General features: G+C 42.6%; 58 protein-coding genes (1 of these 58 running past the window's edge). 25 read left to right on the forward strand and 33 right to left on the reverse strand.

Annotated elements, in window-relative coordinates; all coding sequences use genetic code 11:
• Positions 1 to 482 precede the first annotated feature (482 nt).
• The gene (locus tag A2W93_04270; GenBank protein ID OFY55982.1) at positions 483 to 1,163 is read right to left on the reverse strand and encodes a hypothetical protein; all 681 of its coding nucleotides are present in this window, start codon (positions 1,161 to 1,163) and stop codon (positions 483 to 485) included.
• A gap of 225 nt (positions 1,164 to 1,388) precedes the next feature.
• Here A2W93_04270 and A2W93_04275 point away from each other — a divergent pair, with 225 nt between their 5' ends.
• From A2W93_04275 to A2W93_04300, 6 genes are all read left to right on the forward strand, one after another.
• Positions 1,389 to 1,850, forward strand: a complete 462-nt coding sequence (locus A2W93_04275; protein OFY56090.1) for a hypothetical protein — start codon at positions 1,389 to 1,391, stop codon at positions 1,848 to 1,850.
• 17 nt (positions 1,851 to 1,867) lie between these two features.
• A complete protein-coding gene (locus tag A2W93_04280; GenBank protein OFY55983.1) occupies positions 1,868 to 2,119 on the forward strand; it encodes a hypothetical protein in 252 nt (83 codons plus the stop codon).
• Between the two features lie 100 nt (positions 2,120 to 2,219).
• Complete coding sequence (locus A2W93_04285) at positions 2,220 to 2,660, forward strand: methyl-viologen-reducing hydrogenase subunit delta (protein OFY55984.1); 441 nt, start codon at positions 2,220 to 2,222, stop codon at positions 2,658 to 2,660.
• A gap of 5 nt (positions 2,661 to 2,665) precedes the next feature.
• Complete coding sequence (locus A2W93_04290; protein ID OFY55985.1) at positions 2,666 to 5,410, forward strand: hypothetical protein; 2,745 nt, start codon at positions 2,666 to 2,668, stop codon at positions 5,408 to 5,410.
• A 10-nt stretch (positions 5,411 to 5,420) separates the two neighbouring features.
• Positions 5,421 to 7,409: a hypothetical protein gene (locus A2W93_04295; protein OFY55986.1), complete on the forward strand. Its 1,989-nt coding sequence runs from the start codon at positions 5,421 to 5,423 to the stop codon at positions 7,407 to 7,409.
• Between the two features lie 5 nt (positions 7,410 to 7,414).
• Positions 7,415 to 8,494, forward strand: a complete 1,080-nt coding sequence (locus A2W93_04300) for a hypothetical protein (GenBank protein ID OFY55987.1) — start codon at positions 7,415 to 7,417, stop codon at positions 8,492 to 8,494.
• 69 nt (positions 8,495 to 8,563) lie between these two features.
• Here the strand turns inward: A2W93_04300 and A2W93_04305 are convergent, their stop codons facing one another.
• From A2W93_04305 to A2W93_04380, 16 genes are all read right to left on the reverse strand, one after another.
• Positions 8,564 to 9,349, reverse strand: a complete 786-nt coding sequence (locus tag A2W93_04305) for a hypothetical protein (GenBank protein OFY55988.1) — start codon at positions 9,347 to 9,349, stop codon at positions 8,564 to 8,566.
• A complete protein-coding gene (locus tag A2W93_04310; GenBank protein ID OFY55989.1) occupies positions 9,349 to 9,753 on the reverse strand; it encodes a hypothetical protein in 405 nt (134 codons plus the stop codon). Before A2W93_04310 ends, A2W93_04305 begins: the two co-directional genes overlap by 1 nt.
• 9 nt (positions 9,754 to 9,762) lie before the next feature.
• Positions 9,763 to 10,944 (reverse strand): methionine gamma-lyase, encoded by a 1,182-nt coding sequence (locus A2W93_04315; GenBank protein OFY55990.1) that lies wholly within the window; start codon positions 10,942 to 10,944, stop codon positions 9,763 to 9,765.
• Positions 10,945 to 10,970: 26 nt separating this feature from the next.
• Positions 10,971 to 12,035, reverse strand: coding sequence for a heterodisulfide reductase subunit B (locus tag A2W93_04320; GenBank protein ID OFY55991.1), 1,065 nt, complete (start codon positions 12,033 to 12,035; stop codon positions 10,971 to 10,973).
• 15 nt (positions 12,036 to 12,050) lie between these two features.
• Complete coding sequence (locus tag A2W93_04325; GenBank protein OFY55992.1) at positions 12,051 to 12,734, reverse strand: hypothetical protein; 684 nt, start codon at positions 12,732 to 12,734, stop codon at positions 12,051 to 12,053.
• Positions 12,735 to 13,024: 290 nt separating this feature from the next.
• Entirely contained in the window at positions 13,025 to 13,537 is a 513-nt protein-coding gene (locus A2W93_04330) for a cob(I)yrinic acid a,c-diamide adenosyltransferase (GenBank protein OFY55993.1), read from the reverse strand.
• Between the two features lie 15 nt (positions 13,538 to 13,552).
• The gene (locus A2W93_04335; GenBank protein OFY55994.1) at positions 13,553 to 14,491 is read right to left on the reverse strand and encodes a radical SAM protein; all 939 of its coding nucleotides are present in this window, start codon (positions 14,489 to 14,491) and stop codon (positions 13,553 to 13,555) included.
• The gene (locus tag A2W93_04340; GenBank protein ID OFY55995.1) at positions 14,488 to 15,357 is read right to left on the reverse strand and encodes a hypothetical protein; all 870 of its coding nucleotides are present in this window, start codon (positions 15,355 to 15,357) and stop codon (positions 14,488 to 14,490) included. The genes A2W93_04335 and A2W93_04340 overlap by 4 nt, the downstream gene beginning before the upstream one ends.
• Positions 15,348 to 16,205 carry a hypothetical protein gene (locus A2W93_04345; GenBank protein ID OFY56091.1) on the reverse strand — a complete coding sequence of 286 codons (858 nt, stop codon included), beginning with the start codon at positions 16,203 to 16,205 and terminating at the stop codon, positions 15,348 to 15,350. The genes A2W93_04340 and A2W93_04345 overlap by 10 nt, the downstream gene beginning before the upstream one ends.
• A gap of 13 nt (positions 16,206 to 16,218) precedes the next feature.
• A complete protein-coding gene (locus tag A2W93_04350) occupies positions 16,219 to 16,665 on the reverse strand; it encodes a CGGC domain-containing protein (GenBank protein ID OFY55996.1) in 447 nt (148 codons plus the stop codon).
• Positions 16,662 to 17,558 (reverse strand): hypothetical protein, encoded by an 897-nt coding sequence (locus A2W93_04355; GenBank protein ID OFY56092.1) that lies wholly within the window; start codon positions 17,556 to 17,558, stop codon positions 16,662 to 16,664. The genes A2W93_04350 and A2W93_04355 overlap by 4 nt, the downstream gene beginning before the upstream one ends.
• Entirely contained in the window at positions 17,524 to 17,895 is a 372-nt protein-coding gene (locus A2W93_04360; protein OFY56093.1) for a hypothetical protein, read from the reverse strand. Before A2W93_04360 ends, A2W93_04355 begins: the two co-directional genes overlap by 35 nt.
• A gap of 100 nt (positions 17,896 to 17,995) precedes the next feature.
• Complete coding sequence (locus tag A2W93_04365; GenBank protein ID OFY55997.1) at positions 17,996 to 18,181, reverse strand: hypothetical protein; 186 nt, start codon at positions 18,179 to 18,181, stop codon at positions 17,996 to 17,998.
• Positions 18,182 to 18,191: 10 nt separating this feature from the next.
• A complete protein-coding gene (locus A2W93_04370; protein ID OFY55998.1) occupies positions 18,192 to 18,518 on the reverse strand; it encodes a hypothetical protein in 327 nt (108 codons plus the stop codon).
• A 16-nt stretch (positions 18,519 to 18,534) separates the two neighbouring features.
• The gene (locus A2W93_04375; protein OFY55999.1) at positions 18,535 to 18,855 is read right to left on the reverse strand and encodes a hypothetical protein; all 321 of its coding nucleotides are present in this window, start codon (positions 18,853 to 18,855) and stop codon (positions 18,535 to 18,537) included.
• Positions 18,852 to 19,445 (reverse strand): hypothetical protein, encoded by a 594-nt coding sequence (locus A2W93_04380; GenBank protein ID OFY56000.1) that lies wholly within the window; start codon positions 19,443 to 19,445, stop codon positions 18,852 to 18,854. Before A2W93_04380 ends, A2W93_04375 begins: the two co-directional genes overlap by 4 nt.
• A gap of 91 nt (positions 19,446 to 19,536) precedes the next feature.
• Between A2W93_04380 and A2W93_04385 the strand changes: the two genes are divergently transcribed.
• The 3 genes from A2W93_04385 (at position 19,537) to A2W93_04395 (ending at position 22,740) form a co-directional block, all read left to right on the forward strand.
• Positions 19,537 to 19,911: a hypothetical protein gene (locus A2W93_04385; GenBank protein ID OFY56001.1), complete on the forward strand. Its 375-nt coding sequence runs from the start codon at positions 19,537 to 19,539 to the stop codon at positions 19,909 to 19,911.
• 108 nt (positions 19,912 to 20,019) lie between these two features.
• A complete protein-coding gene (locus A2W93_04390; protein ID OFY56002.1) occupies positions 20,020 to 21,468 on the forward strand; it encodes a hypothetical protein in 1,449 nt (482 codons plus the stop codon).
• A gap of 297 nt (positions 21,469 to 21,765) precedes the next feature.
• Positions 21,766 to 22,740, forward strand: coding sequence for a hypothetical protein (locus tag A2W93_04395; GenBank protein OFY56003.1), 975 nt, complete (start codon positions 21,766 to 21,768; stop codon positions 22,738 to 22,740).
• A 94-nt stretch (positions 22,741 to 22,834) separates the two neighbouring features.
• Here A2W93_04395 and A2W93_04400 read toward each other — a convergent pair whose 3' ends face one another.
• The 4 genes from A2W93_04400 to A2W93_04415 form a co-directional block, all read right to left on the reverse strand.
• On the reverse strand, positions 22,835 to 25,045 hold the full coding sequence (locus A2W93_04400; GenBank protein ID OFY56004.1) for a hypothetical protein: 2,211 nt from the start codon (positions 25,043 to 25,045) through the stop codon (positions 22,835 to 22,837).
• 262 nt (positions 25,046 to 25,307) lie between these two features.
• Complete coding sequence (locus tag A2W93_04405; protein OFY56005.1) at positions 25,308 to 25,625, reverse strand: hypothetical protein; 318 nt, start codon at positions 25,623 to 25,625, stop codon at positions 25,308 to 25,310.
• Positions 25,626 to 25,801: 176 nt separating this feature from the next.
• Positions 25,802 to 26,029 (reverse strand): hypothetical protein, encoded by a 228-nt coding sequence (locus A2W93_04410; GenBank protein ID OFY56006.1) that lies wholly within the window; start codon positions 26,027 to 26,029, stop codon positions 25,802 to 25,804.
• 161 nt (positions 26,030 to 26,190) lie between these two features.
• On the reverse strand, positions 26,191 to 26,532 hold the full coding sequence (locus A2W93_04415; GenBank protein OFY56007.1) for a hypothetical protein: 342 nt from the start codon (positions 26,530 to 26,532) through the stop codon (positions 26,191 to 26,193).
• 171 nt (positions 26,533 to 26,703) lie between these two features.
• Between A2W93_04415 and A2W93_04420 the strand changes: the two genes are divergently transcribed.
• From A2W93_04420 to A2W93_04435, 4 genes are read left to right on the forward strand one after another with little or no spacing between them, the layout of a single operon-like run.
• On the forward strand, positions 26,704 to 26,979 hold the full coding sequence (locus A2W93_04420) for a hypothetical protein (protein OFY56008.1): 276 nt from the start codon (positions 26,704 to 26,706) through the stop codon (positions 26,977 to 26,979).
• Between the two features lie 11 nt (positions 26,980 to 26,990).
• On the forward strand, positions 26,991 to 27,794 hold the full coding sequence (locus tag A2W93_04425; GenBank protein ID OFY56009.1) for a peptidase M48: 804 nt from the start codon (positions 26,991 to 26,993) through the stop codon (positions 27,792 to 27,794).
• 6 nt (positions 27,795 to 27,800) lie between these two features.
• Positions 27,801 to 28,265 carry a hypothetical protein gene (locus tag A2W93_04430; protein OFY56010.1) on the forward strand — a complete coding sequence of 155 codons (465 nt, stop codon included), beginning with the start codon at positions 27,801 to 27,803 and terminating at the stop codon, positions 28,263 to 28,265.
• 48 nt (positions 28,266 to 28,313) lie between these two features.
• The gene (locus A2W93_04435) at positions 28,314 to 29,282 is read left to right on the forward strand and encodes a hypothetical protein (protein OFY56094.1); all 969 of its coding nucleotides are present in this window, start codon (positions 28,314 to 28,316) and stop codon (positions 29,280 to 29,282) included.
• A gap of 59 nt (positions 29,283 to 29,341) precedes the next feature.
• Here the strand turns inward: A2W93_04435 and A2W93_04440 are convergent, their stop codons facing one another.
• Positions 29,342 to 30,688, reverse strand: a complete 1,347-nt coding sequence (locus A2W93_04440) for a UDP-N-acetylmuramoylalanine--D-glutamate ligase (protein ID OFY56011.1) — start codon at positions 30,686 to 30,688, stop codon at positions 29,342 to 29,344.
• On the reverse strand, positions 30,669 to 32,045 hold the full coding sequence (locus A2W93_04445; protein ID OFY56012.1) for a hypothetical protein: 1,377 nt from the start codon (positions 32,043 to 32,045) through the stop codon (positions 30,669 to 30,671). Before A2W93_04445 ends, A2W93_04440 begins: the two co-directional genes overlap by 20 nt.
• 69 nt (positions 32,046 to 32,114) lie before the next feature.
• On the opposite strand from A2W93_04445, the gene A2W93_04450 reads away from it, so the two are divergent.
• Both A2W93_04450 and A2W93_04455 read left to right on the forward strand, forming a co-directional pair.
• Positions 32,115 to 32,687, forward strand: coding sequence for a hypothetical protein (locus A2W93_04450; GenBank protein OFY56013.1), 573 nt, complete (start codon positions 32,115 to 32,117; stop codon positions 32,685 to 32,687).
• A gap of 152 nt (positions 32,688 to 32,839) precedes the next feature.
• Positions 32,840 to 34,162 carry a helicase gene (locus A2W93_04455; GenBank protein ID OFY56014.1) on the forward strand — a complete coding sequence of 441 codons (1,323 nt, stop codon included), beginning with the start codon at positions 32,840 to 32,842 and terminating at the stop codon, positions 34,160 to 34,162.
• 212 nt (positions 34,163 to 34,374) lie between these two features.
• On the opposite strand, the gene A2W93_04460 is transcribed toward A2W93_04455, so the two are convergent.
• Together A2W93_04460 and A2W93_04465 are read right to left on the reverse strand one after the other, a co-directional pair.
• Positions 34,375 to 37,314, reverse strand: a complete 2,940-nt coding sequence (locus A2W93_04460) for a DNA polymerase III subunit alpha (GenBank protein ID OFY56015.1) — start codon at positions 37,312 to 37,314, stop codon at positions 34,375 to 34,377.
• Between the two features lie 442 nt (positions 37,315 to 37,756).
• A complete protein-coding gene (locus tag A2W93_04465) occupies positions 37,757 to 38,530 on the reverse strand; it encodes a hypothetical protein (protein OFY56016.1) in 774 nt (257 codons plus the stop codon).
• Positions 38,531 to 38,772: 242 nt separating this feature from the next.
• On the opposite strand from A2W93_04465, the gene A2W93_04470 reads away from it, so the two are divergent.
• A complete protein-coding gene (locus A2W93_04470; GenBank protein OFY56095.1) occupies positions 38,773 to 40,227 on the forward strand; it encodes a cytosol nonspecific dipeptidase in 1,455 nt (484 codons plus the stop codon).
• Positions 40,228 to 40,306: 79 nt separating this feature from the next.
• Here A2W93_04470 and A2W93_04475 read toward each other — a convergent pair whose 3' ends face one another.
• From A2W93_04475 to A2W93_04490, 4 genes are all read right to left on the reverse strand, one after another.
• Positions 40,307 to 40,855: a hypothetical protein gene (locus A2W93_04475; GenBank protein OFY56096.1), complete on the reverse strand. Its 549-nt coding sequence runs from the start codon at positions 40,853 to 40,855 to the stop codon at positions 40,307 to 40,309.
• A gap of 116 nt (positions 40,856 to 40,971) precedes the next feature.
• Positions 40,972 to 42,747 carry a hypothetical protein gene (locus A2W93_04480; protein ID OFY56017.1) on the reverse strand — a complete coding sequence of 592 codons (1,776 nt, stop codon included), beginning with the start codon at positions 42,745 to 42,747 and terminating at the stop codon, positions 40,972 to 40,974.
• Between the two features lie 69 nt (positions 42,748 to 42,816).
• Positions 42,817 to 43,077: a hypothetical protein gene (locus A2W93_04485; GenBank protein ID OFY56018.1), complete on the reverse strand. Its 261-nt coding sequence runs from the start codon at positions 43,075 to 43,077 to the stop codon at positions 42,817 to 42,819.
• A 65-nt stretch (positions 43,078 to 43,142) separates the two neighbouring features.
• The gene (locus tag A2W93_04490; protein OFY56019.1) at positions 43,143 to 44,798 is read right to left on the reverse strand and encodes a hypothetical protein; all 1,656 of its coding nucleotides are present in this window, start codon (positions 44,796 to 44,798) and stop codon (positions 43,143 to 43,145) included.
• Between the two features lie 203 nt (positions 44,799 to 45,001).
• On the opposite strand from A2W93_04490, the gene A2W93_04495 reads away from it, so the two are divergent.
• From A2W93_04495 to A2W93_04525, 7 genes are all read left to right on the forward strand, one after another.
• Positions 45,002 to 46,618, forward strand: a complete 1,617-nt coding sequence (locus A2W93_04495) for a peptidase (GenBank protein OFY56020.1) — start codon at positions 45,002 to 45,004, stop codon at positions 46,616 to 46,618.
• Between the two features lie 626 nt (positions 46,619 to 47,244).
• Positions 47,245 to 47,682, forward strand: a complete 438-nt coding sequence (locus tag A2W93_04500) for a hypothetical protein (GenBank protein OFY56021.1) — start codon at positions 47,245 to 47,247, stop codon at positions 47,680 to 47,682.
• 27 nt (positions 47,683 to 47,709) lie between these two features.
• Complete coding sequence (locus tag A2W93_04505; protein ID OFY56022.1) at positions 47,710 to 50,127, forward strand: hypothetical protein; 2,418 nt, start codon at positions 47,710 to 47,712, stop codon at positions 50,125 to 50,127.
• A 330-nt stretch (positions 50,128 to 50,457) separates the two neighbouring features.
• On the forward strand, positions 50,458 to 51,084 hold the full coding sequence (locus tag A2W93_04510; protein OFY56023.1) for a hypothetical protein: 627 nt from the start codon (positions 50,458 to 50,460) through the stop codon (positions 51,082 to 51,084).
• Between the two features lie 125 nt (positions 51,085 to 51,209).
• A complete protein-coding gene (locus A2W93_04515) occupies positions 51,210 to 51,845 on the forward strand; it encodes a hypothetical protein (protein ID OFY56024.1) in 636 nt (211 codons plus the stop codon).
• 144 nt (positions 51,846 to 51,989) lie between these two features.
• Entirely contained in the window at positions 51,990 to 52,628 is a 639-nt protein-coding gene (locus A2W93_04520; GenBank protein ID OFY56025.1) for a hypothetical protein, read from the forward strand.
• Between the two features lie 12 nt (positions 52,629 to 52,640).
• Positions 52,641 to 52,985 carry a hypothetical protein gene (locus A2W93_04525; protein ID OFY56026.1) on the forward strand — a complete coding sequence of 115 codons (345 nt, stop codon included), beginning with the start codon at positions 52,641 to 52,643 and terminating at the stop codon, positions 52,983 to 52,985.
• A 25-nt stretch (positions 52,986 to 53,010) separates the two neighbouring features.
• On the opposite strand, the gene A2W93_04530 is transcribed toward A2W93_04525, so the two are convergent.
• From A2W93_04530 to A2W93_04540, 3 genes are all read right to left on the reverse strand, one after another.
• The gene (locus A2W93_04530; GenBank protein OFY56027.1) at positions 53,011 to 53,517 is read right to left on the reverse strand and encodes a hypothetical protein; all 507 of its coding nucleotides are present in this window, start codon (positions 53,515 to 53,517) and stop codon (positions 53,011 to 53,013) included.
• Between the two features lie 129 nt (positions 53,518 to 53,646).
• The gene (locus A2W93_04535) at positions 53,647 to 54,873 is read right to left on the reverse strand and encodes a hypothetical protein (GenBank protein ID OFY56028.1); all 1,227 of its coding nucleotides are present in this window, start codon (positions 54,871 to 54,873) and stop codon (positions 53,647 to 53,649) included.
• Complete coding sequence (locus tag A2W93_04540) at positions 54,860 to 55,819, reverse strand: glycosyl transferase family 2 (GenBank protein OFY56029.1); 960 nt, start codon at positions 55,817 to 55,819, stop codon at positions 54,860 to 54,862. The genes A2W93_04535 and A2W93_04540 overlap by 14 nt, the downstream gene beginning before the upstream one ends.
• A gap of 233 nt (positions 55,820 to 56,052) precedes the next feature.
• Here A2W93_04540 and A2W93_04545 point away from each other — a divergent pair, with 233 nt between their 5' ends.
• Together A2W93_04545 and A2W93_04550 are read left to right on the forward strand one after the other, a co-directional pair.
• Positions 56,053 to 56,625, forward strand: coding sequence for a rubrerythrin (locus tag A2W93_04545; GenBank protein OFY56030.1), 573 nt, complete (start codon positions 56,053 to 56,055; stop codon positions 56,623 to 56,625).
• A gap of 286 nt (positions 56,626 to 56,911) precedes the next feature.
• Positions 56,912 to 57,268: a 50S ribosomal protein L19 gene (locus A2W93_04550; protein OFY56031.1), complete on the forward strand. Its 357-nt coding sequence runs from the start codon at positions 56,912 to 56,914 to the stop codon at positions 57,266 to 57,268.
• A gap of 377 nt (positions 57,269 to 57,645) precedes the next feature.
• On the opposite strand, the gene A2W93_04555 is transcribed toward A2W93_04550, so the two are convergent.
• Positions 57,646 to 57,671, reverse strand: the 3' portion of a protein-coding gene (locus A2W93_04555) for a hypothetical protein (protein OFY56032.1). 1,990 nt of this gene lie beyond the right edge of the window; 26 of the gene's 2,016 nt are visible here — the last part of the coding sequence; the start codon falls outside the window, past its right edge — the gene reads right to left on this strand; the stop codon is at positions 57,646 to 57,648.

Genomic DNA, 57,671 nt, shown 5'->3' on the forward strand with positions numbered 1-57,671 from the left:
GTAAGGCTTGTGAACTCGAGGAACTCTGTTAACCAAAAGCAAGCAACCATGTATGCTCAATAATACATGCTCTTTGAAAGGTTTCGAACACTCATGATTACAAATCCGCGCCAGTGATCTCGCTAGTTGCACAACGCTCAATGCACAATGTTAGAGGTGCCGAAGGCGTAAAAGAAAGCTGCGACTTGTCACGTTTTACGTGAAGCTCCATCCGATACTCCTCCGCCTCTGGCGGAGTAAACTCCGGAGTTAAACAATAATAGCCTCGGACGAAGTCCCAGGGGAGTTGTGCGACATGTCACGTTTTACGTGAAGCACCGTTGAGTTGGAAGGTCACGCGTCGGAGACGCGCGCCCAACGTAGGCGACGTAAAAACATGCGGTACAATGCACAACGATAACGCACAATGCCTCATTCCTGACGACTTTTGCCTATCGACTGACGACTTATCCCTTACTGGCTACTGGCCACTTACCACTATTTTATCCCTTATCTGAGATCTTGCTGAGTGCGTCTTTATTAAGAATCGAAATCTGACCTGCATCGAATGCAATTATTCTATCATGGCTCATTTCCGATAAAACTCGGCTGACGCTTTCGCGCGAAGTGCCGATCAGATCGCCCATTTCGCCACGCGTGAGTGGCATGTTGAATTCATCGCTTTCGAATAATTTCTCTGAAAAGCATAAAATTGTTTCTGCAACTAATCCGGGAATCTGTTTTTGAGCAAGACTTGCATACCGGAAATAGTCGTTCAGTTCATTTCGACACAACTCAACAATAAGCTCGTAGGCAAATTTGCCGTTGCTGAAAATCAGATTGCGAAATATCCCAAGATCGATGAAACAAACTTCAGCATTGTTGATGGCAGTAACGGAAAACTGATTTATTTTCTCTCCAAAATTAGTAGGCAAACCCAGAAAAGTCGGTGCTTTCACAACACGCAGAATTTTATCACGCGTGGGACCCTGCATATGCACTTTAGCCATGCCTTTGCGCAAATACGCCACATTGAGCGACAATGCATTTTGTTTGATGATAGACTCACCTTTTTTAAAATGTACCGAAACGCTATTGTTTTCAAGATCCTGAAACTCATCATTGCTGAGATGACAGGTCGCGGCAGCTTTAAGCTTACAATCTTTGCAGTTATGTGATATCATATCGTTATTATTTATTGGTAAATATACAAAAAAAAATCATATCTGTGACTTTTATCACGCTCCATTGTGGTGGATTTCACACTTTCATGTGAATTTAGAGAATATAAGAAGCTTACATTTGTCTATTCCAAATCAACAACCATGAACGAAGAATTCGAAAAACAATTTTTAGAGCTCCAGAAAAAAGTCGGCAAAATTGAAAAAGGAACCAAAGACCAGTTGACCATGGTCGTTTTTTCAGGAGATCTTGATAAACAGATTGCAGCCATGATTATCTCCACCGGTGCTGCAGCCTTTGATATGAAAGTGAAGCTTTTCTTTACTTTTTGGGCCACTGCTGCCCTGCGTGATCCAAAGAAAAAAGTCGGAGGAAAGAATTTCCTTGGAAAAATGTTCGGCATGATGCTCCCAAAAGGCGCTGGCAAACTGAAATTATCGAAAATGCACATGATGGGAATGGGTGCGTCAATGATCAAAGGTTTAATGAAAAAGAAAAAAGTGGCTTCCTTGCCTGAAATGTTCAAAACCGCTGGAGAACTCGGTGTTGAAATCAATGTTTGCGAAATGTCGATGGATCTGATGGGCTTCAAACCCGAGGAACTCATCGATTATCCGCACATGAAAATCTGCGGTGTGGCTACATTCCTGGCCGATGCTGCCGAAAGTAAAGTTCAAATGTTCATTTAATTAAAACAAACAATATCATGACAAACGAAGAATTGAAAGCGCTGACCGCGAACCAGACTGTGGATGCACGTGGAACAGCTTGCCCGGGCCCGCTGCTCGCAGCTAAAAAAGCCATGGGGGAAATCGAATCCGGCGAAATTATGGAAATCCTCTCATCGGACGAAGGAACTAAACACGATATTCCGAAATGGTGCGAGAAAATGGAACATGAGTTTCTCGGAATCGTGGAAGAAGACAGCTATTCAAGACTATTCCTGCGTAAAGCATAGTAACGTATAAGCCCGTCAGGGCCTCATTTCATGTGATTGTTGACGACAGAAAAACTGACTGTCATAGTAGGTTATTGTCCGGTAATTAATATTTCAGCATATGGAAAACACAGCTTTCCGACCCAAAATCCTGGTCTTTTCTACTGATAAGATTTCTGATCCGGGAATCGATCAGGCGGGACTTCGCAAAATTCATTATTCACCTTCGGTGTATGTTATAAGTATGCCCTGCTCTTCCGGCATCAAGCCGCGCTGGATTATGCATGCCCTGGAACAGGGCTTTGACGGCGTATTCATTGCGGCCGACGGCCACGAATGTTCCTACAGTCCGCAATGTCCGGAGCATACCAATAAAATTATCACCGACACGCAGGATCTGATGAGGGCGAAAAACATCAGCCCAAAACGCATCCGTATGGCAGCTATATGCTCGGTATGTGCAGAGCCGTTTGCCGGGCACATGGAAAATTTTGCAAAGATTCTGGGTGAAATCGGAAGCATTACCAATGAACTGGGATCATCTTCAACCAACGAAAAATAAAGATCATGCAGGAAGAAAAGAAAATATTTGACACATTGGTGATCGGCGGCGGTATTGCAGGTCAGGAAGCTGCACTGAGTCTCGCCGGTATGGAAAACCAGGTGCTGATGGTCGAAAAAGGACTTTCGATCGGTGGCAAGATGATTCAACTCAGTAAGGTCTTCCCTACCCTTGACTGCGCAGCCTGCATTACCACACCTAAAATGTCGGAAACAGCCAGACATGAGAATATTCATCTTATGCTCAACAGCGAGATCAATTCTGTGGTAAAAAACGATCATGGTTTTGAAGTCAATTTCACAAAAAACCCACGGTATATTATTGCCGAAAACTGCACCGGATGCCAGTTGTGTGAGGTTGCCTGCCCTGAAGTGCGCAGCGATGAATACAATACCAATCTGGCGGGACGTAAAGTAGCATATATTCCATTTTCACTGGCGAATCCGCGTATTGCAACCATCGATCGACAAGATGTTTCAGCGCCCTGCATCAATGAATGTCCGGGCGGTGTGAAACCCTATGGCTATATTACATTGGTTCGTAATGGCCAGTACGAAGATGCTATGAAATTACACATGGAGGACATTCCCCTTCCGGGAAGCCTTGGGCGCGCTTGTTACGCACCTTGTCAGAACGCCTGCACACGCGCAAGTCTGGAAGCACCGGTTGATATACGTCAGATTAAAAGATTTTTTGCAGAAGACTTTTACAATAAATTTCCTGATGCTCCTGCCGTAAACATTGAAAAAAAATCCGGAAGAAAAATTGCCGTTATTGGCTCCGGTCCGGCCGGTCTCACAGCCGCATACCAACTTGCTTTGAAAGGTCATCAGGTGAAAATTTTCGAAGCCGCACCTGTTGCAGGCGGAATGCTGGCGCTCACGCTACCTGAATATCGACTTCCGAAAACCGTGGTGGCACGCGATGTTCAGAATATAACCGCGCTGGGCATTGAAATTGAGCTCAATCATAAAGTTGAAGATCTGAATAAACTGAAATCCGAAGGATTTGATGCTGTCTTTGTTTCCGTCGGCACACACCACACAGGATCACTCGGTGTTGAGGGATCTGATCTTAAAGGAATTGTATCATGTCTCGATTTTTTACGCGAAGCCAATATCGGACAAAAACAAGATCTGCGCGGAAAAAAAGTAATGGTGATTGGTGGTGGAAATACAGCCATCGATGCGGCCCGTACATCGCTGCGACTCGGTGCTGAAAAAGTGACCGTGGTCTATCGTCGCAGCCGCGCCGAAATGCCATGCTTCGCTCCCGAAATTCACGAAGCTGAAGAAGAAGGTGTTCAGATTGCGATTCTGCGCAATCCAACACGTTTTATGGGCGAAAACGGGGTACTGAGAAAAGCTGAACTTATTAAAATGGAACTCTCCGAACCCGATGCCAGTGGTCGTAAAAAACCAGTCCCTGTCAATGGTTCAGAATATCTTGAAGACGTTGATTTGGTCATCGAAGCCATCGGACTGCAATCATCTGCAACAGTTTTCTCAGGCCAGATTGAGCTGGATAAGACCGGAGTAATAAAAACGAATGATAAAACACTGCAAACGTCGGTTCCGCATATTTTTGCCGGAGGCGATAGTGTGAGCGGCGCTTCAACAATTATCGAAGCTGCCGGTATGGGAAAACGTGCTGCATTTTATCTCGATAAATTTCTTGCCGGCGAAAATCCGGATGCTTATGAATTCGGAGATAAACTCCCGGCTGTAGATAAATTCAAAGTACTGAGCCGCCCCGGTATTGAATACAAACGCCCGCTGGCACACAAGCTGCGCAGCCCTGAGGAACGAAAAAAAGATTTTCTCGACGCCGAACTCACCTACTCCGAAGCGGAAGTAAAACTTAGTACAGAGCGCTGCCTCGACTGCAGCAACTGTCGCGAATGTCATCAGTGTGTAACCGCTTGTCCGGCTTATGCCATCGACTTTTCTCAGAAAAAAGAAGTTGTAACTGCAGAAGCAAAATCGGTGATTATCTCTACGGGTTTCAAACTTTTTCCACCATCCGGCAAGCCCGAATATGGCTACGAAAAATACCCGAATGTAATCGACTCCCTGCAAATGGATCGCCTGATTGCACCAACGCGTCCGTACAACAACGTACTGCGTCCCGGCGATGGAAAAACACCTGATAATATTGCGTATGTTTTATGTACCGGATCGCGTGATTCAAGTATCGAAAATCACGCATGCGGACTTGAATGTTCGAACAATCCAATTTGTTCTCAAATCTGTTGCATGTATTCCATCAAACAGGCACAGCTGCTGATGGGCGCTCTGCCATTGGCTGATATCACTATTTACTATATGGATATCCGTGCTTTTGGAAAAGGTTATGAGGAATTTTTTGTTCAGTCCAAAGGAATGGGCGTGAGTTTCATCAAAGGGAAAATTGCAAAAATAAACGAAAAGGAAGATGGCAGCGGCGATCTGATTCTTCGCTACGAAGATGTGACCACCGGCACTTACAAAGAAGCCAAACATGATTTGGTCGTTCTGTCTGTTGGAGTTCTTCCCGATAAAACAATTCCGCAGATGTTTACCAATGCTAATCTTGAACTTGATGAATTCAACTACGTGAAACAACCCGATGAAATGCTGAATCCTGCTAAAACCAGTATTGAAGGGGTCTTTGTTGCTGGTACTGCATGCGGCCCAAAAGATATTCCGGACTCAATTCTGTCAGCCGGATGTGCCGCAGCAGAAGTTGCATCATATTTAAAAACAGTTTAAATCAGACAATATGAATAATAAGATAGGTGTCTATATTTGTCATTGCGGCGGCAATATCTCCGATTATGTTGATGTAGCTGAAGTGCAACGTCTGATGAAGGACGAAGATGGTGTGGTGATTTCCAAACATGTGATGTTTGCCTGCGCCGACTCCAATCAAAAGGAAATGATTGAAGATATTGAATCGCAGAATCTCGATGCCATAGTTGTAGCATCGTGTTCTCCAAAACTGCACACACACACGTTTCGCGGCGTTGCTGAGCGCGCTGGTTTGAATAAATACAACTACATTCAGGCAAATATCCGTGAACAATGCTCATGGCCGCACAGCGACAAACCACTGGATGCAACGCATAAAGCAGTAGGACTCATCCGTGCTGCCATCAAAAAAGCAGCGTTGTCCGAAGCGCTTGAAACCATTGAGATCGAAGCGAAAGACGCATCACTTGTTATTGGTGCTGGTGTTGCCGGAATGAAGGCTGCAATTGAACTTGCAGGCATCGGCAACCAGGTTTTTCTGATCGAAAAAGAAGCGCATGTTGGTGGAAAACTACTTGAAAATGGAAAACTTTTTCCTACCAGTCAAAATGGAAAAGAACTTGCAGCCGGCTTACTGAGCCAGATTAAAGCCAATCCGAAAATCACGTTGTTTACTGAAACCGAAGTCGAAAAAGTTTCGGGCAGTGTCGGAAATTTTTCTGTTGATGTGAAAGTTCGCATGGCCGGAACCAACACAGAGACTATGACTCTGGCCGTTGGTTCTGTGCTTGTTGCAACCGGATATGCACATTATCAGCCCAAAGAAAGTGAATACGGCTATGGTCTGTCAGACCGTGTGATTACACTTCCCGAGCTGAAAAAGCGCATAGAAGAAAACAACGGTGTAATCACGCACAATGGCAAACCAGTGAAATCGCTTGCTTTTGTCTATTGCGTAGGAAGCCGACAAAGTAAAGGTGAAAATAAATATTGCTCACGCATGTGCTGCTCGTCGGCCATTCATACCTCGCTGCTGCTGAAGGAAAGCAACCGCGATATGAAAATTCTGCATTTGTACCGCGACATCCGCACCTACGGAAAACAGGAAATCATGTATGAGAAATCATCGAAACAGGGCGATATCTATCTGAAGTTTGAAGAAAAAGAAGCGCCTGTTGTTGATGTGGTCAACAATACCATCACAGTAAAACTGAAAGATTATCTCACACAAAAAAAAGAAATTGAATTTCAACCCGACATGCTGGTGCTTGTAACCGGAGCCGTTGCGCGCGAAGACAGTGCAGATGTTTCAGCGAAATTCAAAATTCCCCGCGGCGCTGATAAATTTTTCAACGAAATCCATCCTAAACTGAAGCCGGTTGAAACAGTCATAAACGGTGTGTTTATCGGTGGTTCATGCCAGGGACCGAAAAACATAAGCGAGTCGGTACAATCCTCTTCGTCGGCTGTATCAAAAATTGCTGCATTAATTAAAGACGGACTTGTTCAACTTGAACCGATCATCGCCCGCGTAAACGCTGATGCTTGCTTGTGGTGCGGTAAATGTGCCGCTGTTTGCGAGTACGACGCATTGAAAGAAATGACGTTTAACGGAAAACAAATTGCCGAAGTAAACCCTGCAACCTGCAAGGGATGCGGTATTTGCACACCCGTTTGTCCAACCGATGCGCTGGAAGTAATCATGTACACCAATTCCGAAATGGAATCGATGATTGACGGATTTATGGAAAACGTTGTACTGGAGCCATCGACCGAAGACACGGAAGAAGAATCTGTTGCCAGTGGACCGGTGAAAATGAAGGAGCATCCGCAACTTTGGCGTCAGATTGCAGCCAGCATTGCTACAGAACACAAGACCATACCTGAAATTGCACAAACCATTGGTATGGACAAGGACCTTGTGACCTGGCATGTGATGACTATGAATAAGTACAACGTGCTCATGGCCGATGGAATGGACAGCAAAGAACAGTATTACTATTACAAATTAAAAAATTAGCAGCGATGGCCACGATCAATTTTGAATTTGCTGACGATATAAAAAAATTCGGTGCGAAAGATTTCGACGCGTGTTTCAACTGCGGCACCTGTACTGCAATCTGCGACTTGTCGGACGGTGACAATTCATTTCCCCGGAAAATGATTCGCTACACCACGCTCGGAATCACAGATGATATAAAAACATCGCTCGACCCATGGCTGTGCTATTATTGCGGAGACTGCTCTACCAGCTGCCCGCGGCAGGCCGATCCGGGCAACCTGATGATGTCGCTGCGCCGCTGGCTGATGTCGAAATACGACTGGACCGGACTTTCAGGACTTCTGTATCGTCATATGAGCGCGTACATTGTGGCTTTTTTACTTGTCGTCGGTGGAATCATCGGCGCATATATGAGTGATGTATTCACACAGGAAGAATGGCTTCACTACGGACACCTGTTCGAAATGCTTGCTATTGCCGCCATCTTTGTGGTCATTCTACTACCGAATATTATCCGCATGTGGTTTTTCACCGTTTGGAAACCCACAAAAAAATTCAACATCCAGCATCATGTAAAAGCGCTTGGAGACTTGATTATACACATGTTTACGCAAAAGCGATCACTCGATTGTGCCGAAGAACGTATAGATAAAGTCTGGTATTATGAGCATTTATTACTGGTTTTCAGTTATCTGTCTTTGTTATTTGTAACCGTTTTTCTTGATTGGTTCAGCACCGAAAGCGTGTTTGTAAATGTGTTTGGCTATGTGGTTAGCGGAATCATTTTTATTGTCACCACCGATTTTGTAATCCGCCGCATTCGTAAGCGCAGCGAAAAAAGTAAATTCTCCCATCCATCGGACTGGTTCTTTGTGATCTGGCTGCTCATGATGGGAATTTCAGCATTCGCAGTACGCGTACTGATCGATACGAACCTGCTCGAAAACACATTTGGCGTATATTTATTTCACCTGACGGTGTTGGTACAATGGGCGCTCATCATTGTCCCATTCGGCAAATGGACCCATTTTCTGTACCGCTCATTCGCCATGTATTTCGAAAAAGTGAAATCGTTTTCGCGACCGGTCGGAAAGAAAAAATAAAGATTCAAAAAAGCTAAAATATCAAAAAAAAAGAGGCCAAAATGGTCTCTTTTTTTGTAAAGGAAGCAATCAAACAAGTTCTGTTGCAATTCTTTCAAAGGACTCAATAATGCTTTTATCCGTCTGTTGGAAAACACATTGTCCTTTTTCAGCAGCAACCCCAACTTCGGCAACCAGTGGAATTTGTCCAAGTAGTTTCACATGACATTCCTCTGCAAGTCTTTGTCCACCACCTGATCCGAAAATAAAATACTTTTCATCCGGATGATTGGCCGGTGTAAACCACGACATATTCTCAATTACGCCAAGGACAGGGATATTCAAATCAGGATTCTGGAACATGGATGCAGCCTTGCGAGCATCATTCAGCGCTATTTCCTGCGGAGTCGTTACTAAAACAGCTCCATGAATATTCAGTTTTTGAACGGCGGTAAGCTGAATGTCACCTGTACCGGGAGGAAAATCAATAATCATAAAATCAATTTTCCCCCACTGCGAAAATTCCAGTAATTGGGTGAATGCATTTGCTACCATTGGCCCGCGCCAGATAAGTCCCTGGCTATTTTCGATAAAAAACCCGATTGACATGATTTTTACCCCGTGTTTTTCAATAGGCAGAATAATTTGCTTTCCGTCTATTTCATTCGCCAGTGGTTTTTCATTTTCAATTCCAAACATTCGGGGAATCGATGGTCCATAAATATCAGCGTCAACCAATGCTACTTTGTATCCTTGCCGGGCCAGTGCTACTGCAAGATTGGCCGATACTGTTGATTTTCCTACTCCGCCTTTTCCGGATGCTACAACAATAATTTTGGCGACATCGGGCAACGAAAGTTTTTCAAAAGCATCCATTACTTTATAATTATTTCATGAGTAATACTAATACCTGCCTGTGAAAAGAGCACCCCAACCGGACACGTTTTTTCGGTTGTTTCATAGCACTTTTCAAGTTTCAGCAATTCTTCATCCGATTGAATGCGTAAGAGGATATGAACATCGGTAATAGTTGAAGCACCATCTTTTTGATCAGCGTTTACCTCAACGTCCATTTTTTCGAATTGAATGCGCATTTTCTGAGCAACCATTGCGAATATTGTTCCCACACAGCCACTAAGCGACATTACGCATAATTCAAGTGCCGTAGGGCCATTGTTGCTGCCGCCTTTTGCTTCGGGTAAATCGACAACGGTACTGTGATTGCGGCCATTGTCAACAACCGACTGAAATTGTTTTGTCCAGAGAGAATTTGATTTCATTGTTTTATTTTAAAGGATTTCAAGTGCGTTATTTAAATCAGAAATTATATCATCAACATCTTCAATACCAACTGAGAAACGGACCAAATCATCCGTAATTCCGGCGGCCAGTTTATTTTCTTTACTCACCGCTGCATGGGTCATTGAAGCAGGATGCTGGATCAGCGTTTCGACACCGCCCAACGAAACAGCCAACATAGCAAGATGAACGCTGTCCATTAGTTTTTTCCCGGCATCATAGCCGCCTTTCAACCCAAAACTCATCATTGAGCCGGAACCATTCATTTGCAATTTTGCCAGTTCATATTGAGGATGATTTGTCAAACCCGGATATCTTATCCACTCAACTTTTGGATGTGCCTGCAAAAATTCCGCGACTTTCATTGCGTTTTCCTGTGCCCGGTCAATGCGTATTGAAAGTGTTTTCACACCACGCAAAACCATAAAAGCCTGTGTTGGATCCATATTGCTGCCAAGATAAACCATAGAGTGCCTGATTTTTTTATACAAATCCTCCCCTTTTGTAACGATGATTCCTCCAACAATATCAGCATGTCCGTTTATAAATTTGGTTACTGAATGTAAAACCACATCGGCTCCAAGATCAAGAGGCTTCTGTAAATACGGTGAACAGAAAGTGTTGTCGACTACAAGAATCAGATTATATTGTTTAGCAATCTTTGCACATGCTGCAATGTCTGTAATATCCATAGTTGGATTAGCAGGGGTTTCAATATAAAGAACTTTTGTATTTGATTTAATAGCGGCCACAATATTTTCGATATTGCTTGTGTTTACAAAGCTGGCTTCGACATTGAATCGGGAAAAGTCTTGTTCGAGCAGTCCTCTTGCCGGACCATAAACAGCATCAGAACTAACAATATGACTGCCTGCATTTAATAAAGCCATGTAAACTGCGCTTATAGCGCCCATACCCGAGCTGGTGGCAATTCCGTTATAGCCATTTTCAAGTTCAGCAATATTGTGCTCAAGTGCGTTGATGGTTGGATTTCCAATGCGGGTGTAAATATACCCGTCGCTCTTCCCTGCAAAGCAATCAGCCCCATGTTGGGCGTTCTTGAATCTGAATGTCGAAGTCTGATAAATGGGAACCGATGCGCTTCCAAATTCATCTTCGAATGCACCCGCATGCACGAGTTTTGTGTTGAAACCTTTGTCTTTTGTTTTCATGTTTTCGTTTTGTATTTCTAAGTTGCTTAAACCTTCAAAACTGAAGGTTTTTCGGGTTGCCCCAAATCTGCATGATTAATTCCTTTATATTTTTCCACGGCATCATATTGAATTCCAAGCTTATCAAGCAAAGGTTCTACAGCCACCTGATGCACCTGCAATCCAATATCCCATGGATCGTATCCTAAAAGCAAGCCTGCCAATTCCTCGTAGGTAAGGACAGGAATTCCCATTCCGTTTTCGCCGTAGGTAATTCCCTCCATTTCTGCAATCACATATTGCCAGCGATCGAGAAAATAGGTACAGCCCGGGCAATTGGCAATAATGCAATCGGGCTTATAAGGTTCCATGGAATCAAATTTCATTTTTGAATTTGCCACAGAATATCCGCGGTTCGATTTAAGCAGATATTGTCTGAATCCAAATCCGCAGCAATGGCGACGTTCTGGATAATCGACCTGTGCCCCGCCCCATGCATCAATCATTCCGGCAAGAACATAAGGGAATTCTGCGCCACCAACACCCTTTTCAGGAAATATCTTTGCGTAGTGGCACCCAACATGATCCACTACTTTCAATTGCTCGCCGGTCTGTTTATTCAGCAATCTATAAGTTGCCTTTGCCGCAATCTCATTGCGGAATTTATAGATCAGATCGCTGGTATGTGCCAGATTTTTAGGAATTTCAAAGGTCATTCCTGTTGTCTGTTTCAGGATTTCCCGTGCTTGTTTTTCTTTTTCAGGAAAATGCTGCCAGGTTTCAATCACTTCGGAATATATGCCAAACGACGTGACGCAGGAGCAAACAAAATTTTCGAATCCGGCTTCTGTCATCAATGCAAATTGGCGCGCAACAACGGTCATAGTGGTTTCGAACGGAATAACGCCCGAATGATATGCAATGCCAGTGCAAGTGGTTTGGCGCGGATCGTCGAAAATATTTTTACCAAGATCGTTGGCGAGAATTTTCATGAATAAATCTTCGGCAGCCGGAAAAAAATTCTGTCGAATGCAGCTGCGTGCCAGATAGTAATTGTCATCGGCAATTTCTTTCTGATGCTTTTCCCAGTTTTCGTTTTTCTGATATTTCATTTTGTATTCTCCCTTCTATTCTCCGTTGTAGGTTTTATTGAAATATTCATCGTGACCACTACTGAATTCAATTCCATGATCAGCAGCATAACGAGCCGATGCTTCTTCAATTTTGTTGAATCGTGCTGTTCCACCGGTTGCATCAAAAATTTTCTTTAAGTCAATCAGCGATTGCTTTTCCGTGTTGCGCAGTGCTCCTGCTTTGTCCTGCTTATAACTTGCTCCCAAACGATTCAAAACATCGGTTCTGTTTTCACGCATCCATTTCCAAATCGGGCCCTGCTCGGGATACATCTCATTGCTGACTTCATCAATGTAAACACAATAGCCATATTCCAAAATGTGATCTCCAACCGTTCGCTTGATGGCGAGCTGTCTTCGGCCTTGTTCGCTGTGCATAAACAGACCTGAATCCACCGACAATGCCCGCAAAGACTGAATGATGTAGCATGGCACATTGTCGCGCGGGCAGCGGGTTTTGCATGATAGGCATTCACCACAACGCCAGATATCATCCTTTTTTAAAAGCTCTTCGAGATCTTTTTCATTTTCTTTCTGAACCAGATCGACAATCTGTCGCGGATCGTAATCGCTCACTGCGGCCGCCGGACAAACAGCAGTGCAGGTTCCGCAATTGATGCAGGCCTTCATGCCTTCCTGGTAGCGAATGTCCTTTTTTAATGCTTCATATAAATTCATGATGCACTTCTACTTATTTCAACAATACGAATGGCACCGGTAACACATACAGCCACACATTTGCCGCACAGATCGCACAGTTCTGTATTGCACTCAAACCGAGTTGGCTTGCACGGAACATCCATCGCAGTACAATACTTTACACAACGTGCACAGCTGTAATTAGACACACGACTAATGGCTCTTTTTTCACAAACATTGTAACACAGTCCACAATTGGTGCACAATTGACAATCAATTTCTATAACTTTTTTCACGACCATTGTTTCACACTCTTTAATAAATCTGTTTTAAAATTCTATTCCTTTGCGGGCTTCGACCCCGCGGGAATAATAATGTTTTCTTTCGATCATTTCAGTTACCAGATCGGCAATTTCAAATAGCTGCTCCGGGGCATTGCGACCGGTCAAAACAATTTCCATTTCATCGGGTTTTTGCTGCAACATAGCAATCACTTCGTCAAGCGGAATTAATTTGTAATACAGAGCAATGCAAATTTCATCAAGCACAACCACATCATATTGATTATTGCTGATGATGGCCGATACGCAATTCAAGCCGTTGCGGGCGGCATCAATGTCTTTCTGTAATGGTTTGTTTTTGATAAAACAATCAAGTCCGAACTGATGAATTTCAATTTCAGGAAAATGTTTCAAGGAATCCAGTTCAGAATAATGCATTCCTTTGACAAACTGGGCTATATAGGTTTTCTTTCCTGCACCTGCAGCCCGCACTGCAAGCCCAATTGCAGCTGTAGTCTTTCCTTTGCCATTGCCTGTATATAAATGAATATAGCCTTTCATGGTTCTGACAATTTTTTAGACTTTAAATTTTCTCAAATAATAAAAATGACCGTCATGCTCAACCTTTGCGATATAGCCCGAACTAATCATTTCAGAAAGAATTGTTTCATCCGCTTTGTCTTTAATCAAAATCTCACACATCACATCGTCGCGAATTGGATGGACAGAGCACATGTTTGCAATGTCTTCAATCACGTTTCCTGTCACACCTACAAAAGTTCCTTCGAATCCGGTTATCAATTCGGTATTGATTCTTTTATCTGAAAAAATATTCCACGCCCGGTTAATACTGCTTTCGTCAGGCGACTTGACCGATGAATCAGCCGGTGGACGGGTAGGAATTGAAAGATAAGCTACCGAAGGCGATAACGCAGCTACCAAATCAGCTGTCTGAGCCACACAACCGGCATCATCATTCACCCCCGCAACAAGCATCGTTTCGCTGATCAATAAACCATTGAACATGTCTTTGAAAGCCTGAAGGCCACTCAGATATTTGCTGAATGTAAGACCTTTCGCCGGACGATTCATTTTTTTCCAGACAGCTTCGTCGGGCGCATCTACCTTTACCGAAACAAGATCGGCATAATTCAGGTCTTCGCGCACCTGAACATCGAATAGCAACGATGCATTTGTGATTACAGCAATCGGAATTTTAAAATCTTTCAACCTTAAAATTGTTTTGCCAAGATTCAAATCAAGCGTTGGTTCACCGTTTGCAACAATCGTCAGATAATCGGGCTTGTCGTTTTCTGATAGTAATGATAAATGATTCTTTACTTCAGAAAAAATGACGTCCGGCGTAAAAAATGTTTCGCGGTTGATGGTGTAATACTTTGTGATTCCGACCTGACAGTACACACATGAATAGGAGCAGAGTTTCCGCGAAGGGATGTTGTTTATTCCCAGACTCTTTCCCAAACGCCGCGATGGAACAGGCCCAAAGGTAATCATGGTGTTCTGGTTTTAATGATTTCCCAAACCCGACTGGTGTTTATGCTTACAACAGAATCAGGTGCCCACTCAACATAACTTTTTCCATTGACCATAGCCTCGGTAACAACCGGATCAAATGGCAACATGGCAACCACCGGAACATTATTCAGCTTGCAATATTGTTTGATTTCGGTTGTCATTTCATGATTCAGATCATATTTATTAATGACAACCATGGCGAAAATTCTAAAGTGAAAGACCGCATCCATGGCGCGTTGCAAATCGTGTAAACCTGAACGGGTAGGCTCCGTTACAATAATCACTTTATCTATCCCGGTAATGGTTGAAATAACCGGGCAGCCGATTCCAGGAGGACCGTCATAGAGAATCAGATCATGATCATTTTCGACAGCCATTTGTTTTGATTTTTCGCGAACCAGACTCACCAGCCGGCCCGAATTCTCTTCGCCCGGAGCCAGCCGTCCGTACACCATGTGACCATATCGGAAAGTACCACTATATAACCTGCTTTTATCATTATCAATCATGGAAATGGCTTTAAACGGGCAAACCCGCTCACATAAACGACATCCATCGCAGCTGATTTTCGTAATTTCAACCTTGCCATCAACTGTAGTTATTGCATCAAACCCGCAGTAATCAATGCATTTCCCACAATTGGTGCAAACAGAATAATCAATCACAGCTTTCTGTCCCGAAACAAAAACTTCTTCTTCGGTATGTTGCGGCTGAAAAAGCAAATACTGATTGGCTGCATCCACATCACAATCGGCTAATAAAATATTTTTCGCCAGACTTGCAAGAGAAGCCGCAAAGCTGCTTTTCCCTGTACCGCCTTTACCACTGATTACTGCTATTTCCATGAGTGCGGAGTCAAAGTGTCAAACAATTGTCGAAATTTTCCCAACCAGACTTCGTCCATAGCCGAAATCAATAACCCTTTGGAATAAGTAAGTGCAATTTCGCGTGAAAAAGGAATTTCCATAAGAAGTGGAATTTTCTTCTCCTTCAAATAATTATAAACATCTGAATTGCCAATTCCAGCGCGGTTTACAACAACACCCATTGGTTTATTCATATCAGCCAGCGTTTCGACTGATTGTTTTAAATCGCTTAATCCAAATGGCGTTGGTTCGGTTACCAACACAACAAAATCGGCGAGATGAGCGGTTTGAATAAACGGACAGGAAGTGCCCGGTGGCGAATCGAACAGGACTACCGAATCAGAACCGGCTTCGGCAATAGCGGCTTTGATCAATTTTACCGATGAGTAAACTCCGATTTTTGTACGACCTTCTATCATCGTAAATTGGTTAGCCAAATCAAAGCGTTTAACCGTGCCCAAGACACTTTGCTTTTCTGTTATTGCGCTGTCATTGCAAGCAACAAAACAAGCACCACAGCCATGACAAAGATCCTCCATAACCTTGATGACCTGTAAGGTTGGAACATGAAAAATTGCATTGTAGGAACAATACTTATGACATCGTCCACAATGGGTGCAAATGCTTTCATTAATAACGGGAACCTTTTGTGTAACATCGAAGGATTTTGTCAGGCAACCACTGATAAATAAATGCACATTGGGCTCTTCGGCGTCACAATCAACAATAGTAACCGGAATTTTTGCCTGCTGCAGCGCATAAAACAAATTAGTTGCAACAAATGTTTTACCTGTTCCACCTTTACCACTGGCGATGGCAATTTTTATTTTATGGGTTGAATTAATCATATTCCAAACGGGTCTTTTTATAGCACAGAGTTGGCTCTGTTAGCCGTTTCCATAAACTATTATTCCATGTACCCAAAGCCTGATGAGTGAGGAAATATTTTTGTGGAATCGGATGTGTGCCAACAACCACCGTTAATCCGAATTTTTCAGTAATGAATTTTTCGAAATATTCAATATTACGGCAAGGCGGATAACCAACCAGCATGCCGGTTGCCAGATGCACATGGGTCACACCGTTTTTTTTCATTTCGACAGGAGCGTATTCAATATTTCCGCCCGGGCATCCATCACACGTGGTGTATGCTGCAATTTCAACATCCTGGTTTTTATAAATAGAAAAGGCTCCTTCGCGTTTTTGCAGGGATCTGAAACATTTTCCACCGGCGCAGGTGTGATAGCGGTTGCAAATAATAATACCAACTTTAATCTTCTCCATCATTGCATTTTTTGCGGATTAAACACATTAAAGCTCCCTTTTTCAACGCCAAGCCTTTCGGCAATCACATCGCATTTGGCCATCAATAAAAAGAAAATGCGGTTGTCGTTCAGATCGATCAACCCTTCCAGATTGCCCTGCCCTTTTGAAATAATTAAATCTGCTTTTCTGAATTCCTCGTAAAAATCGACACTGCAGCTGCTAAGAACCGTAGAAGGATTTCCTGACCCATTTGAAACTACATCAGCAACAAGGCTCATACAAACCGTTTCGGCATCTTCAAGAGTAACATCATTCAGAATGGGTTTACCTCTTACAGCAAAAGTGACATGGTTGTGCATCATTGTTTCAATGAACAATTTGTCAAAAACAATTTCGCCGGCATTGTCGCCCAGATACAATATGTTTTTTGCCGTTGAAATACGTGATTTCAGTTCAACTGAATGATCAATTGCAAAAGACGTTTTCAGTGCTTTATCAATCGTTTCATTGATATCAAAACTGCTGTGGGCGCCATAATCCATTACATTGCCGGCAATCGCCAACCTCAGCGCCATCAAAAAAGAATCGGAAGAAAGCTGCACCTGCGGTTTTATAATTTTATATAATTCAAGAGCAATCGCATTGTTCTCTTTTTTCTCAGTGAAAAATGGATCACCCTGTCCGACCAAACGACCAAATTCGGCATTGAGCAACTGCTGAATTTGCGGTGCAGGCAAATGTGCATTTTGCTTCCATGCAATATCAAAGAAACCAAAAAAACGATCGCGTGTTTTCTGCTTAACCTCGAATTTGTCAAACAATCTGTTGTAGGTTCTCAGAAAACATTGAAGACATCGTTCATCGATGGGTTTTACGGCATTAGTGCCTGCAGGCTCCGTCGTGAGGGTGCTCATCATGATTGCAGTAATTGGCGGTCAGGGTAAGTCTGTTTTTCAGGAAATCTTCAACCAACTCTGTAGCTGATTTTATGGGGCCTCCAACAAATGCATTAATATTTTGTTCATTAAACAGCATAATAGCCTGTTGACCCATCCCGCCGGCAATAACGTCGGTAACACCAAATTCAGCTACCCAACGCGGGTATAATCCAGGAACATGCTCAGGAGGAGTTACTTCTTTAAAATCAATAACCCGATCATCTTCTGTGTCTACAATTGCAAAAGTCTGACAATGTCCAAAATGTGCACAGAGCACGCCGTTTTCCAAAGGAATGGCAAATTTTCTTTTCATTTTTTTCTGTTTAAAAAATGGGGAGGTGAAGAGCATCCTCCCCTGTTTCAAAAAACCACTTATGAAACTACTCCGGACTCTCCTTCCGAAATTTCGATAACTATTGTTTTCCTTCTCGGATGCGTTTCCCTTTCCCTTCGCCGCATCCATCTGCTTTTCGACGTTTTCCAAGACCTTTCCCAAGCTTTTCCAGTTTTTCATTGTCACTCAGTTTTCCACACTGACCAAGCTTCCGGCCTGTTGCTGAACCCTTACCGTCGGGCCCTGTTCCATCTAATCGTGGCATAGCAATGATTTTAAGTGTTTTCTCTTTTCAACCAGACTAAATAATTGTCAATAACCTCGCTTACAACGCCCGAGTATCCCTGATAAGCCCTTATACCATGTTGTTTGCAGATGTTATCGGCATAGTCAGGTAGTTTGTATGCAAGCACAACAGTTACTCCTTTTTGTTGCAGTGTCAGTGGAATGTTGTTTTTACAATCACATCCTTCCGGAGTGCAAAGAATTTCGGAGTCAACAATATTATTTGTTTCATCCACTGAGAAAATGGTGAAAACCTCGCATGAATTCATGAATTCATCCAGAATTTTTCCAGATGTAGGCACAGCAATTTTCATAATGGGGTCCTCCTTTTTTTTAATGTCGGGTTATTAATTTTATAATGTCTTCATTCTTGATTTCAGGATCTTTAAGGACAATCATTTGTATTTTCAAACTATCCAATAACGGCTTAATTTTAAAGCCGAATTCTCCGGAAACAATTTTACCAACATTTTTGGATGCTACAAGTTGCACTGAAGCCGGGCCTGCTCCTTCTTCTGCGTCCTTATTGGGATTAGGAATAAATTCAACTGATTTTGTTTCAGTATCATAAATTACGAAATATGCACACCGACCAAAACGCTGGTCTATCTTTGATTCCAGGGTGTTTCCTGTTGACGAGATGGCTACTTTCATTGTATTGGTTTTTTATTTTTTCTAAATTTTCGACCCTTTCTTCTCATGACGATGTTACACGTAGGGCAAATCATATTATTACACGGTTGACCATGCCTGTGCTTTTGTTCAAGTCCGCATTGAGGACATACACAAATATCATCGCAACTGCTTTCCGATGTCAGCTGCCCACTGATTTCCGAATCATATTCTTCAATATCCTTGCTTCCACACAAAGGACAATTTTTAATAATTATGTCCTTTTGAGGATTGTTGAAATTGCAATTGCAGGCACCGCAATTGTACCAGTCACTGTCGAAATATACTTTTCCACCCTCAATGGTTATCGGGCGTCCTTCGACAAATGCGGTGGCCAGTTTCTGCCGTACTGAGGCATAAATGCGCGAATAGGTCGGCCTCGACACATTCATCAACTCCGATGCCTGATCGTGTGTGTACATATCATAATCGCACAAACGTAGCGCCTCATATTCCTCATACAATAAGATGACTGGCGTGGAGACCTTGCCTGACACTTCCTGTCCATAAGGCTTGAAACCCTTTACTGCCGGCGGGTTTGAGACTTTTCTGATTCTTTTAATTCTTGGCATTGAATTTCATTTGAGCATTTGTTCGATACAAAGATAGTGAACATTTGCTCATTTCAAATATTTTTTTTTACTTTGTATGAAATTTTAACATATGGACTCAATAACAACTCAAACCCGTGTCATTTTTCCTTGCGACCTGAATAATCATGAAACATTGTTTGGCGGGAAAGCGCTGATGTGGATGGACGAAGTGGCCTACATAACAGTGTTGCGATATCTCAATCACAACGCTGTCACTATTGCAGTCAATAAACTGAACTATGCTAATCCGGTGAAGGCCGGCGACATCATTGAGATTTCAGGAATTGTCACAAACGTTGGCAGTGTGAAAATTACAGTACACGTTGAAATACAACGGGAAGAAATGGAAACCGGCGGAAAATCGAAGGCCATTGAGGCCGATTTTGTATTTGCCCCAATCGATGAAAATCATAAGCCTGTCCGTGTGCCGGCCGAGAAAATCTGAAGCCAATAATTATTAATTGTCGTGGATTGTTTGATTGTTCGGAAAAATCATAATCTTTATGAATAACGATAAAGTCAAGAGAAGTATTCCAGACTAAATGTAACTGAAATGAAAAGCAAAAAGAAATCGTACGATGCAATTATAATCGGAGGTGGAATAGCCGGTCAGGAAGCAGCTTTGAACCTTGCCAGTATGAACTTTAACGTTCTGATTGTAGAAAAGGATTTATCCATTGGCGGAAAAATGATTCAACTCAGCAAGGTTTTCCCTACGCTTGACTGTGCTGCTTGCATAACAACCCCTAAAATGTCTGAAACCCTCAGACACCCGAATATAACAGCGATTCTTTATGCAGAAATTGAAAGCATCGGAAAAACTGAAAACGCATTTGAAGTCACAATTTCAAAGAAACCGAGATATGTAAAAGAAGAACTCTGTACCGGTTGTCAATTGTGTGAATATGTATGTCCCCAGGTTTTAAGCGACCAGTACAATTATGATATGGTAGGCCGTAAAGCTATTTTTATTCCGTTTTCTTTGGCCAACCCAAAAGTCGCCGTTATTGATATTGATAACTGCATTCATTGTCATCGTTGTGTGAAGGTTTGTGTTTCCAAAGCAATCGATTTTAAACAGCAAAGACAATGTATTTCTGTAACAGCCAAATCGGTGATTTTTGCAACAGGTTTCAGGTTGATTTCTCCTGAAGCCAGACCCGAATTGGGCTACAGGGAATTCCCAAATGTGATTGATTCGCTGCAAATGGATCGGTTAATTGCGCCAACACGTCCATACAACGAAATTGTCAGGCCAGGCGATGGAAAAGTCCCCGATAATATTGCGTATGTATTATGTGTGGGTTCAAGAGACTCTTCTGTATCAAATGACCGCTCAAGTGACCCGAACATGAAAAACCCGATTTGTTCGCAGATTTGTTGTATGTATTCCATCAAGCAGGCTCAACTGCTTACCGGCGCCCTTCCTCTTGTGGATATCACTGTTTATTATATGGATATCCGTGCTTTTGGCAAAGGCTACGAGGAGTTCTACAATGAGGCAAAAGGTATGGGGATTAATTTCGTAAAAGGAAAAATCGCACGAATCAATGGCGCAGACGATAATAGCGGCGATCTTATTCTTAGGTATGAGGATGTAGTAAAAGGTGTATTAAAAGAAACAAGACATGACCTGGTGGTACTTTCCGCAGGGATAAAGCCTGAATCTGCAATTGTCAACGTATTCGAAAATGAAAAACCGGAACTTGATGAATATGGTTTTATCAGGCAGGTTGACGAATTGCTTAATCCGGCCGCAACAAGCATTGTTGGCGTATTTGCAGCCGGAATGGCCTCAGGGCCAAAAGACATCCCGGATTCCATTTTGTCTGCCGGTTGCGCTGCAACGGCCGTTGCTTCATATTTAAGGAAACATGCCCCTGTTGATTTTTCTGAACCAGAGGAAGAGAAAACCAAGGACCTTGTTGTCAGTCCCGGCCAGACAGTACCAGTACAAAATGAAGAATCTGAGCCCTTACATGTTTATGTGAATCAAGAATAGATAAGAGTACCCGTAAAAAAGATTCGCAGTGAGAAAAGTAAATTCTCTCATCCATCAGACTGGTTCTTTGTGATCTGGCTGCTCATGATGGGAATTTCCGCATTCGCAGTACGCGTACTGATCGATGCCAACCAGCTCGAAAACACATTTGGCGTATATTTATTTCACCTGACGGTACTTGTACAATGGGCGCGCGTCTCCTGACGCGTGACCAGATGGAAATATTTCTGATGACTCACTAAAATCAACACTATTAAAATAATTTCTACCTTTGATACTATCAAATGATACTACCCAATGAAGTTATTTACAGCTCCGTCATTCACCATCACCGCCCGGATCCTTGAACTCGTGGCTTCATTGTCAGAAAAGTCCGGAGCCATCAATGCGCTGTTTCTTAACAAAATCCCACAAAATATTCATGAAGAAAACCGCATTGAAAGCATTATTTCGAGTCTTTTGCTCGATGGAAGCAATCTGACCCGGGCCCAAATGGATCGAGTCCTCTCTGAAAACTTTGCAGATAATGATAATAAGGATTTCTTGGAAATAAGCAACGCTGCAATGGCATATGAGAAAATCGGACAATGGCATCCCTACAGCTATTCGTCGTTCTGCGCTGCCCATCAAATGCTGATGGACGGGCTGAGTGATACCGCCGGAGAGTTGCGCACCGACACGGTTGGCATCAAGATGTATCGAAAAAAAATCATGACGGCTCCCGATCCGAAACAATTGGAATCGCTGCTCGAAAATCTGTTTTCATATGTAAAAACAAGCCGTGACCTATTGTTGGTGCGTAGCTGCGTATTCTATTATGAGATATCTTTTATCCATCCGTTCGATCAGGGCAACGGCCGCCTGGCGCGACTCTGGCTCAAGGTGCTGCTCAACGAATACAACCCTGTATTCGGGTCGATAGCGATTGAATCGTTTATGCTCGCACAAAAACAGCAGCTGCACGATGTACTGTCGCGTTGCACCCGCTCAGGAAAATCGACATTGTTTATTGAATTCATGCTGAGCCTGATTGATGAAGCACTCGGAAAACTGCTCCTGGAGCGGCCGCCTGTCATCTCATCCGATGACCGTATCCATGCTTTTCGCAACAGCTTCACCCATGAAATGTTCACCCGCAAAGACTACATTCAATTTTTCAGGAATATTTCAACGGCCACCGCCAGCCGCGATCTGCAATCAGCCACCGAAGCGGGTACCATTCACAAGACAGGCGATAAAAACCAAACAATTTACCGGTTCAGAGCCAAATAAATTATAGGGGTCAGTTGCTGGTAAAATTTCACCTGCTAATCTGGGCGCGCGTCTCCTGACGCGTGACCAATAACCAATAACTGTTAACCATTAACTATTTCACAAGGATTTCATCCACAAACACCCACGACTTCAATCCGGCGTATGGATGCCATTCCGGAAGGGTTTTCGTTGCGGCAATATTGAATTTAATGTATCTCGTTTTCTTCCCTGAGACGTCAAAAATAAACGATTTCATCATGGGCTCACTTTGCAGATTGTCAGATGAAATCAGCGTTACAGGGCCATCGTACTTTTGCCCATCCTTCGATAATCTGCATGAAACGCTGACTGGATGTAATATCCACGATTTCGGATATTGAAGTGAACTAATTTCTATAGTGTCAACCGAAGTAACCGAGCCAAGATCGAGCACAATTTCAACATCTGTTGCTTCCCAACCAAGCCAATTGATTTTGTAATCTTCAGTGCCTTTCACTCCATTGGTGAGCGTGGCTGGTCCAGCCGCTTTGTACTTAGGGTCTGGCTCAGGACTGCACGTAATCTTTTTTTGAAATGCAAGATTTCCTTTAGTGCTGACATGGATGTTCCTATACGTGTTCACGTACCAAATCTTGAATGTAAGCCCGTTTTCATTGAATTCAGAGACATTATTCTGCGTACAGATATGTCTGAATTGTTCCAGCATTGTTGTCATCCTGGTTTTCAAAACCCACTCTCCATCAACGTTTTCGTACCATCCACGCGGACCAAACAAGTCGGTTTTGGCAATTTCCATCTCGGCATACATAATTGGAAGCCGCGCAATCTGAACTCTTGAAAGCAGTGCTGAATCAGATGCGACAGCACTTTCAGCATAGTCGAAAAATTGATTATACTTGGTCAGATTTTCCGTTGAAAGATAGGTTTCAGCTGCTTGTACCGGATTTCCGTAAATATCCAGAAACTGCTTGTAGCGCAAACATTCGCTGTGCAGTAAGTCAAAATACTTACGGATCCCAACAGAAGCATCGCCATAATAATACTTCATGAAATCATCAATGATTGCGTTGGCATCTGCATCCGGATTCCATAAAAGCTTGCTCAACAGGTATGTTTTTAGCTCAGAGAATTCAACTCCGTGCTTTGCATTGCATTGCTGGAAATTCGCAATCACATTGTTCTTCGTGAAATACTGAAGGTTGGGCTGCAAAGTGTGAAACAGCGGAAATGGCGTCAGATACGATGAAAACTGCACTTCATAATCCCACATCATAATATTATTACTGATTCTGCCCCACCCTTCCATGTCTTCGCGAAACGAGGCTGCACCAGGATCTTCAGCTATCGGGTACGTGCGGTTTAATTCGATCGAACACAGCGTAATCATCACATTGCTGTCGGGTTTTGTGATCAGCGGCGGCTTTCGGGTGTACTGATAGGCAAGCGTGGTAATAGTTTTGTCTGGAAATTCTTTGGCAACAGCATTCACAAACCTCAGCATTAAGCCAGCCGGAGAGCCTTCCTGCAAATCAATGGACTGGCATTTTTCACATTGACAATACTCGTAATTGTCGTTCTGACTCACTGACCAATATTTAATTTTTGGATGAGCAGACATCTCTTCTTTAAGTTTTTTCAGCGTGATTTTCAGTACTTCGGGATTGGTCAAACACAGCTGTCCGTGCGCCACCCGATTGCCATTCACCAATGCAAAATATTCAGGATGTTCATCGAAATATATTTCAGGAGGCACCAATTTGTTGAATGTATGCACATAGTAACCTTGCCAATCTGGCTCGCGCCAACGGTCTTCAATGGTATTCAGTTTTCTGAAATATTTAAAGGTAGTGTCGTTGGCGAATGGACCGTTCACAATACGAATGGTAGCAGGCGGAATCTGAATTTCGTTGATGGGATTTAAAATAATATCTGTCATTACTGGCATGTATTCAGCTCCTGGAGCCAGCATACGCACCCCCAGATAATCTTCAAGAAACCCGGTCACTCCGTAAATCACCCCCATGCCGCTTCCGCCTGTAATGTAAATGTTGTTATCGGATGTTAGAATACAATATCCGTCTTCTTTAAGCAATTCTGCCGATTCTGAGCAAAATCCGCGAGGAAAAGTTGCCAGAACAAAAGCAGGATGTTTGGCCTTTGGGTCAGAATCACGGTAAACGGGCAATTGCGCGCCGCTTATTCTAAAAAGATAGTGCTGAAGGATTTCGCTGGCTTCAATTTCATTTACCGTTGCTGTTGAGCTGAGAATGATGCTGTATCTGCTTTTCCCGTTTTCGATCAGGCGTAATTCGCTGCTGCCCAATACCGCCGATGATAGAAATATACAAATCAGAAATGCGATTTGGGGCAATCTTGTTTTCATTTATCAAAGAAAATAATAATTTCCCTTCTGAAATCCCGATTTTACCCATTTAAGGCCATTAGTTATTAAATGCTTTCAACAACATATTAACAGGTTTTCAACAATTTATTTTGGTTTTCTAATGGCGAAAATTCTGAAACTTTCTGATAATAAAGATATTAACCTGGCGGCTCAGTAAATTTTGTTGAAAAACAGAGATCTTTTAAAAGAAAATTCCGGCTCCTGGCATCAGACCGAGCAATATAGCTCCCAATGCGCATAGTATTCCAATAACAGAATGACTGATCTTTGTTTTTACAACCGGGGCAATGCAGAGAATAAAGCCTGCTACTGCCGTTACAATAATCACATTTCCTATCAAAGTCTGCGTATTTTGCATTTCTTGATGAACCAAAAAACTCAATTCGTCATATTTTTTCTCTATAGCATTAACTTTTGGTATATAAATATATCGGTTGTACAAGCCTGAAGCAAGGCTCATCAATAACAGAAATAGACCTGGAATAAAAAGTGTTTTCATTGCTTTATGAATTAAATTCACTTCGACTAATGCAAATATATTTCATATATAACGCATAATAACTAACACGTGTTATTATTTTTGAACAATTCTTTCAACAATTTTCTTTGAAATTCACAGGAGCCTCATCCGCACAGAATATTCTTCTCCGTTCTTTGGTATTTCAAACCTTATCACTAGTTCGAAAAGTAACCGCTAGCATCAAAAATGTGCGTAGCTTGTGCTAAACCCAGCAACAAGCCAAAGATTCCGATCAGGATTCTGAAAAAATTCAGCACTCTTTTTCTATTCTCCTCCGGAATATAACACAACACCAGTGCCGTTGTACTGACGAAAATTGTAATTATTCCGAAAGTAACCTGGCTAGATTGGGTGTCGTTGCAAACGGGGGCATTGAAAGTCATACACTCGTTTGCATGATGGCACTGACGACAAAAACTGATTATACAGTCCGGTTGCCATGCTGACAAGGGAAAGGATAAATCCGATAACTGAATGGTTCTTTATTGATTATTTCTGTCAACTGATTCAGATTTCAAGTAAAATTATTCACATCAAGGACGTTTTATTTAACAAAATAACCGGTATAATCGAACATATGTGTTGCTTGCATCAGACCAATCAGAACAGCAATAACAGAAAGCAGAATACCAAAGTAAGCAAGATAGCTTTTCTTTTGTCTGATGGTTGGCCACAAACAAAGAATGAAAGCCAGTACGCCTGCAAGTATGGCCGTCTGGCCCAGCAAAATCTGCATGTCCTGAGTAGTGTCACAGTCTCGCTGACTCAGGATGTCAGTCTTACACATATGAGCATGATAAGCAGTCACATAGGTCAACTGATTATATATGCCAACTGCAATACCCAGCAGTGCAATGACAAAACCGGTAATAGATAAAGTTTTCATGTCAGTTTAGTTTAATCAGCAAATTATTTCGCCTAATACAAAGATAATCTATTTAACACGACTATATTATCAAACCAATCACTTTTATTTTTGCTGTTAAACTATTATCGATTTTTACAATATGAATATTTCATCGATTTTTTTCACTACTTTTGAAAAAAGAAATTAGCCGTGGTAAAGGAAAGAGAAAAAATTGTCCCTGATTCTCAGAAAACAGTAGATCCTGTAAAAAGCCTGATTCTGATCAATGATGATGTCAATTCTTTTGATCATGTTATTGAGTCACTTATTGATGTTTGCAACCACAACGAGGAGCAGGCTGAACAATGTGCAATGATAACGCATCTCAAAGGCAAATGTCCGATTAGAAAAGGTGATCGGGATGCATTGCTGCAGATCAAACAGCAGCTATCTGAACGAATGCTTTCGACTGTTATTAGTGAATAAACTTTAGTATTATGATAAAAAGAATTTCAGTACTCATTATTTTAGCAGTACTTTTTGTTGATTGCACGCGCGTTCCGGTAACTCGCCGCAAACAATTCCGCATGCTCCCCGAGAGTATGATTAACAACATGAGTTTGATCGCTTATAATGATTTTATTGCTGCAAATCCGGCTGTTCCCACTACAGATTCCCGCACCCAGCAAGTGGTTGGTGTAGGTCAAAAACTTCAAAATGCAACAATCACATATTTAAAAAAGCACGGCTATGGCAAAAGGGTAAAGCAATTCTCCTGGGCATTTACACTGGTCGATGACCCGATGGTGAACGCATTCTGCTTGCCTGGAGGAAAGATTGTTGTTTATTCAGGGATCCTTCCAGTCACAAAAACCGATGCCGGCCTGGCCACAGTGCTGAGTCACGAAATAGCTCACGCAGTTGCCCGTCACGGAAACGAGCGAATGAGTCAACAACTGGCCGTTGCAATGGGCGGTGTTGCACTTTCTGTTGCCATGCAAAACAATCCTCAGGAAACACAGAATGTCTTCAATTCGGTCTATGGAATCGGTGGAACGCTTGGAATTCTGGCCTATTCGCGCAAACATGAGTACGAAGCCGATAAAATCGGAATGGTCTTTATGGCGTTGGCTGGTTTCGATCCGGCCGAATCTGTCGTATTCTGGGAACGAATGTCAGCAAGCGGTGCCGGTGCCAATATTCCGCAGTTCCTGAGTACACACCCCACCGACGATAATCGCATTGCCGCAATGAAAGAATTTCTTCCGACGGCAAAAACATATTATAAGCCCGCTCAATAAAACACTATGGATTGGACTCTGATTATTACCCTGATTTCTGCCGGCATTGTTCTGATAATGCTTGAGATTTTTCTCCTTCCCGGAATGATTGCTGGCATTATTGGCGGTGCGGCAGTATTGTTTGGTATTTACGAGTCCTACGCTGTGTACGGATCCGAAGCTGGAATAATCACAACTGTTGTTACTCTGGCTGTTACGGTTATTCTTCTCATCCTTTTATTTAGGTCGAACACCTGGAAAAAAGCTGCGCTGAATGATTCGATCGACAGCAAAATGAACACGGAAAGCGACAACCTGAGCCCGGGCGATGAGGGCAAAACAATCACCCGTCTTTATCCAATTGGAAAAGCGGAAATCAACAATGAGACCTACGAAGTTCAAAGTCTGACCGGAATTATCGAAGCAGAATCTGATATTGTCGTTACCAAAATTGAAGGATATAAAATCTTTGTCAAACCCAAAAACACATAACCAATGAATTTACTTTTCGTTTTTCTAAACTCCAATGCTGAGGTCGGAATTTATTTCGCCATCGGCATTGGTGCCCTCATCGCTTTATGGCTGCTGTTTTACCTGATTCCGGTTGGTCTCTGGTTCAACGCCTTGCTGTCTGGCGTTCGTGTTTCTCTAATTCAGCTTATTCTGATGAGATGGAGAAAAGTTCCGCCTGCAATTATCGTCAACGCGCTGATCACTTCTTTCAAAGCTGGTATTCCGCTCAACCGGAATGAGCTCGAAGCTCACTTCCTGGCTGGTGGTCGCGTGAAAAATGTTATCAATGCACTTATCTCAGCAGATAAAGCCAATATCCCACTCGATTTCAAATCGGCTACGGCCATCGATCTGGCTGGCCGCGATGTGTTTGAAGCTGTGACGATGAGTGTTAACCCAAAAGTAATCAATACTCCTCCGGTTACCGCTGTTGCCAAAGATGGTATCCAGCTGATTGCAAAAGCGCGTGTTACGGTCCGTGCTAATATCCGCCAGCTGGTGGGTGGTGCCGGCGAAGAAACTGTTCTTGCCCGCGTTGGTGAAGGTATTGTGACTTCAATCGGTTCTTCTTTTAGTCATAAAGAAGTGCTTGAAAATCCTGATAAAATTTCAAAGGTTGTGCTTGCCCGCGGTCTTGATGCCGGAACAGCTTTCGAAATTCTTTCCATCGACATCGCTGACATTGATGTTGGCAAAAACATCGGTGCTATCCTGCAGATGGATCAGGCGCAGGCAGACAAAAATATTGCTCAGGCAAAAGCTGAAGAACGTCGCGCAATGGCCGTTGCTCTTGAACAGGAAATGATCGCCAAAGCGCAGGAAGCCCGCGCAAAAGTGATCGAGGCTGAAGCCGAAATTCCCAAAGCTATGGCGGAAGCATTTCGCAGCGGCAATATGGGAATCATGGATTATTACAAAATGAAAAATATTCAGGCCGATACCGATATGAGGCAAAATATTTCCAAACCTGGCCCACAAGGCCCTGAACCAAAATAAGAATTTTTGATTTGTTCGAATGAAACTCCTGTTACGAAAACAACAGGAGTTTTTTTATGCTACAATGCTTCAACGCATTTCCGGAAATCATCGCCACGATACTCGAAATTGATGTATTTGTCATAGCTTGCTGCGGCCGGTGACAACATGCAAACCCTGCCCTCACGAGTATTTCTGGAAGCCACTGCCACTGCATCCTGCATAGAATCTACAAAATACAATTTTATTCTTGTTCTGATTTTTCCCATCAGTTCGCCGATCAGCTTACCTACCTCGCCCATCAGAACTAGATTCAGAACGTCGCTCTTTGAAAGAAAATCAATCAACTCCGAATAATCAATGCCCCGGTTGAATCCACCGAGAATAATGGTATCAGTCGCAGGATATGCCTTTAGAGCCGCTATGGCCGATTGCGGAATGGTTGAGATCGAGTCATTGATATACTTCACTCTGTACACCTCCCGGATAAATTCAAGGCGGTGCGGAAGTGGTTTAAAGGAATACAAGGCTTTTATTGCATCCTGCAATTCAAGACCAGCTTCGATAACGGCACCAATTGCGGCGGAGATATTGCTCAAGTTGTGTGCGCCCTGCAATGGTAATTTGCTTAAATCAATGCACTCGCTAAAATGATTTTTGTTGAAATCAAAAGTGATTTCATTATTGATAGCGCCAAATCCAGTGATTTGACCTGAACATTGCTTTTGATAATCTATCCAGTTGTGACCAATCCATTCAACAGGGATAAACATACGGCCGCCCCATTTTTGATATAGACCTATATTCCATTTGGCTCTGGCATATGCCCGAAAATCTTGATAATGATCGAGATGTTCTGGGAAAACATTCAGCAAAACTGCAATGGATGGTGAATGATAAACCGTTTCCAGCTGATGGCTCGACAATTCAGCAACAATGGTTTTCTTTTCCGCATTGGGTAATTCATCAAAAAACGGAAGACCTATATTGCCGGCCAGCAGCGCGTTTCGTCCGTTGCTCACCAGCAGGTGATGAATTAATGTTGCAGTTGTGCTTTTGCCTTTTGTGCCTGTTATACCTATTACTTTATGTTCGAAAAAACGCAATAATAAACCAGTCTGCGAGGACAATTTATCCGATTTGGCCCATTTCTCAGAGACTTCTTTCAAACTGATTCCTGGCGTTTTTATCATCAGATCGAAATTGTCCGGATCACCTAAATATCCTTCACCACTCAGTTTCTGCAATTCCATTCCGGCAAATTCTTCAGGAAGAATTATTTCCTGTTTGTCTCCAATGGTTATTTGAGCATCCGGCACAAATTGTTTCAAAAACCGCAGTGTGCTCACCCCTTCACGTCCGAAACCAGCTATCAGGATACGAGATTCCTTAAGGTATTCAATCAGATTATTCAGCTCCGGATACATTATGCAGTATTTTTTCGTAAAACATTGAAAGATTATGTTCTTTATTCCAAAAATGAAGACTATTCGAAACCGGCTTATCAGGCCATTTTTCATAAACTGAAAGCAGATACGGTAATGTTTTTTCCTTTGAGTAGAATTTCCGAATGGCAAGCTGGATCGCCTCGTTCACTTCCGAAACTGTTCCGACACATTCAAATGGTTTGATCGGCACTTTCCCGGTAAGCTCTTCAAATGCGGTCTCCAACGATTCATTATTGTATAAATCTGAACCAAAAATTTCAATCCTTTTTTCAGGAGATAAAAATGGAGACAAAATTATGTTGGCAAATAAACACTTCGGACATTTTCCACACCAAATGTCTTCTTTACTTCCTGCATTGCAACTACGGAAAACCGCATGGTAGGCCGTCATTTGTGAAAACAATTTTGCAATCTGCAATTCAGTGAGCGGTCGCAGAAATGAAAAATAATTAAATCCGTCCGAAACATTTTGTGCGTAATATTCCCTGAAATCCTGCTCAAATTCAAATGATTTTGAATACTGATGATTCACATCGGTACCAGGAATAGTGCTTTCATTGGCGCTTGATTCGTTGGACAACGCAATATCAGAAATCCCTGTCATCCGCGCTATCAGCAAGGTGTAGAAAGCGAGCATGGCACTGAATGGCGTATGTCCGTTCAGAAAACCGTTGTCGTTCATTTTGAGCAATGTCGGATCGATGGTTCGTTTTACTGAAACAAAAGCTTCCATGCCTATTCCTGACATTTTTACCGTATTCAAGGTCGCTCCGCGCGGATTGATGATCAGAGGAATTACATTGCGTCCGCCATTTTTTATCAGCTCCAGTGTAACCGGTGAATCCTTGCCGCCTCCGATAGGAACAAGTGTTGAAAAATTATCAGCCGCCTGAAATTCGAAATCAGTCAGCTCTTTTTCACCCGAATTGATCCATAAAAAATCTTTTGCCGTAGTCTTGATCGAATTAATGTAAAAGAACTCACCCAGACCATTATACCACAGCTTTTTCCACCATTTAATCTGGTTTTCAGCTAGTTTATACGGTTTGATTTCGACCAAAGGAGAACATGTTGGCTTCCAGTAGCTGATCAGTTCAATCATTCCAATATGAAAAATCAGGTTATCCAGATCAGCGGCCGGAATGTTTCTTAGGAACGGAACATGCTGAAAATCAATCTCCGACGCCGGACGAAAATGCCATTCATCACCAATATGAAAATGAAAACTAAATGAAATGCCACAATCTGTCAGTCTGTAATCAAATGACTCATAAGTAAATACAGGAAATTTTTTCCTGAATTCAACAAAATCGCAGTTTTTTTCAACAATTTTCATTTTGGAATAACTTTTGACAAGTTCCGTCGTCAAAAGTACTAAAGAATCACCACTTATAAAACACGAGCCATGTTCGAAATTAAATCCAATGCAGTTGCGCCGGCCACCGGAAGGGTTCTGATCTCAGAGCCGCTGCTGCAGGATTTTTATTTCCGCCGCTCAGCTGTATTGCTGGTCGATCATGGCGAAGATGGCTCATTTGGAGTCATTATGAATAAACCAATCAAAACAAATATCAGTGAAATCATGCCCGATCTGGGTGATTTCGACGCGCCATTGTATATAGGCGGACCGGTTGATCCGAAGAACGTTTTCTTCATTCACTCGCATGGCAATATCATCGAAGGCAGCGAACATATCGGAGACGATTTATTCTGGGGTGGCCGCATTACCAGCGTGGTTGATAATATTCTGGCTGGTCATATTTCGCCCGATACCATTCGCTTTTTTCTCGGCTATTCGGGCTGGGACGCCCATCAACTTGAGGAAGAACTTAAGAAAAATGCATGGGCTGTAACAATCCCGAAATTGAATGAACTGATTCAAATGAAACCTGAACAGATCTGGTCGGGTCTCGTGAAACAACTCGGCAACGAATACAGTTTCTGGACGCATCTGCCTGCAGATCCGCAGTTTAATTAGGCGTAAGACATGAGGCGATAGGTGACATGTTAATGTCGCTACTGATTTGAAGTCAGTTTTATACGATTGTTCATTTCTAATTAATTTTTTATAAAGTCGACGGCTTCTTTTGGCTGCGATTGCTTCATTTTATTTCGGAGTATCTTTGCAGGATGACTCACACGACCAACATTATTTCAGCAGCCATTGAAAACCTGCACATCGAAAAGCTCAACGCAATGCAGGTTGAGGCCATTGATTCCATTGAAAAGAATCAAGATACAGTACTTCTGGCGCCAACTGGTTCCGGGAAGACCATCGGATTTTTGCTTCCCATTCTCAAATTGCTTGATGCCAATAAAGATCAAATTCAAGCACTTGTTTTAACGCCGTCGCGCGAGTTGGCAATTCAAATTGAGCAGGTTTTTAAATCAATGAAAACTGGCTTCCGGTCTTTGTGTTGCTATGGTGGACATTCTGTTTCAACTGAGAAAAAAAGTTTGCAGGCAAACCCCGCACTTCTGATTGGTACGCCCGGTCGTATTGCAGATCACATCAGGCGCGGACATATCAATACAACAGGCATTCACACACTGGTGCTCGATGAATTTGATAAAAGCCTGGAGTTTGGTTTTGAAAGAGAAATGCGTTTCATCATTGAACTACTTGAAAAATTGCAAAAACGCATACTCACTTCGGCCACACATTCCCTCGCCATCCCGGATTTTACGGGCATGCAAAACCCGGTTGAGTTAAATTATCTCACTGCTGAAGCGGCCGAAGGGCTGACTCTTAAAGTGGTTATGTCAGATAGTCTTGAAAAAACGGATACATTGTTTCGGCTGCTTTGCCATTTGGGCAATCATTCTACGATGGTGTTCTGCAATCACCGCGAAGCCGTGGAAAGAATCAGCCGGTTTTTGGCGGACCGACAGCTTGAGAACGACATCTTTCACGGAGGGCTGGAACAGGATGAGCGCGAACGCGTGCTGATTAAATTTCACAATGGCAGCGTCCGGATTTTGATCACCACCGACCTTGCCTCACGTGGGCTCGATATTCCATTGGTTGAAAATATTATTCACTATCAATTGCCATCAACCGAGACAGCATTTACCCACCGCAACGGACGTACCGCCAGAATGCATGCACAGGGAAATGCGTTTCTCTTGCTCGCTGGTGAGGAAAAACTTCCGGTATATATTAATGAAAAGCCTCCCATAGAGCCATTACCCGAAGAAACAGTTGTTCCGAAACCTTCCGATTGGCAAACAATTTATATCAGTGCTGGCAAAAAAGATAAAGTAAATAAAGTGGACATTGTCGGGCTTTTGCTTCAAAAAGGCAAATTAAAAAAAGAAGAACTCGGATTGATTAATGTGCTTGATTTTGTTTCGTTTGCCGCTGTAAAAAGTAATAAAGTCCCTGAATTGCTTCGTCTGCTGCGCGACGAGCCGCTGAAAAAGAAAAAAGTAAAAATTGCAGTGGCGAGATAGCTGCAAAAATTTGTGCGTTGTGCGTTGATCTCCCCGACATTCTACCGTCAGCAAGAACAGGTTGATATTGCAGCTTTGCTGACGTGGAATCGTCGGGAAGTCAGAGTCTGTAGCACCCAACGATTCCGGGACCGCTCCTTTTCACAAATCAATGTCTGTTCACGCTTCCAGCGTGATAAACTCCCGCCAGAATGTTGGGTGCGTTGCGCACACTACGCTCTCGGATCACCGCGAAGCTCCATCTTGGCCATCTTTTCCACCTGCAGATTCAATGCACCGAAATCGTTAATTACCTTTCCATACAGCAGATACACACCGTTTCCGCGGAAAGGATATTTTCGCAAACTGTCGGGGAAATGCACCGTCTCGAAAAAATTCCCTTCGAAATCAATGAAGCTGGCAAAATACATTTTCTCGTTTTTCTTTGTGCGAACGGGTTTGATGGTAACCAGCGGCGCAATCATGCGCACATATTTTCCTTCTGCATCTTTCATACCCGACGCATGAATCTCGCCCCGAAAGCTCGTTTTCAGCAGATCGAACCACGTGTATGTCACCGGAAAGCCCAGTAGTTCAATTTCATCATAGGCATCTTCGAGCTGCGACGTTTCAAGCGGTGGCAAATTTGGCAACTGGTGCGACGAAGCAAACAGCTGTCCCGATGCTTCGGGTGTTTTTCGCGCATCTTGCCCGGCCAATGTTTCCCACAACAATTCGGGTTTTGTTTTGCCGGTAAAAATAAATGCACCTGTGCGAATCAGCAGCACCAGCTGCTCGCGGGCAATATGTATACGCGACACAAAATCGGCCATGTCGGCGAAAGGCCCGTTACAAAGCCGTTCTTCGAGCACCGGACGAATGAAATTTTCCTCGAGTCCCTGCACATGAATAAAGCCGATACGAATATTATTCCCTTTCACCGTTGTGATGTAATCACCAGTGTTTATGCAGGGAAGCAGCACATTGGCCCCGCTTCGGCGCGCTTCGGAGAAATACACCCAGCTGCGGTAATAACCGCCGAAATTGTTGATGACAGCTGTCATGAACTCCACCGGATAATGCGCTTTCAGAAAAAGACTCTGATAACTCTCGACCGCAAATGAGGCTGAATGCGCCTTTGAGAAAGAATAACCCGAAAAGGATTCTATCTGTCGCCACAATTCCCTGGTGACTTCTTCGGGGCGACCCATTTTCGCTGCGCCTTCGTGGAAGCCGTTTACAATGCGCATCATTTCTTCCTTGCTGCGATATTTGCCACTCATGGCGCGGCGCAATACGTCGGCTTCGGCCAGATCGAGTCCGGCGTAATGATGCACCACTTTCAATACATCTTCCTGATAGACCATGACACCGTAGGTTTCGTGCAGCAATTCTTCGAGCACCGGATGCAGGTACTGAAACGACTGTGGATTGTGGTAGCGCCGGATGTATTCCTGCATCATCCCCGACGACGAAACACCCGGGCGAATAATAGAGCTGGCCGCTACTAGCGTGAGATAGTCGCGGCAATCGAGTTTTTTCAGCAGACTACGCATGGCCGGACTTTCGACATAAAAACAACCGATGGTCTCCCCTTTTTCGATCTGTGCCGCAATAGCCGGATCTCGCTTGAATGCAGGGATATCGTGAATGTCGATTTTCTCGCGTCGGTTCTGCGCAATAAATTTCACTGCATCGCCGATATGCCCAATGCCGCGCTGACTCAGGATATCGAACTTTTCGTAGCCCAGATCCTCGGCTACATACATATCCCACTGCACCGTCGGCATACCTTTAGGCGGCCGATCCAGCGCTGAATACATTGTTATTGGATCTTCGCTTACCAGCACGCCGCCCGCGTGAATGCTGCGCAGATTCGGAAAGTCGCGTATGGCTTCGCCCACAGAAACGATTTTCCGGATAATATCGTCATCGGCTTTGAGTGTTTTGCGCTCTTCAACGAGTGCATCAATCTCAGTTTTCGGAAGTCCGTACACTTTGCCGAGCTCGCGATAGACCGACTTATCGCGGAAAGTCTGCATCATTCCCAACAACGCAGTGTGTTTCGATCCGTAGCGTTTGAAAATATAATCCTGCACATAAGTCCGGTCTTTCCACGAAAAATCAATATCAAAATCGGGCGGGCTGGTACGCTTCGGGTTGATGAAACGCTCGAAATAAAGATCAAGTTCTACCGGATCGACATTGGTGATATAAAGGCAATACGCTACAATGCTGTTGGCGCCGCTTCCCCGCCCTACATGATAGAATCCGCGCGACATGGAATAGCGCACAATGTCCCATGCCATGAGGAAATACGACGAAAATCCAAGCCGGTCGATGATTTCAAGTTCCTTGCGAATGCGCTCCAGCACTTGCTTCGACTTGTTGGGATAGCGCGCCGGGAATCCATCCATGGCCAGTTTTTCGAGCAACAATTTATCGTCGTAGCGGCTGCCGGTAAATGTTTTTTTGTTGCGCACCACGCCCATTTCAACATCGGCGGAGCAGTCGCGCAGCAGATTTTCGGCATTGGCAAGCAGGTCGGGACATTCAGAAAATGCTTCGTATGCAGCTTTGCGGTCGGGCATAATTTCATCATTCATGGCCAGCTGCGATGATTTCAGGTTCGAGAGCAGCGTGTTGTTGTCGATGGCTCGCAGATGACAATGCGTATCGTAATCAGTTTCTGATCCGAACGTGACCGGCCACCAGGCAACCATGCGTCCACGCACTTTGCGGTCGTTGAGCACACGCAGCTGCGGCACCTGCGACGGCCGCACGGCAATGTATTCGTTGGCCCTGAGCTGCTTTGGCGTATTTTCGTTCCACGGATACAGTACAAAAACCTGATTGAACGGCGGCGCAAAATCGGCCGGCTGGGTTTCCGTCATATTGCACTGCGTCAGGTATTCGTTTATTTCCTGAAAGCCGCTCATGTTGCGGGCCATACAGACATACAGCAAGCGACTGCCGCGCCGGAATTCCATGCCCACCATGCCTTCGATGCGCTCGCTGCGGCATTGTTTGATGAAATCGACCCAGCCCGTACAATTGTTGATGTCGGCCAGCAGCACCTTCGGAAATCCGCATGCAGCTGCCAGCGAAGCCACTGTTGAGGGCGCCAGCATGCCGAAGCGCAGGCTGTAATATGAGCGACAGTGGAGGATCATGACTGAACGACTATATATTAATCAAATAACGAGACTACAATATAATCATTTCATTTTATAAACCAAAAAAAAGGTTGTCTCAAAGAATGCAGCTTCTTCAAAAACAATATTCCATCGTCCAGAAGCGACATAGAAGCGAAAGGATATGGAATCGTTGTTTGTGAAGAAGTTACGACGATTCCATATTTCGACCAAAATACTATGTATACATTCAAATCGGCCGGAACGATGGAATATCGTAACGAATTTTAATTTTGAGAAAGCCCCTTTAGTTTATAGTCGAAACTTTGTATGATATTGAATATTTTGTCGATTATAGTCGACAGATTTTTCGGTTCCAAAAATCGTTTTATCGCTGGAGGAGTATGGCTGGGATACCTATAAACATGGCATTCGCTGGATGAATATCAAGGATTTTTTGCTCTCCAAAAAGTTGGGTTAGCTATTTCCAGCAAACCGAATCCACCCCCAGCACATAGTTTTCGATGACACGCACGGAGAATACGGTTTCATCGCCATCGAAGCCCTCGATATCGAGGTTGTTGATTTGTTTCTGATATGATTGCTGAAATTTATACGCGACAGGGACATAGCTCCAGTGCCATTCTTCGGGCTGGAAGCCGGTTTTGCGCGATTCGCCAAATGGGGTATAAGGCCTGCAAAAGCCGAAATGCGCCGCATGCGTTTCGAGCCACTGCAAGACTTTGATTCCTGTTGCTGTTTTGAAATAGGCCGGATCAACGCTGTTAAAGTCTATATCGGCACCCCAATGGTGGCGCGATGTTCCGGGCATGCTACTGTATTTCAAAATCACTTTTGCACGTTCCACTTCGTCGGGATAAGCCGTGTTGAGCAGCTTTCCGCCCACATACTGACGTCCGTTCCATTTGTTTTCCCAGATCATTTTCTGATGCTCGAAAGTGCGCGTAGCCGAGACAATGGTTAGCGTGATTCCATCTTTCAGCGCACTATCACGCATGGCTATGAATGCGTTGTACACATCAGTGCGCAGATAAATCCCGATTTTCAGAGTGTATTTACTGCTGATCAGCGAGAAATCCTTTTCTGCAGCCGGATTGAATTTCCCAAGCAAATATTTTTTTTGAATAGTGTCAAATTCTGCTTTATTAACAAGCGCTGAATCAATTGTATAAACCTGCGCACCAAGCGGGTTCCAGAAAGCAAAAAACAATATTAGTATTCCTAGATTTTTCATTTTCGCGTCCGCACTTGCAATGATTTTGCCATGATGGCTTGTGATGAAATTATCTGCAAATGTAAGGAATGAAAATACAATTATTTAAAGTATCATTTGGTCGATATTGAAATATCACCATAAACACGCTGCCCATGCCGGCTTCAATAGAATATTCCGAAATATTATCACTCAGTTTACAAAGATTAATAGATAAAAAATGTATATTTGGCAATCAAAAAAAGCATCTGAAAATAATTACTATGGAAAACGTTTTTCAAAACCTGAAGCCCGAAAAAGTCTGGCAATATTTTGCCGAAATCTGCGAAATTCCTCATCCTTCGAAGAAGGAAGAAAAGATGGTAAAATATCTGATCGATTTCGGAAAGCACCATAATCTTGAAACTATCACCGACGAAGTCGGCAACGTTGTAATCCGCAAACCAGCCACACCCGGATTTGAAAACAAACCCTGGGTTGCGCTGCAGAGTCACATTGACATGGTTTGTGAAAAAGAAGCCGGCAGCTCTTTTAATTTTGATACAGACCCCATTATTCCCCGTATTGACGGAGAATGGGTGAAAGCCACCGGAACCACTCTGGGCGCCGATGACGGAATTGGTGTTGCTGCACAACTCGCATTGCTGGATGCCACTGACATTGAGCATGGACCCATCGAATGCCTTTTCACTGTGGATGAAGAAACAGGACTTACAGGTGCTTTTGCATTAAAGCCCGAAATGCTGAAAAGCCGCATCCTGCTTAATCTTGACAGCGAAGACGAAGGTGAAATTTTCATTGGCTGTGCCGGTGGAAAAGATACGGTTGGAACACGCTATTATACATCAGAGCCCGCTCCCGAAGGGATGACCGCGGTTCAGATTACAGTTGGCGGACTCAAAGGCGGACATTCGGGCGATGATATTCACCGCGGACTCGGTAATGCCAATAAAATCCTTGGCAGAGCTTTGTGGGAAATCAGCAGTGATTATCCATCTGCCAGACTCGCTTCGTTTGACGGAGGCAACCTGCGCAATGCCATTGCACGCGATGCCGTTGCAGTGATTCTGATTCCTGCTGGCAAAGAAAAAGAAGTTTTTTCTTACATTGAAAATTTAGACAAAACGGTTAAAGCCGAATATAAAATTACCGATCCGTTGGTGCATGTTGAGATAAAAAATGCTGATAATCCGGGACAAGTGGTTGACAGCAAAACGGCAAACAAGCTGATTGATCTGATTTATGCCATGCCGCACGGTGTCATTGCGTGGGCGCAGGATATCGAAGGATTTGTTGAAACATCAACCAATCTGGCATCGATAAAAATGAGCAATAATACAATTACTATTTCCACAAGCCAGCGCAGTTCGGTTGCGTCGGCAAAGCAGAATATCTGCAATGCAGTAGCTGCAACTTTCCGTATGGCTGGATTTGAATTTAAGCATGGCGATGGATATCCTGGCTGGACGCCTGATCCGAACAGTGCTATTCTGAAAATTACTGTTGAGCAGTTTGAAAAACAATTTGGATACAAACCTGTGGTTCGCGCTATTCATGCGGGTCTTGAATGTGGCCTGTTCAGCGAAAAAATCCCGGGAATGGATATGGTATCCTTTGGACCCACACTCCGTGGTGTTCACAGTCCTGACGAAAAGCTGCTTATTCCTACAGTTGAGCGATTCTGGAATCTCATTCTGAATACTTTGCAGAACGTATAATCATTCAATTAGAACTATTCAAAAAAGCTGTTCGCATTCCGGACAGCTTTTTTTGTTTATTTAGCTTCGTTAAACAAATTTAAAACTGTGGTGTCACATAATTTTCAGGGTGCGCTGGTGTGCATTCCGCAAAATACTCCGACATTATTTTCATATCAGCCGCATAGTTTCCGCTTGGATTAACAACTTTGCCAACAAATCCAAATTTCCTTTTATAGTCGAGATAGGTAAGAATCATCGGCACTTTGGCCTGCACGGCAATGCGGTAAAAACCTTTTTTCCAATGCGGATTTGGTTTGCGTGTGCCTTCGGGCGTAATACCCAACACAAGCTCATCGTATTTTGCAAACTGCTGAGTCATTTGTTCGGCAATATTTCCGGGATTTTTTCGATCCACCGGAATGCCGCCCCAGGCGCGGATTATGAGATTGAGCGGAAAAACAAAAGATTCCTTTTTAATCATGAATCGAACCCGGATATCGAGTGCGTTGTAACAAAGTCGACCGAGAATAAAATCCCAGTTCGACGTGTGCGGAGCGACTACCATGACTGCCTTTGTAATGTCTTTTGATACAGCATAATTATATTTCCAGCCACAAAGACGAAGTATTGCCTTTGCAATAATTATTCTTGGCCAACGGATCCATTTCCAGCGGTTACGACTTTTTGTTAGTGCCATAGTGCAAAGATAGGATAAAGCAGAAAATTGCGGATATCAGATTAATAAATCCAATTTTTGTTATCTCACTGCTTAACGAAACTAATTTTCATTGGTCCATATTCTGTCATGGCCCGAATAAAATATACTCCTGGCGAAAGAGCTAATACTGAAATCCCCAGTTTCTCACCAGCAAGCAAATTCCCAACTTTGATGCCTGTAGACTGCCCGGAGGTGTGTAAAATCTCGGCATCAGACAAGTCCTTCATGGCATTAATGTAAATCATATTTTCGGTTGGGTTAGGGAAAACAGAAAAACAATTTTGATTGGTGAAATCGTTAATTCCCTGAATTAATATTTCAATTGTATCAGAGTCGCTGCAGCCACCTATTGATTCAACAACCGACAAATAGCCAATACTGCCATATTGCCACAATACCTGCACGCTATCAGTTCCCTGCCCTGAAGCAATTATGCCATGAGTCACGTTCCATAAGTATTGCGCTCCTGCATGGTAGTCGCAATTGTAGTTTTCAATTGAAAGTGCATCCGGAGAATCGTTTCCGTTTATCGTTGTTCCGATGTTGTTATTGGAAACTGTAAGTGGAAAAGGGTAAATGCTGGTGCACCCGTATGCATCAGTAAGATACAATCTGTAAAAATATGTACCAGCTGCTACTCCTGAAATAATCCATTGCCCGGATGGCAACTGCATTGCACCAGGACCTGTAATTGTTGTATCCGTTATGTGCGAAAAACCTATTAAATTACCCCCATTAAGTTTCATTTGTGCTTTGAAAATATAACCATTATCCTGACCATAATCATCAGTAATTCTCAAAATCCAGTTCCCATTTATATGGCACCCTGCGTTATAGAAACCGATAAAAAATTGATCCGGGTACAGATAATTATAATTGATAACTGTATCAGTGAATGGAACAGGAGATGCTCCATCATCCAAATCGTTCAATGTTCCTGTAGAAGGATAATTTTCAGACCAGCAATATAGGAATCCGGTTCCTGGCGGATTCGCCGAACTAAGGCATACCGGCGAATTGTCAGATTCATTTGGTATACCTAAAAAACTATCACCACCATGGTCACCGTAATCCAACCAAACCGAATGCCCATCGGGACATGTAAGACTAAAGGACAGATCACCAGCCCAGGAATGTTCAATCTCAATACAAACACCCTCAATACTTGTCGGACCTATCAACGCTGCTCCTGATCCTGTGTTTACAGGGATTGGAATATCTATATAACCAGGAGGACAGCTTGGTCCATCAGGGATAAATAAAGCAGTGTCAACTGAAAAGACAAAACCATCGGAAACTGTGTCATGCGGATTAATTACAATATTATTGGTTGAATCACTTCCAATTGAAATGAAAAATGTGTCTGAGGAACAAATATATAAATTATCAAAATTCATCTCTACCATGGGAGAAGCTGATACACAAACAATAATCCGGCAAGTATCACTTGAACAATTGTTGCTGTCAACCAAATACAACTGAACTTCATAAATTCCGGAAACAGCGTATGTGTGGGTTTGTACCCGATTGGTGTCAATTGTTCCATCGTCGAAATTCCAAATGAATAAGACATTCAAACTGTCTTGATGGTAATTGATGTCATTCTGGGGAAAAACGTCGACTCCGGATCCATCGGCAGCGAAGACAACCAGTTCGCTCTGACATAAATAAACAATTGAGTTGCTGCCCGGAATTACTGACATTTGCGATGAATCAATCTTTGCATTGATCATTTGACAAGGGTACCTGAATTCCGGATTTTGAGCGTTTAACGATATTAGCCCTAATATTGAAATCAGAAATGTAGAAAATTTTGACATGGTAATCTTTTTTGCAAACAAATTCTAAATTAATTAAAATTTGTTTATCGGATTATTCAGCAAATATAATTATTTAAATTTGCACAAAACAACAAAAGATTCCTTTTTAATCATGAATCGAACCCGGATATCGAGTGCATTGTAGCACAGTCGACCGAGAATAAAATCCCAGTTCGAAGTATGCGGAGCTACCACCATGACTGCCTTTGTTATATCTTTTGATACAGCATAATTATATCTCCAGCCACAAAGACGAAGTATTGCTTTTGCAATAATTATTCTAGGCCAACGTATAAATTTCCAGCGATTACGACTTTTTGTGAGTGCCATAGTGCAAAGATAGAACAATGAAATTAATCAGTTGCAGACAACCTTGTCGACCAAAAGCCAATCGATCATTGTTTCATGAAAATTATTTCTTTGCGGCTTCCTTTATTAAAACCACGAATGAAATAAATTCCTGGCGACAGATTGGAAACAGGGACATACGTTTTCGAACCAGGTAAAACATTTCCTATATGAATTCCTGTTGATTGTCCGGAAATATCAAATATTTCAATATCTGAAATGGTTTGCAGAGCATCAATGCAGAGCGTGTTTTCAACAGGATTGGGGGATACTGACAAATAATCATTTGCATTCAATTCGTTCAATCCTACTATGCTGACATAAAGAGAATCAAAATCTGTACAATTCCCAATGGTTTCTGCCACCTGAATTAACCCGGTGCCGCTGTTTTGCCACAAAACCTGAATGCTGTCTGTCCCTTGGCCATTAACAACGTTTCCATTGGTCACTGTCCACAAATAATCAGCTCCCTGATGATAATCAGTGTTGTAACTTTCAATCATTGATACATCTGTTGTACCATTTCCGTGAATTTCAGTTGCGAAATCATTTGCAGTGAATGTAACTGGAAATGGATACGAATAATTATTTCCAAGTGAATCATGCAAAACAAGATGATATTGAAATGTTCCTGCGGGAATTCCGGTAATGGCCCATTGTCCACCGGGTAATTGAACAATACCGGGACCAGTAATTATAGTGTCGGTCAAAACCGCAGCAGTATCAGTTGAATTGTTTTTCAGACTCATCTGTATCCCAAACAAATATCCATTATCATATACCCATGAGTCCGTTATTGTTAAAGTCCATATCCCATCAAGATGACAACCTCCGCTAGCAAATCCTACCAAGGAATTTTCAGGGTAAATATAACCTGTATTGTTTATCGTGTCAGTAGGAGGGATTGGATTTGTCCCGGCGTCTAAATTATTCATGATTCCCTGATGATTATAATAATCACTCCAGCAGTAGAGCCAACCAGTTCCCGGCGGATTTGCAGCTGAGTCACAGGTGGGGGTTCCATCGGTCGTATTAGCAATACCCAGATTACTACTGCCACTGTTGTCATACGAATCAAGAACAACTGTTATACTATCGGGACACGTGAGTTGAAATGATAAATCGCCAGCGAAGGAATGTTCCATATTGACACAGACCGATCTGATGGCATCCGGACCCACAATTGTTGCCGGGTTTCCGGTATTAACCAAGAAGGGAACGTTTACAGACAATGTTGAACAGGATGGCCCATCGGGAATAAATAACGTCGTATCTTTGTACAGAAACACATCCTGGCCGGTCTGTTCCTGAGGCACAATGGAAATATTGTTTGCAGTGTCACTGCCTATTGATATGAATAAGGTATCGGAAATACAATAGAAGTCGCTGAAATTGAAACTTACCTGAGGGGGAGCAATTGTCAATACTGAAAATCTCAGCGTATCGCTGCTGCAATTATTATTATCAACAATATTCATACTGACAATAAAATGCCCGGGAGTTTGATATGAATGCGAAACAAACGGACCTACCTCAACAGTTCCATCACCGAAATCCCACATATAATACACATTGGAACTGCTTTGATGATAATTACGATCGTTCTCTGCAAAAATATTGTGTTCATCAGTTTCGGCAGCAAAATCCATTGCCTGATCTATAAAAAGATGAAAAGCAGCATTTGAGTCCGGTTTAATTGACATTCGCATAAAATCAAGCTGTGGATGAATCCTCTGGCAAGGGATGACATTTACGGCATTCTGCGCTTGTAGTAAAACAACTGAGAATATCAGCAATCCTGAAAAAATGACTTTGAATATCATTGCTTTATTATTTTAATTTATTATCCTGTTAAGGATTTTATGCAAATTTAATTTTTTTTAGATTTGTGCTCCAATTTTTAATAATGAGAAAGTCCATTCTTTTTACCTTCGTATTATCTGGATTATTACATCTGGTAATCTCAGCTCAAACCGATGAATACCCGCTCAGCGAAAGCTGCACCAGTATTATGGCCGGTAAAAACGCCACCACCGATGGCTCGGTCATTACCAGTCATACCTGCGACGGCAAATATCGCTCATGGCTCAACATTGTTCCGGCTGCCACATTTGACGAAAAAGCTATGTTGGATATTCAATCGGGCACCATGCATACCGAGACGCCATGGGATACTCGTGGTGTTGAAACCAAAGGAAAAATAAAACAAGTAAAGCAAACTTATGCCTACTTAAATGTTGCTTATCCATGCATGAACGAAAAACAGCTCATCATTGGCGAAAGCACCATTTCGGGCCGCAAGGAACTGGTGAATAATAAAGGACTTTTTCTGATTGAAAATCTCGAAGCCATAGTGCTTCAACGCTGCAGCACCGCTCGCGATGCGATAAAGCTCATGGGCGAACTGGTTAAAGAATTCGGCTATGCCGATGGTGGAGAATGTATCACCATTGCTGATAAAAAAGAAGTCTGGGTGTTTGAAATTTTCGGTGAAGGTCCTGATAAAATCGGCGCGGTGTGGGCTGCACAGCGTATTCCTGATGACCATGTGGGCGTTTGTGCCAACATCAGCCGCATCAGCGAAATTGATCTGAAAAACAAAGATTATTTTATGGCTTCGGATAATGTTTTCAGCGTCGCCAAAAAAATGGGCTTCTGGGATGGCAAGGAGCCTTTTAAATTCTGGAAAGCCTACAGCGGAAGCAAACCGTTTCAGATCCGTGAATATTTCATTCTTTCCTGTCTGGCCCCATCACTCAATCTTGACTTTAACGCCGACGAACTTCCGTTCTCTGTAAAACCCGATAAACAAGTGTCGGTGCGCGATGTTATGGCTCTGCTCCGCTCCACTTTCGAAGGTACACAATGGGACATGACCCGGAATCTGAAAATGGTGACATCGAATAAAAACGAAGCCGGTGAAACCGTCACCGACACCATCACCTCGCCCTACGCCAACCCCTGGATGAAGCGCGAAATGATGGGTATGTTGAATTATCAGGAAGAAGGAACCATAAAATTCCAACGCACCTGCGCCGTTGCCTGGTGCGGATATAGTTTTGTCGGACAGTGCCGCGACTGGCTCCCCGACGAAGTGGGCGGCGTTTGCTGGTTTTCGTTCGACAATCCTGCCGAAAGTCCGCGCATTCCAATTTTTGCAGGCACACTTTCTTTGCCGCAATCATTCAACTATTCCGGACAGTTTGCATTCAACGAACAATCGGCACACTGGCAATATCGTCAGGCCAACCGCCTGGCAACAGTGCGCTGGGGCGATGGCCGCAAGCTGATTGAGCCGGCATTGATGCAATACGAAGACAAAGCCTTTGCTGAGCTGCCCGATGTTGAAAAGCGCGCCGCAGAACTGCTGAAAGAAGATCAGGCCAACGCTGCAGCCGGTCATCCAACACAAAAATGCCGCGAATATCTGACCCGCTACACCGCCGATTTTCACGCATCATCGGCTGCCAAATGGCTCGAGTTGCGCAATCAGCTGTGGACGGATTTGAAATTGTCGTTTTGAACTTCCTGAGGATATCTCAGAATAACAGATTGTTACGGCATTCCACCGTTCCGGCGGATGGTTTACGGTTTTTTCACTGTTTATGAGCCGGAACATGGAATCGTCGTTTGATTTTTGAAACATTGTTATTTACACAACATGACATTGCGATCACCATTTATCATATTGTTTTTCATCGTCTGTTCAACAATAGCTCATTGTCAGAAAACCATAAACCGGATTGAATTTTGAAGCTCAATAGCTGCGTTAATCAGCGTGCGACAAATACTACTCTGATTGTCAATTATTTAATTCAATAATTCATTTTCTTTCCGTCTTTTCAAGACATTTTACTTTATTTCTTTCCGAAATTTCATGACATATTCACAGTTATAATTAGTCAATCAAATTTATTGGATGGGTTTTATTGAAATAGATACTGGTCAGAAAACCATCCGGGTGATAAATGCCGCCGAGGTTATGCTTGGCCGCAAACAGAAAAAATAATCACAACACGTCGCAGGAATTTGAACACATCCGGAAGCAATAGATTACATTTTTTCGTACGAATATTTGTAATAGCACTTATTCAATAGATAATTACTATTATTATCCTTGTAAATTTGCTGATTGAAAATTCCATCACTATGAACTCCGTCACTTTTCATCCCATGGTTGTCCACTTCTCCGTTGCACTGGTGATTGTGGGCTTTGTTATTGACTTCTTCTACATTTTTGTAGCCCGGAAAGACTGGCGCAAAACAAGCAGCTTGTTTCTGATGATACTGGCGTTGCTGGCGGTTTTCTTTTCGTGGTTCACCGGCGAATACTACTCACGCAGCTACGATGGTGTTGGACGCGACGTAAAAGATGAGCACGAACTGTTTTCATGGATTACCATCTATATTTTCGGCGCCGCTACAGCTGTGCGATTCGTGGCCATTTATCTGAAAAAAGATTTTGCACTTCTGAAATATTTCTATTTTGCGCTCATGCTGGCGGCAGTCATTGCCATTGGGTACTGTGGCTATCTGGGCGGTAATCTGGTATATGAGCTTCAGCACGATTTACGTCCGGGCCAATAATTTCAAACTTTTATCTACTGATATTACATGCGCTCATTTCCCTTCAGACTCCTTATAATCGCTTCATTGCTTGTTTCCAGCTATGCTACGGCTTGGTCGCAGGATGTTACTTTTCAAATCAGAAATAAATCAAGAGAGCCATTAATTGGCTCCACCGTAAAACTTTCTGCTGAAAAAGATTCAACAAAAATGTTTCTGGCCGCGGCCGACGTGAATGGTGTTGCGGTATTGAAAAATATTCCCGACGGCATGTACAATGTTGTGGTAAGTTATATTGGCTACACTCCGTTTCGGAAAACCATCGCTGTGAATCCGCAGCACCGCAGTTTTACCTTCACACCCGAAGAAAATTCTCTTTCGCTCAACGAAGTGACCATCTCTGCCGACCGCCCATTTATCCGGCAGGAAGATGATAAAATGATTGTTGATCCGGCGCCCATGATAGGCATCAGCACCAACACGCTTGAAGTAATTGAAGCAACGCCCGGCATTTATGTTGATTATGACGCCGGCATATTTCTTTCGGCCACAACACCAGCTGTCATTTACATCAACGGACGGGAACAAAAACTCAGCAACCAGGATATGATGAATCTGTTGCGCAATCTGCCTCCCGGAAGCATTGAACGCATTGAAATACTGCGAACACCTTCGACCAAATATGACGCTGCAAGCTCAGGTGGAATCGTAAATGTTGTGCTGAAAAAAGGATTGGAAATTGGTCGTTTTGGAAATATAAATGTTGGAATGAATCAGGGGAAATACGGCAACCGCACTGCCGGCGCCAGTTTCAACAATAGTGGCGATAAAACAACGTTGTATATCAATGTCGGGTATCATCGTCATGACCGACTCGACGAGATGAATACCGTTCGCAGTATTGCAACGGATACCACGCTGAATCAGCGATCCGAAACCAGACAAACCTCCGATGATTTCTTCGCTGGCTACGGATTTACTTTTGATCCCAACGATAAAAACGGCTTTTCATACGATGGCCGGCTTAACTTCGGAATTCGGAATTCGGATGTTGTAAATAATAGTTTTTTTGCAGAAGAATCAGGCACACATCTTGCCGAAAGCGAAGACTGGATCAATACTTCAGGCAATCGCTTCAGTCTGTCGCAGGATTTCGGATACCGGTACAAAATCGACACTCTTGATTCGGAATGGGACACCAGACTGGGCTTTGATTTCAACCAGAATCAATCGGATCAGGAATACCACACGGCCTATACTTTCCCGTTCGATACGATTATTTCAGGCATCGGAAAAAGCCCTCAGCAGCGAGGTTTGCTGCAACTTCAATCAGATTTGACCTACAAACTAAAAAATGGCATCAAAACCGAATCAGGTATAAAAGGCTCGTTGCAGCAATACAACAGCGATGCAACATTTTTCGGCATTGAAAACAACGTTCAGATTCCCGATTCAGGCCGAAGCAACGCATATACATTCAACGAGGGAATTTTCGCAGCATACACGCAGGCCTCCAAAACCATTTGGGGAGGACTGATATTGAAAGCCGGATGCAGACTTGAATACACTTACATGAATGGAAAACAAAAAGTACCCACCGATACCAGTTTTATTGTAAAACGTGCCGATTTATTTCCATATGTGTATATCAGCCGCGATTTGCCAACCCTGCTGCCCAACATCATTCCGATCAAGCTCAGAACTTTTCTCATTTATCGCCGCACCATTGCACGACCCGAATACGGACAGCTCAATCCATCGCGTGAATACCTGGACCCGTTTCTGTATGAAGCAGGAAACCCTGAGTTGAAGCCGCAATTCTCCAATAATATTGAGTTCAACATCAGCTACGAAGATATGCCAATACTTGCCTTTGGTATCAATTACACGCAGGATATATTTTCGGACGTTGTATATGAAGATGAACAACAAAACGGCGTGGCAGTGATGACCTACGACAATCTTGGAAAGAATACGGAAAAATATATGCGCGCCATGATTGGCATTCCGCCGGGTGGAAAATACTTTTTTGCACTGGGTGCACAATATAATCTGAATGATTATGCAGGTTTTTACGAAGGCGAGCCATTATCATACAAACGAGGCAGTTGGCGTTTCTTTACTTTCCATTCGCTCAAACTGGCCCGAAATACTAAGTTTACCGTGAATGGATTTATGATGGTAAATGGCTCCCGTGGTTTTTATGAGCTCGAAAACTTCGGCTCGCTGAACTGCGGACTTTCACAAACCTTTATGAATCAGAAAATGATCATTACTCTCAATGCCCGTGACTTATTAGGAACAATGAACACCGCTTTTAAACTTACGCAAGGTTCCCTGCCCTCTTATGGCGAACGTTACCGCGATAGCCGGCGTTTTGGAATCAATATCCGATACAATTTCGGACTTGGTAAAAAGGAAAAGCAGAACGGATTAAACGATCTTGACGAGAATAACAGCCAATAATATAATGTTATTCAAACATAATCAAGAATAAAAATCGTTTTGGCATAAATCGAATGTTTTTTGCAACTCCGGTCCACCTTTCTGCGTCGCGGAATGCGACCTATCGCCAGCTATGATCAACGAGCATTTCCGCAACGCAGAGAGCACGCGCTGCAAGGCGCCCAATAATTATCAGGATCGATTGAAGACTTGCTTCATAAAAAATCAATGTATTCGCATTGTTGCATTTGTTTAATATGTCATAAAATATATTTTGGCGATATAATTATTTCATTTAACGGATTAAATTTATTATATTTGTGATACATTAAAAACACAGGAGGATCCATTATGAAAGCTTCAGAAACACTGATTATCACAATCAGCCGGCAGCTTGGAGCTGGCGGAGCCTACATAGGGCAACAAGTTGCAAGAAAGCTGAATATCCATTATGCCGACCATGAAATCATCCGTAAAGCTGCCGAAAAGCTATCGGTTAAAGAAGAAGATATTGCAAAACGCGATGAAAAAATACAACCATTTTGGGAAACAATGTTGCTGAGTTCGGGCTATACCCCGGAGTTTTATGTACCAATCAGCATTAAATACGCGCCGACTGATGCCGAAATGTTTGAAGTCGAGACCAACATAATGCACAAGCTGGCCGAAAATATCGATGCTGTGATTATTGGTCGTGGCGGTTTTCATGTTTTCAAAGATCGGCCAAAAACTTTGCGCGTATTTCTGTATGCTTCAAAAGAGTACCGCATGGACAGAGTCATGACAGAGCATAACCTGAATGAAAAAGAAGCACTGGAGGCCATTAACGATAGTGACCGAGCCAGGGCAAAATACATTGAGGCCTTTACAGGTGCAGACTGGAACGATGCAAGGAATTTTGACCTTTCGCTCAATACCGGAAAATTGGGTCTTGAAAAATCGATCGAAGCCATTTTGGCCATTGCCAAGCTGATATAACGACATCTGTCCAAATATGACTAATGTGACAATATGGTCATTTAAACTCATATTAAATTAGGTATGTCTAATTATATTTGCTATCTTTGTAAAAATGTCAAAACCTTTAAAGAGGAGGCAACAACATGAAAACAACTAATCCTTTGATCATTACAATCAGCCGCCAAATGGGCAGCGGCGGGGCCTATATCGGTCAAAAGCTGGCCAAAAAACTTAAAATTCATTATGCCGACCGGGAAATAATCCGCAAGGCTGCTGAAACGCTTTCTGTGTCCGAAGAAGATCTGGAAAGCATGGATGAAAAATCACAGACCTGGTGGGACTACATCCAAATGTCGAGCAGATATGCGGTTGATGTTTACATTCCACCAGTCCAGAAATTCGCACCAACGGATCTTGAGTTATACAAAGCTGAAAGTGAAATTCTGATGGATATTGCGAAAGAATGTTCTGCGGTAATCATTGGTCGGTGCGGTTTTCATGTGCTCGATGGACATCCGAATCTGGTGAAAATTCTTTTGCATGCTGATAAGGATTACAGGGTGAAGCGAATCATGGACCTCTATTCTGTTTCAATCAAAACTGCTGAAAAAATGATTGACGACAGCGACAAGAAAAGATGTTCCTATATCAAAAAATTCGCAAAGAAAGACTGGATGGATGCAGGGAACTATCACCTATGCATCGACACAAGCAAAATCGGCATTGACAAAGCGCTCGACCTGATTCTTGAATATATCCCCTCAGCTAAAAAGCATTAAAACCTGGATTTTGTGTAGCACATGGTTGCCCATCTGTATACCTGATTGAGTGGGCTTCTGTGATTGTCTTGACTGTTCAGTATAGCAGATAAAGTGTTTTGACAAATGCATTTTGTAATTTTGCAAAAAAAACCAATGAGATACTTGTCGATTCTTGTACTTGTACTGTTTATTGCTGCCTGCGGAAATAAGGAGAAAAAAGAGGAAGTGATCCTGAAGCTCAACCCCACTGACACACTCGATAAACTTCTTTCTATAAAGAATGAAGCAGAGCTGATTGAGAAATTCGGAAACGATAATGTGACCTGGGATACCGTGTATGGCGCTGAGGGCGCTGTTTCTATGGCAACACTCCTCTACAAGGGTACCTGTGATCAGGTTGAAATAACCTGGAAAAATATAAAAAACAAAACTGAGATTTCGAAAGTGACGTTAAGTGCTTTGTACGACGAAAAGCAAGAAAAACTAATCACATTTTCGCACTGGAAAACCAGTTTCGGAATAAGGCTTGGCACGTCGTTGAAAGAGCTGGAAACAATGAATGAAGTTCCCTTTATTTTCTTTGGTTTTGGCTGGGACTATGGTGGTATTGTTTCCGAGTTCAATAGTGGAAAACTGACTACACTTCCCATTTCTCTACAACTTGGAATCACTGATGTTGTGAAAGACGGAAATAATCCTGATTACGAAATGTTGATGGGCGACAATGAATTCAATTCGGATGATGCTGAAGCCCAGCGCCTGAATCCGGTGGTGATTTCGATCAGTGTTTTGAAGAAATAATTCAGTAATCTTATGAACAAAACTTTAGCCGGGTTTTTAGCCGGATTTGCTGCCGGAATTATTGATCTGATTCCGATGATTATTCAGAAACTCACATGGGATGCCAATCTGGCTGCATTTTCAATGTGGCTGGCCGTGGGCTTTTTTACTGCTCACGTATCATTCAGAATGCATCCTGTTTTGAAAGGAATAATAATCGCCTTCATTTGTCTTCTGCCAACTGCATTTATTATTGGATGGAATATGCCTGAATCGCTCATTCCTATTTCGGGCATGACACTCATTCTCGGCGCCCTGACAGGATTGCTGGTACATTGGATGACAAAAGAAAAATTTGAGAATCCGATAATAAAATAAACAATTAAAGCGAAAACTTTTACCGCTACAGCAGAATGGTCAGTCCGATTCTGGCTCCCATATAGGTGCTCATAGCGTTTAGCTGAAAATCGAGGCCGAATTTCTCATTAAAAAACATGCGGTATCCAAATTGAGCCCCGAAAACAGCTCCGGTTTCGACACTTCCTCCATAGAGTGCAGGAGATTCGGCCATGGCATAACCACCGCTAAAACCACCATACAAATCGGAGCTTGTATAATCGCGCAGCTTAAACATATTGTTGAAATGGAAATTTACATTCCCCAAAACAGTGATAATGCTGTGATTATACATTGTATTGCCGAAGTTTTCGTTGAAAAACCGGTATGAAGCATCAACACCGAGTGAGAGATTTTCAGCAATGCCAAGATCAGCACCAACATAAGCAGGAATGCCCTGGTTGGTATAACCGGTGCCAAGGTTAAGCTGCAATCGTCCGGATTCGAGTGGATACTGAGCGTTTGCAAACCCAATCATTCCAATCAGTAAAGCAAATGTAAATAGCTTCTTCATAAAAAATCATTTAAAAGATTTTTGAAAAATGTTTCAACAAACATACATAAATTCATGTAATAGTGCAATAAAAACAGCAGACGTTTCACGAATATTGTCAACTATTTCACAATAAAAGATGCAGTAATATCAACCTTTGGATTTGTTGAGAAATGTGTTTTTGCACATTATAACGGTGCCGAAAATCATAAACAATGCAGGAACAACATAGTAACGGGAGCCACAGTACACAAATATTGCCTGAACCCCAATAATATAAGCAGGAAGAAGCAAGGAAAAAAGTATCAACGTTTTCGATTTAACGCTCATTGGTCTACTGAAAATACGGAAAACAGAAAAAATGGAAATCAGAAGCCAGCAATAAAACACAATCCGGAAGATTATCCCATCTGCACCGAAAGAAAACTTTTTTAATCTCCACAAAAAAGCTTCAATAGCATCTTTCGGGTGTTCTATGATAAAATTAGTAACCTCACGCTTCAATATCTGATCCCGATCTTTCCATTTGCCATTATCAGGAATTGAGAGAAGTCTTATACCCTCTTCTCTTTTGGAGACTGGTATTTCATTCCATCTGTCAGAATAATATGTGGCTTTAAGGTCAATATATTCATTAAACGAGCAAAATAATGTTATTGCGCTGTATGTTCCCTGTGTATATCTGGAATCGCCATAGTTTGAGTAAGAAACAGCCGAGGTAATGACAAGGGCAATGATTGGAATGCCCAATACAGGAGCCAGAAGTCGAAACATTTTTTTTCGAAATAAAATGAGCATAACAGCTATCAATGCACAAAGTATTAACGCCGGGAGAAGCAAAGGCCGGATAATTAAAAAACCGAAAAGTGAAAGACCCAGCAGAATGCCATTTAGTAATGTGTAATTACTGACGTACATCAATAGAGTCAAAACAACCAGAACAGATGAAAGAAACAACGATACCTCAACCCCATAAATAATAAAGGATGGTAATACTACCGGGATCAAAAAAACCAATATGATCGACGTTAATAAGGATGTTTCTGCCAACCTGAATACCCTGAATGAAAAAAATATTGCTGCAAAAAAAATGATTTTGTTGAACAATAGCCCGGATAATCCAATCAAGCTGAACAAACTAATCAATAATGGATGCCCGATGGGAGGCAAAATATAGTCGTTGCGGATGTTATCAATATACCCAACTCCATTAAGTAGATTATTACCAAGCCCGAAATACAAATTGGCGTCAGGCCCCGGAGAAAGGAAATTTTCCAGTATCGTAAGTACAACGGCAATGCAAATGCCGGTTAGGTACCAGACTCTTTCCCTGCTTGGTTTATAATTCAATATTGAAGTAAATTTACTCTTCATCATCCATTTTCTTAGGAATGGAGCTTATATCAATCTGTATTGCCTGAAGAATAAACTGTATTCCAAGAATAATAGGCAGGATAGACAGCATGATTGTCCCGGTTGAATTAATTTCCTGATGCATGGAACCGTATATCCAGCGATAAATTCCAAACAAAGTTCCAAAAATAAACATGGGCAAACCTGTAATAATGTAAACAGAAGCCATGTTGAAATCAAATAGAAAAAATTTGTAGAAAATACGTTTGAAAAAGCGTTTTGTTAACAGAAACGGGAATTTCAGCAGTATATTCCCAACCCGGAGCGAGCTCTTTTCATCACCGTAAATGGATGGCATAGCAATGTCTCTGACTACACAATTGTAAATATTCAAATGCACGAGCATATCCGACTCGAAAAAATACCTTTTTGAAAGGTGTTCAAACCGAAGTTTTTTTAATGCCCTGATGGAAATGGCAGTATATCCATTTGTCGGATCCATGACATTCCAATACCCGGAACAGACTTTTAGAATAAATGACAGCATACTGTTACCGAAGAGACGGATTTTGGGCATGTTTCTAAGTGTCTCCGGATTACTGAATCGGCAACCTTTTGTATAGTCTGCCTTGTTTTTCTTCAAAGGTTCAATCAAAGCGGGAATAAAACCCGGGTCCATCTGCCCGTCACCATCCATTTTTATGACAATATCGCAATTCTTATCCATTGCGGCGTAATATCCTGAAATTACAGCCCCCCCGACTCCCTGGTTTTTCTCATGAAAGATCACTTGTATCCTGGGGTCATTCACAGCAATCTGCTGGGCAATCATTCCGCTTTTTTCAGGACACATATCATCAACGACTATAATGTGATCGATAGAGGCCGGCAAAGTCGCTATTACCTGCGCAATATGACTGGAGACCTTGTAGCTCGGAATTACTATTGCGATGGAGTTGTTTTCGACCATAATTGGGTAGTTGATATTATTTGCAAAAATAATGAAAACAATTGACTGGGTTTTGTGTATTCTGTAGCAAGCACAAAAATATATAAGTAATTGATATTGTTTTCATTTCAACCAATACCTCAACCAATACTTTTACAATTAAATCAATCACCAAAATCATCCATTGCAATAAAAGGCTTCATCGAAAAAGAAAAATTCACTATTTTTGTCCTTAAATACTTAAACAAAAATCCATGAGCATAAAAGGAACAAAAACCGAACAGAATCTGCTGAAAGCATTTGCTGGTGAATCACAGGCTGCACGCCGCTATAAAATGTTTGCCAAAATAGCAATCAAAGAAGGATATCAACAAATCGCCGCTATTTTTGAAGAAACAGCTAGTCAGGAAGATCAGCACAGTAAGCGCTTTTTCGAGTTTCTCGAAGGTGGAATGGTTGAAATAACAGCATCGTATCCGGCTGGCATTTTGGGAACAACTGCAGAAAACCTCGAGGCTGCTGCCGGCGGTGAAAATGAGGAATGGACGGAGCTCTATCCTGAATTTGCGAGAATTGCCGAAGAAGAAGGATTCAAAAAAGTTGCATCTGCATTTAAACTGATCGCTACTGTTGAAGCTGAACATGAAAAGCGCTACCGCAAGCTTTTGAAAAATATTGCTGACGGAAAAGTGTTTGAAGAAGAGGAAGAAGTTGAATGGATGTGCCGCAAATGCGGATACGTTCATAAAGGCAAAAAAGCTCTGAAAAACTGTCCTGCATGTGAACATCCGATTGACTATCAGGAACGCAGAGCTACCAATTATTAGAATTTGAAAGATAAAATAAAAACTGGCCCATGATTTATACTACAGAAATTAGAGGGGCAGTTTTTATTTTTAGTGGCTTTGTACCTGGTAATAGTTTTCTGACAGATAAATTTCATCCCAAATTCTGGTCTGAATATTTGCATAAGTCATCGGGTCAATGCTCGCTTCCGACCGGAGATTGCGAATAAAAACAAGTAGATTTCATTTTTTTTCAGAATTTTTTGGTCAGATATAAAAAAAACGCTGTATATTTGCACTTTCTTTTGAAAAAGCAAAATTCGAGACTATGAACAAGGGACAACTGATAAAATTCGTCGAGAATCAACTTATTGACAGCAAACAATTTCCGATGTTTAAATCGGGTGATACTGTCACTATTAAGTATAAAATTACTGAGGGAAACAAAGAACGTATCCAGGCATTTCAGGGTATTGTTCTTCAGATTTCGGGCAAAGGCCCCAACAAAACCTTTACTGTTCGCAAAATTTCGAACAATATTGGTGTTGAGCGTATTTTCCCGTTCTCAAGCCCATTCATTGATGGCATAGATGTGAACAAACACGGCGTTGTACGTCGCTCACGCATCTACTATCTGCGCGAACTGCGTGGAAAGAAAGCCCGTATCAAGGAAAAGAAATACTAAGATATTTTTGCGCTTTGCAAAAAGCCGGCTTTTGCCGGCTTTTTTTGTTGCTTTTTACACTTACATGTCACGGATTTCAAACCCGCCCCATGTAAAAATGTTCCGGTCACGCGTCAACGTAAAACGCTTACCACATTTCACGTGGTTGCAAGCAGGAGACGCGCGCCCAATTGCAGGGTGTAAACGAAGTGCGAGAGCAAAATTCAGCTTAAAGCTTTAAATATTAAGGGCTAAAAATCTGTACCATCTTTAAGCGTTAAGCTTGCCATGCACTGAGCAATGACGACCTCTCTGCATCGAGGCGCGAAGCGACACGATCTGAGTGCGTCGTTTGTACATTACTTTGTGCACCTTGCATTGCGCGACGCAGGCCCCAACTACTTCACACCAATCCGCATCACCT

This window comes from Bacteroidetes bacterium GWF2_43_63 (assembly GCA_001769275.1).
Classification (GTDB): Bacteria; Bacteroidota; Bacteroidia; order Bacteroidales; family DTU049; genus GWF2-43-63.

Bases quoted from the DNA above. Each gene is read 5' to 3' on its own strand.
- A2W93_04450 (OFY56013.1), top strand. From the start codon at position 32,115: ATGTTCGAAATTAAATCCAATGCAGTTGCGCCGGCCACCGGAAGGGTT.
- A2W93_04285 (OFY55984.1), top strand. From the start codon at position 2,220: ATGGAAAACACAGCTTTCCGACCCAAAATCCTGGTCTTTTCTACTGAT.
- A2W93_04395 (OFY56003.1), top strand. From the start codon at position 21,766: ATGAAGTTATTTACAGCTCCGTCATTCACCATCACCGCCCGGATCCTT.
- A2W93_04470 (OFY56095.1), top strand. From the start codon at position 38,773: ATGGAAAACGTTTTTCAAAACCTGAAGCCCGAAAAAGTCTGGCAATAT.
- A2W93_04545 (OFY56030.1), top strand. From the start codon at position 56,053: ATGAGCATAAAAGGAACAAAAACCGAACAGAATCTGCTGAAAGCATTT.
- A2W93_04320 (OFY55991.1), bottom strand. From the start codon at position 12,035: ATGAAATATCAGAAAAACGAAAACTGGGAAAAGCATCAGAAAGAAATT.
- A2W93_04405 (OFY56005.1), bottom strand. From the start codon at position 25,625: ATGAAAACACTTTTTATTCCAGGTCTATTTCTGTTATTGATGAGCCTT.
- A2W93_04440 (OFY56011.1), bottom strand. From the start codon at position 30,688: ATGTATCCGGAGCTGAATAATCTGATTGAATACCTTAAGGAATCTCGT.
- A2W93_04300 (OFY55987.1), top strand. From the start codon at position 7,415: ATGGCCACGATCAATTTTGAATTTGCTGACGATATAAAAAAATTCGGT.
- A2W93_04515 (OFY56024.1), top strand. From the start codon at position 51,210: ATGAAAACAACTAATCCTTTGATCATTACAATCAGCCGCCAAATGGGC.
- A2W93_04455 (OFY56014.1), top strand. From the start codon at position 32,840: ATGACTCACACGACCAACATTATTTCAGCAGCCATTGAAAACCTGCAC.
- A2W93_04415 (OFY56007.1), bottom strand. From the start codon at position 26,532: ATGAAAACTTTATCTATTACCGGTTTTGTCATTGCACTGCTGGGTATT.
- A2W93_04365 (OFY55997.1), bottom strand. From the start codon at position 18,181: ATGCCACGATTAGATGGAACAGGGCCCGACGGTAAGGGTTCAGCAACA.
- A2W93_04385 (OFY56001.1), top strand. From the start codon at position 19,537: ATGGACTCAATAACAACTCAAACCCGTGTCATTTTTCCTTGCGACCTG.
- A2W93_04360 (OFY56093.1), bottom strand. From the start codon at position 17,895: ATGAAAAGAAAATTTGCCATTCCTTTGGAAAACGGCGTGCTCTGTGCA.
- A2W93_04465 (OFY56016.1), bottom strand. From the start codon at position 38,530: ATGAAAAATCTAGGAATACTAATATTGTTTTTTGCTTTCTGGAACCCG.
- A2W93_04535 (OFY56028.1), bottom strand. From the start codon at position 54,873: ATGATGAAGAGTAAATTTACTTCAATATTGAATTATAAACCAAGCAGG.
- A2W93_04290 (OFY55985.1), top strand. From the start codon at position 2,666: ATGCAGGAAGAAAAGAAAATATTTGACACATTGGTGATCGGCGGCGGT.
- A2W93_04480 (OFY56017.1), bottom strand. From the start codon at position 42,747: ATGTCAAAATTTTCTACATTTCTGATTTCAATATTAGGGCTAATATCG.
- A2W93_04505 (OFY56022.1), top strand. From the start codon at position 47,710: ATGCGCTCATTTCCCTTCAGACTCCTTATAATCGCTTCATTGCTTGTT.
- A2W93_04355 (OFY56092.1), bottom strand. From the start codon at position 17,558: ATGAGCACCCTCACGACGGAGCCTGCAGGCACTAATGCCGTAAAACCC.
- A2W93_04540 (OFY56029.1), bottom strand. From the start codon at position 55,819: ATGGTCGAAAACAACTCCATCGCAATAGTAATTCCGAGCTACAAGGTC.
- A2W93_04445 (OFY56012.1), bottom strand. From the start codon at position 32,045: ATGAAAATTGTTGAAAAAAACTGCGATTTTGTTGAATTCAGGAAAAAA.
- A2W93_04425 (OFY56009.1), top strand. From the start codon at position 26,991: ATGATAAAAAGAATTTCAGTACTCATTATTTTAGCAGTACTTTTTGTT.
- A2W93_04275 (OFY56090.1), top strand. From the start codon at position 1,389: ATGGTCGTTTTTTCAGGAGATCTTGATAAACAGATTGCAGCCATGATT.
- A2W93_04325 (OFY55992.1), bottom strand. From the start codon at position 12,734: ATGAATTTATATGAAGCATTAAAAAAGGACATTCGCTACCAGGAAGGC.
- A2W93_04495 (OFY56020.1), top strand. From the start codon at position 45,002: ATGAGAAAGTCCATTCTTTTTACCTTCGTATTATCTGGATTATTACAT.
- A2W93_04375 (OFY55999.1), bottom strand. From the start codon at position 18,855: ATGAAAGTAGCCATCTCGTCAACAGGAAACACCCTGGAATCAAAGATA.
- A2W93_04350 (OFY55996.1), bottom strand. From the start codon at position 16,665: ATGATGGAGAAGATTAAAGTTGGTATTATTATTTGCAACCGCTATCAC.
- A2W93_04380 (OFY56000.1), bottom strand. From the start codon at position 19,445: ATGCCAAGAATTAAAAGAATCAGAAAAGTCTCAAACCCGCCGGCAGTA.
- A2W93_04305 (OFY55988.1), bottom strand. From the start codon at position 9,349: ATGGATGCTTTTGAAAAACTTTCGTTGCCCGATGTCGCCAAAATTATT.
- A2W93_04550 (OFY56031.1), top strand. From the start codon at position 56,912: ATGAACAAGGGACAACTGATAAAATTCGTCGAGAATCAACTTATTGAC.
- A2W93_04390 (OFY56002.1), top strand. From the start codon at position 20,020: ATGAAAAGCAAAAAGAAATCGTACGATGCAATTATAATCGGAGGTGGA.
- A2W93_04295 (OFY55986.1), top strand. From the start codon at position 5,421: ATGAATAATAAGATAGGTGTCTATATTTGTCATTGCGGCGGCAATATC.
- A2W93_04330 (OFY55993.1), bottom strand. From the start codon at position 13,537: ATGAAAGGCTATATTCATTTATATACAGGCAATGGCAAAGGAAAGACT.
- A2W93_04270 (OFY55982.1), bottom strand. From the start codon at position 1,163: ATGATATCACATAACTGCAAAGATTGTAAGCTTAAAGCTGCCGCGACC.
- A2W93_04335 (OFY55994.1), bottom strand. From the start codon at position 14,491: ATGATTACCTTTGGGCCTGTTCCATCGCGGCGTTTGGGAAAGAGTCTG.
- A2W93_04530 (OFY56027.1), bottom strand. From the start codon at position 53,517: ATGAAGAAGCTATTTACATTTGCTTTACTGATTGGAATGATTGGGTTT.
- A2W93_04315 (OFY55990.1), bottom strand. From the start codon at position 10,944: ATGAAAACAAAAGACAAAGGTTTCAACACAAAACTCGTGCATGCGGGT.
- A2W93_04310 (OFY55989.1), bottom strand. From the start codon at position 9,753: ATGAAATCAAATTCTCTCTGGACAAAACAATTTCAGTCGGTTGTTGAC.
- A2W93_04430 (OFY56010.1), top strand. From the start codon at position 27,801: ATGGATTGGACTCTGATTATTACCCTGATTTCTGCCGGCATTGTTCTG.
- A2W93_04410 (OFY56006.1), bottom strand. From the start codon at position 26,029: ATGACTTTCAATGCCCCCGTTTGCAACGACACCCAATCTAGCCAGGTT.
- A2W93_04525 (OFY56026.1), top strand. From the start codon at position 52,641: ATGAACAAAACTTTAGCCGGGTTTTTAGCCGGATTTGCTGCCGGAATT.
- A2W93_04280 (OFY55983.1), top strand. From the start codon at position 1,868: ATGACAAACGAAGAATTGAAAGCGCTGACCGCGAACCAGACTGTGGAT.
- A2W93_04500 (OFY56021.1), top strand. From the start codon at position 47,245: ATGAACTCCGTCACTTTTCATCCCATGGTTGTCCACTTCTCCGTTGCA.
- A2W93_04510 (OFY56023.1), top strand. From the start codon at position 50,458: ATGAAAGCTTCAGAAACACTGATTATCACAATCAGCCGGCAGCTTGGA.
- A2W93_04460 (OFY56015.1), bottom strand. From the start codon at position 37,314: ATGATCCTCCACTGTCGCTCATATTACAGCCTGCGCTTCGGCATGCTG.
- A2W93_04485 (OFY56018.1), bottom strand. From the start codon at position 43,077: ATGGCACTCACAAAAAGTCGTAATCGCTGGAAATTTATACGTTGGCCT.
- A2W93_04490 (OFY56019.1), bottom strand. From the start codon at position 44,798: ATGTCAATTAAACCGGACTCAAATGCTGCTTTTCATCTTTTTATAGAT.
- A2W93_04340 (OFY55995.1), bottom strand. From the start codon at position 15,357: ATGGAAATAGCAGTAATCAGTGGTAAAGGCGGTACAGGGAAAAGCAGC.